The organism is Nocardia sp. CDC153 (assembly GCF_035818515.1).
Taxonomy (GTDB): Bacteria; Actinomycetota; Actinomycetes; order Mycobacteriales; family Mycobacteriaceae; genus Nocardia.
Genome location: NZ_JAYKYU010000004.1, coordinates 739,981 through 795,292, shown reverse-complemented (window position 1 = coordinate 795,292; position 55,312 = coordinate 739,981). Strand labels below are relative to the sequence as shown.

56 protein-coding genes (2 of these 56 running past the window's edge) are annotated in these 55,312 nt (G+C 67.0%); 30 read left to right on the top strand and 26 right to left on the bottom strand.

Annotation, left to right across the window (positions count from 1 at the left end; genetic code table 11):
* Nucleotides 1-123: the final stretch of a hypothetical protein gene (locus tag VMT65_RS26290; protein ID WP_326311066.1), read on the top strand. Its footprint begins 156 nt before the window's first position; only the last 123 of its 279 coding nucleotides appear in the window; its start codon lies off the left edge, out of view; it ends in the stop codon at nt 121-123.
* A 31-nt stretch (nt 124-154) separates the two neighbouring features.
* Here VMT65_RS26290 and VMT65_RS26285 read toward each other — a convergent pair whose 3' ends face one another.
* From VMT65_RS26285 to VMT65_RS26270, 4 genes are all read right to left on the bottom strand, one after another.
* Nucleotides 155-700: a GNAT family N-acetyltransferase gene (locus tag VMT65_RS26285; protein WP_326311065.1), complete on the bottom strand. Its 546-nt coding sequence runs from the start codon at nt 698-700 to the stop codon at nt 155-157.
* A 91-nt stretch (nt 701-791) separates the two neighbouring features.
* Nucleotides 792-1,187, bottom strand: a complete 396-nt coding sequence (locus tag VMT65_RS26280; protein ID WP_442790310.1) for a DUF6301 family protein — start codon at nt 1,185-1,187, stop codon at nt 792-794.
* A 24-nt stretch (nt 1,188-1,211) separates the two neighbouring features.
* Nucleotides 1,212-1,661 carry a DUF6630 family protein gene (locus tag VMT65_RS26275; protein WP_326311064.1) on the bottom strand — a complete coding sequence of 150 codons (450 nt, stop codon included), beginning with the start codon at nt 1,659-1,661 and terminating at the stop codon, nt 1,212-1,214.
* A 235-nt stretch (nt 1,662-1,896) separates the two neighbouring features.
* Entirely contained in the window at nt 1,897-3,927 is a 2,031-nt protein-coding gene (locus VMT65_RS26270; protein ID WP_442790301.1) for an ArnT family glycosyltransferase, read from the bottom strand.
* An 88-nt stretch (nt 3,928-4,015) separates the two neighbouring features.
* Between VMT65_RS26270 and VMT65_RS26265 the strand changes: the two genes are divergently transcribed.
* Complete coding sequence (locus VMT65_RS26265; RefSeq protein ID WP_326311063.1) at nt 4,016-5,236, top strand: serine hydrolase; 1,221 nt, start codon at nt 4,016-4,018, stop codon at nt 5,234-5,236.
* 7 nt (nt 5,237-5,243) lie between these two features.
* Here the strand turns inward: VMT65_RS26265 and VMT65_RS26260 are convergent, their stop codons facing one another.
* Nucleotides 5,244-6,284, bottom strand: coding sequence for an Lrp/AsnC family transcriptional regulator (locus tag VMT65_RS26260; RefSeq protein WP_326311062.1), 1,041 nt, complete (start codon nt 6,282-6,284; stop codon nt 5,244-5,246).
* A 95-nt stretch (nt 6,285-6,379) separates the two neighbouring features.
* On the opposite strand from VMT65_RS26260, the gene VMT65_RS26255 reads away from it, so the two are divergent.
* Nucleotides 6,380-7,576, top strand: a complete 1,197-nt coding sequence (locus VMT65_RS26255) for a M20 metallopeptidase family protein (protein WP_326311061.1) — start codon at nt 6,380-6,382, stop codon at nt 7,574-7,576.
* A gap of 8 nt (nt 7,577-7,584) precedes the next feature.
* Complete coding sequence (locus VMT65_RS26250; protein WP_326311060.1) at nt 7,585-8,880, top strand: MFS transporter; 1,296 nt, start codon at nt 7,585-7,587, stop codon at nt 8,878-8,880.
* Nucleotides 8,881-8,893: 13 nt separating this feature from the next.
* Here VMT65_RS26250 and VMT65_RS26245 read toward each other — a convergent pair whose 3' ends face one another.
* Complete coding sequence (locus VMT65_RS26245; RefSeq protein WP_326311059.1) at nt 8,894-10,303, bottom strand: hypothetical protein; 1,410 nt, start codon at nt 10,301-10,303, stop codon at nt 8,894-8,896.
* 82 nt (nt 10,304-10,385) lie between these two features.
* On the opposite strand from VMT65_RS26245, the gene VMT65_RS26240 reads away from it, so the two are divergent.
* The 3 genes from VMT65_RS26240 (at nt 10,386) to VMT65_RS26230 (ending at nt 13,348) form a co-directional block, all read left to right on the top strand.
* The gene (locus tag VMT65_RS26240) at nt 10,386-11,039 is read left to right on the top strand and encodes a TetR/AcrR family transcriptional regulator C-terminal domain-containing protein (protein WP_326311058.1); all 654 of its coding nucleotides are present in this window, start codon (nt 10,386-10,388) and stop codon (nt 11,037-11,039) included.
* 291 nt (nt 11,040-11,330) lie between these two features.
* A complete protein-coding gene (locus tag VMT65_RS26235; RefSeq protein WP_326311057.1) occupies nt 11,331-12,323 on the top strand; it encodes an NADPH:quinone oxidoreductase family protein in 993 nt (330 codons plus the stop codon).
* 35 nt (nt 12,324-12,358) lie between these two features.
* Nucleotides 12,359-13,348 carry a sigma-70 family RNA polymerase sigma factor gene (locus VMT65_RS26230; protein WP_326311056.1) on the top strand — a complete coding sequence of 330 codons (990 nt, stop codon included), beginning with the start codon at nt 12,359-12,361 and terminating at the stop codon, nt 13,346-13,348.
* 176 nt (nt 13,349-13,524) lie between these two features.
* Here VMT65_RS26230 and VMT65_RS26225 read toward each other — a convergent pair whose 3' ends face one another.
* Both VMT65_RS26225 and VMT65_RS26220 read right to left on the bottom strand, forming a co-directional pair.
* Complete coding sequence (locus VMT65_RS26225) at nt 13,525-13,872, bottom strand: hypothetical protein (protein WP_326311055.1); 348 nt, start codon at nt 13,870-13,872, stop codon at nt 13,525-13,527.
* A gap of 101 nt (nt 13,873-13,973) precedes the next feature.
* A complete protein-coding gene (locus tag VMT65_RS26220) occupies nt 13,974-14,597 on the bottom strand; it encodes a hypothetical protein (RefSeq protein ID WP_326311054.1) in 624 nt (207 codons plus the stop codon).
* Nucleotides 14,598-15,117: 520 nt separating this feature from the next.
* On the opposite strand from VMT65_RS26220, the gene VMT65_RS26215 reads away from it, so the two are divergent.
* From VMT65_RS26215 to VMT65_RS26205, 3 genes are all read left to right on the top strand, one after another.
* Nucleotides 15,118-16,032 carry a hypothetical protein gene (locus VMT65_RS26215; protein ID WP_326311053.1) on the top strand — a complete coding sequence of 305 codons (915 nt, stop codon included), beginning with the start codon at nt 15,118-15,120 and terminating at the stop codon, nt 16,030-16,032.
* Nucleotides 16,033-16,239: 207 nt separating this feature from the next.
* Nucleotides 16,240-16,869 carry a hypothetical protein gene (locus VMT65_RS26210; RefSeq protein WP_326311052.1) on the top strand — a complete coding sequence of 210 codons (630 nt, stop codon included), beginning with the start codon at nt 16,240-16,242 and terminating at the stop codon, nt 16,867-16,869.
* A 118-nt stretch (nt 16,870-16,987) separates the two neighbouring features.
* Entirely contained in the window at nt 16,988-17,779 is a 792-nt protein-coding gene (locus VMT65_RS26205; RefSeq protein ID WP_326311051.1) for an SAM-dependent methyltransferase, read from the top strand.
* 65 nt (nt 17,780-17,844) lie between these two features.
* Here VMT65_RS26205 and VMT65_RS26200 read toward each other — a convergent pair whose 3' ends face one another.
* Both VMT65_RS26200 and VMT65_RS26195 read right to left on the bottom strand, forming a co-directional pair.
* The gene (locus VMT65_RS26200) at nt 17,845-18,453 is read right to left on the bottom strand and encodes a GNAT family N-acetyltransferase (RefSeq protein ID WP_326311050.1); all 609 of its coding nucleotides are present in this window, start codon (nt 18,451-18,453) and stop codon (nt 17,845-17,847) included.
* 5 nt (nt 18,454-18,458) lie between these two features.
* The gene (locus VMT65_RS26195; protein ID WP_326311049.1) at nt 18,459-19,415 is read right to left on the bottom strand and encodes an MBL fold metallo-hydrolase; all 957 of its coding nucleotides are present in this window, start codon (nt 19,413-19,415) and stop codon (nt 18,459-18,461) included.
* Nucleotides 19,416-19,480: 65 nt separating this feature from the next.
* Here VMT65_RS26195 and VMT65_RS26190 point away from each other — a divergent pair, with 65 nt between their 5' ends.
* Nucleotides 19,481-19,885 (top strand): MerR family transcriptional regulator, encoded by a 405-nt coding sequence (locus VMT65_RS26190; protein ID WP_326311048.1) that lies wholly within the window; start codon nt 19,481-19,483, stop codon nt 19,883-19,885.
* A gap of 89 nt (nt 19,886-19,974) precedes the next feature.
* Entirely contained in the window at nt 19,975-20,607 is a 633-nt protein-coding gene (locus tag VMT65_RS26185) for a DUF4232 domain-containing protein (protein ID WP_326311047.1), read from the top strand.
* 13 nt (nt 20,608-20,620) lie between these two features.
* Here VMT65_RS26185 and VMT65_RS26180 read toward each other — a convergent pair whose 3' ends face one another.
* The 3 genes from VMT65_RS26180 to VMT65_RS26170 all read right to left on the bottom strand — a co-directional run bounded on the left by VMT65_RS26180 (nt 20,621) and on the right by VMT65_RS26170 (nt 23,360).
* Nucleotides 20,621-21,502, bottom strand: a complete 882-nt coding sequence (locus tag VMT65_RS26180) for a TIGR03619 family F420-dependent LLM class oxidoreductase (protein WP_326311046.1) — start codon at nt 21,500-21,502, stop codon at nt 20,621-20,623.
* Nucleotides 21,503-21,572: 70 nt separating this feature from the next.
* The gene (locus VMT65_RS26175; RefSeq protein WP_326311045.1) at nt 21,573-21,950 is read right to left on the bottom strand and encodes a MerR family transcriptional regulator; all 378 of its coding nucleotides are present in this window, start codon (nt 21,948-21,950) and stop codon (nt 21,573-21,575) included.
* An 84-nt stretch (nt 21,951-22,034) separates the two neighbouring features.
* A complete protein-coding gene (locus VMT65_RS26170; RefSeq protein WP_326311044.1) occupies nt 22,035-23,360 on the bottom strand; it encodes a cytochrome P450 in 1,326 nt (441 codons plus the stop codon).
* A gap of 132 nt (nt 23,361-23,492) precedes the next feature.
* On the opposite strand from VMT65_RS26170, the gene VMT65_RS26165 reads away from it, so the two are divergent.
* From VMT65_RS26165 to VMT65_RS26120, 10 genes are all read left to right on the top strand, one after another.
* Complete coding sequence (locus tag VMT65_RS26165) at nt 23,493-24,629, top strand: epoxide hydrolase family protein (RefSeq protein WP_326311043.1); 1,137 nt, start codon at nt 23,493-23,495, stop codon at nt 24,627-24,629.
* 67 nt (nt 24,630-24,696) lie between these two features.
* Nucleotides 24,697-25,362, top strand: a complete 666-nt coding sequence (locus VMT65_RS26160) for a maltokinase N-terminal cap-like domain-containing protein (RefSeq protein ID WP_326311042.1) — start codon at nt 24,697-24,699, stop codon at nt 25,360-25,362.
* Between the two features lie 98 nt (nt 25,363-25,460).
* Nucleotides 25,461-26,027 carry a DUF308 domain-containing protein gene (locus tag VMT65_RS26155; protein WP_326311041.1) on the top strand — a complete coding sequence of 189 codons (567 nt, stop codon included), beginning with the start codon at nt 25,461-25,463 and terminating at the stop codon, nt 26,025-26,027.
* 134 nt (nt 26,028-26,161) lie between these two features.
* Nucleotides 26,162-29,854, top strand: a complete 3,693-nt coding sequence (locus VMT65_RS26150; RefSeq protein ID WP_326311040.1) for a nitrate reductase subunit alpha — start codon at nt 26,162-26,164, stop codon at nt 29,852-29,854.
* On the top strand, nt 29,851-31,512 hold the full coding sequence (gene narH / locus VMT65_RS26145) for a nitrate reductase subunit beta (RefSeq protein WP_326311039.1): 1,662 nt from the start codon (nt 29,851-29,853) through the stop codon (nt 31,510-31,512). Before VMT65_RS26150 ends, narH begins: the two co-directional genes overlap by 4 nt.
* On the top strand, nt 31,509-32,168 hold the full coding sequence (gene narJ / locus VMT65_RS26140; RefSeq protein ID WP_326311038.1) for a nitrate reductase molybdenum cofactor assembly chaperone: 660 nt from the start codon (nt 31,509-31,511) through the stop codon (nt 32,166-32,168). Before narH ends, narJ begins: the two co-directional genes overlap by 4 nt.
* The gene (gene narI, locus VMT65_RS26135) at nt 32,165-32,905 is read left to right on the top strand and encodes a respiratory nitrate reductase subunit gamma (protein ID WP_326311037.1); all 741 of its coding nucleotides are present in this window, start codon (nt 32,165-32,167) and stop codon (nt 32,903-32,905) included. Before narJ ends, narI begins: the two co-directional genes overlap by 4 nt.
* 54 nt (nt 32,906-32,959) lie before the next feature.
* Nucleotides 32,960-33,832 (top strand): NAD(P)-dependent oxidoreductase, encoded by an 873-nt coding sequence (locus VMT65_RS26130; protein WP_326311036.1) that lies wholly within the window; start codon nt 32,960-32,962, stop codon nt 33,830-33,832.
* Nucleotides 33,833-33,878: 46 nt separating this feature from the next.
* Nucleotides 33,879-34,097, top strand: a complete 219-nt coding sequence (locus VMT65_RS26125; RefSeq protein ID WP_326311035.1) for a hypothetical protein — start codon at nt 33,879-33,881, stop codon at nt 34,095-34,097.
* 9 nt (nt 34,098-34,106) lie between these two features.
* Nucleotides 34,107-35,045, top strand: coding sequence for a hypothetical protein (locus VMT65_RS26120; protein WP_326311034.1), 939 nt, complete (start codon nt 34,107-34,109; stop codon nt 35,043-35,045).
* Here the strand turns inward: VMT65_RS26120 and VMT65_RS26115 are convergent.
* A complete protein-coding gene (locus VMT65_RS26115) occupies nt 35,017-35,727 on the bottom strand; it encodes a TetR/AcrR family transcriptional regulator C-terminal domain-containing protein (protein ID WP_326311033.1) in 711 nt (236 codons plus the stop codon). The genes VMT65_RS26120 and VMT65_RS26115 overlap by 29 nt on opposite strands.
* A 103-nt stretch (nt 35,728-35,830) precedes the next feature.
* Here VMT65_RS26115 and VMT65_RS26110 point away from each other — a divergent pair, with 103 nt between their 5' ends.
* Nucleotides 35,831-37,420 carry an FAD-dependent monooxygenase gene (locus VMT65_RS26110; RefSeq protein ID WP_326311032.1) on the top strand — a complete coding sequence of 530 codons (1,590 nt, stop codon included), beginning with the start codon at nt 35,831-35,833 and terminating at the stop codon, nt 37,418-37,420.
* 107 nt (nt 37,421-37,527) lie between these two features.
* Nucleotides 37,528-38,721 carry a DUF418 domain-containing protein gene (locus VMT65_RS26105; RefSeq protein WP_326311031.1) on the top strand — a complete coding sequence of 398 codons (1,194 nt, stop codon included), beginning with the start codon at nt 37,528-37,530 and terminating at the stop codon, nt 38,719-38,721.
* Here the strand turns inward: VMT65_RS26105 and VMT65_RS26100 are convergent.
* From VMT65_RS26100 to VMT65_RS26085, 4 genes are all read right to left on the bottom strand, one after another.
* Nucleotides 38,682-39,521, bottom strand: coding sequence for an NAD(P)H-binding protein (locus tag VMT65_RS26100; RefSeq protein ID WP_326311030.1), 840 nt, complete (start codon nt 39,519-39,521; stop codon nt 38,682-38,684). The genes VMT65_RS26105 and VMT65_RS26100 overlap by 40 nt on opposite strands.
* Before the next feature lie 88 nt (nt 39,522-39,609).
* On the bottom strand, nt 39,610-39,969 hold the full coding sequence (locus tag VMT65_RS26095; RefSeq protein WP_326311029.1) for a VOC family protein: 360 nt from the start codon (nt 39,967-39,969) through the stop codon (nt 39,610-39,612).
* Nucleotides 39,970-39,978: 9 nt separating this feature from the next.
* On the bottom strand, nt 39,979-40,830 hold the full coding sequence (locus VMT65_RS26090; protein WP_326311028.1) for an alpha/beta fold hydrolase: 852 nt from the start codon (nt 40,828-40,830) through the stop codon (nt 39,979-39,981).
* Between the two features lie 87 nt (nt 40,831-40,917).
* Nucleotides 40,918-41,319 (bottom strand): GlcG/HbpS family heme-binding protein, encoded by a 402-nt coding sequence (locus VMT65_RS26085; RefSeq protein WP_326311027.1) that lies wholly within the window; start codon nt 41,317-41,319, stop codon nt 40,918-40,920.
* A gap of 116 nt (nt 41,320-41,435) precedes the next feature.
* Between VMT65_RS26085 and VMT65_RS26080 the strand changes: the two genes are divergently transcribed.
* The 3 genes from VMT65_RS26080 to VMT65_RS26070 all read left to right on the top strand — a co-directional run bounded on the left by VMT65_RS26080 (nt 41,436) and on the right by VMT65_RS26070 (nt 43,839).
* Nucleotides 41,436-42,293, top strand: a complete 858-nt coding sequence (locus VMT65_RS26080; protein WP_326311026.1) for a helix-turn-helix domain-containing protein — start codon at nt 41,436-41,438, stop codon at nt 42,291-42,293.
* Between the two features lie 85 nt (nt 42,294-42,378).
* Nucleotides 42,379-42,927 carry a carboxymuconolactone decarboxylase family protein gene (locus VMT65_RS26075; protein WP_326311025.1) on the top strand — a complete coding sequence of 183 codons (549 nt, stop codon included), beginning with the start codon at nt 42,379-42,381 and terminating at the stop codon, nt 42,925-42,927.
* Between the two features lie 96 nt (nt 42,928-43,023).
* Nucleotides 43,024-43,839 carry an alpha/beta fold hydrolase gene (locus VMT65_RS26070; protein ID WP_326311024.1) on the top strand — a complete coding sequence of 272 codons (816 nt, stop codon included), beginning with the start codon at nt 43,024-43,026 and terminating at the stop codon, nt 43,837-43,839.
* Between the two features lie 8 nt (nt 43,840-43,847).
* On the opposite strand, the gene VMT65_RS26065 is transcribed toward VMT65_RS26070, so the two are convergent.
* Entirely contained in the window at nt 43,848-44,171 is a 324-nt protein-coding gene (locus tag VMT65_RS26065) for a hypothetical protein (protein WP_326311023.1), read from the bottom strand.
* A gap of 292 nt (nt 44,172-44,463) precedes the next feature.
* On the opposite strand from VMT65_RS26065, the gene VMT65_RS26060 reads away from it, so the two are divergent.
* On the top strand, nt 44,464-45,135 hold the full coding sequence (locus VMT65_RS26060; protein WP_326311200.1) for a VIT1/CCC1 transporter family protein: 672 nt from the start codon (nt 44,464-44,466) through the stop codon (nt 45,133-45,135).
* 27 nt (nt 45,136-45,162) lie between these two features.
* On the opposite strand, the gene VMT65_RS26055 is transcribed toward VMT65_RS26060, so the two are convergent.
* The gene (locus VMT65_RS26055) at nt 45,163-45,876 is read right to left on the bottom strand and encodes a hypothetical protein (RefSeq protein WP_326311022.1); all 714 of its coding nucleotides are present in this window, start codon (nt 45,874-45,876) and stop codon (nt 45,163-45,165) included.
* Nucleotides 45,877-46,020: 144 nt separating this feature from the next.
* Between VMT65_RS26055 and VMT65_RS26050 the strand changes: the two genes are divergently transcribed.
* Complete coding sequence (locus VMT65_RS26050) at nt 46,021-46,848, top strand: carboxymuconolactone decarboxylase family protein (RefSeq protein WP_326311021.1); 828 nt, start codon at nt 46,021-46,023, stop codon at nt 46,846-46,848.
* 88 nt (nt 46,849-46,936) lie between these two features.
* On the top strand, nt 46,937-48,484 hold the full coding sequence (locus VMT65_RS26045; protein WP_326311020.1) for an HNH endonuclease signature motif containing protein: 1,548 nt from the start codon (nt 46,937-46,939) through the stop codon (nt 48,482-48,484).
* 346 nt (nt 48,485-48,830) lie between these two features.
* On the opposite strand, the gene nuoN is transcribed toward VMT65_RS26045, so the two are convergent.
* The 6 genes in view from nuoN to nuoH are tightly spaced (at most 1 nt apart) and all read right to left on the bottom strand, a layout consistent with a single transcriptional unit that may run on beyond the window.
* Nucleotides 48,831-50,447, bottom strand: a complete 1,617-nt coding sequence (gene nuoN / locus VMT65_RS26040) for an NADH-quinone oxidoreductase subunit NuoN (RefSeq protein WP_326311019.1) — start codon at nt 50,445-50,447, stop codon at nt 48,831-48,833.
* The gene (locus VMT65_RS26035) at nt 50,444-52,060 is read right to left on the bottom strand and encodes an NADH-quinone oxidoreductase subunit M (protein WP_326311018.1); all 1,617 of its coding nucleotides are present in this window, start codon (nt 52,058-52,060) and stop codon (nt 50,444-50,446) included. Before VMT65_RS26035 ends, nuoN begins: the two co-directional genes overlap by 4 nt.
* Nucleotides 52,057-53,946, bottom strand: coding sequence for an NADH-quinone oxidoreductase subunit L (gene nuoL / locus VMT65_RS26030; protein ID WP_326311017.1), 1,890 nt, complete (start codon nt 53,944-53,946; stop codon nt 52,057-52,059). The genes VMT65_RS26035 and nuoL overlap by 4 nt, the downstream gene beginning before the upstream one ends.
* A gap of 1 nt (nt 53,947) precedes the next feature.
* Nucleotides 53,948-54,247, bottom strand: a complete 300-nt coding sequence (gene nuoK / locus VMT65_RS26025) for an NADH-quinone oxidoreductase subunit NuoK (protein WP_036549137.1) — start codon at nt 54,245-54,247, stop codon at nt 53,948-53,950.
* Nucleotides 54,244-55,113, bottom strand: a complete 870-nt coding sequence (locus VMT65_RS26020) for an NADH-quinone oxidoreductase subunit J (RefSeq protein ID WP_326311016.1) — start codon at nt 55,111-55,113, stop codon at nt 54,244-54,246. Before VMT65_RS26020 ends, nuoK begins: the two co-directional genes overlap by 4 nt.
* Nucleotides 55,110-55,312: the end of an NADH-quinone oxidoreductase subunit NuoH gene (gene nuoH / locus VMT65_RS26010; RefSeq protein WP_442790309.1), read on the bottom strand. Its footprint extends 1,558 nt past the window's final position; the window shows 203 of its 1,761 coding nt (coding positions 1,559-1,761); its start codon lies beyond the right edge, outside the window — the gene reads right to left on this strand; its stop codon occupies nt 55,110-55,112. The genes VMT65_RS26020 and nuoH overlap by 4 nt, the downstream gene beginning before the upstream one ends.

The window sequence follows — 55,312 nt, the reverse complement described above, 5'->3', positions numbered from 1 at the left end:
GCTCGGAATGAACACGGCCTGAGCTTCAACGCGGCTTGTGGCGATTCGCAGGCGGTACATCGGTCGGTCCGTGAAGAGGCCGAATACCAGCGCCTTACACAGATCATATCCGAATCGCGCTGAGAGACTGCGGAGTTGGATCTCGGTCTTGCCTCTATGTCAATGGTTGTTCGAGTTCGCGTGTCATCCAGATCGAGTCGCCACGGTCGGGGTCCGGGGTTACGCGGCCGCTGTTGTAGAAGCCGAGCTTTTCCAGCACCCGGAAAGAGGCGGTGTTCCACTCCCGCACCGTCGCCCACAACCGCTTTCGCCCCGTACATGCGGCGGCCTCGACGACCGCTCGGCCTGCCTCGGTGGCATACCCATTTCCATGGGTCCGCTGAGCGAGCTCGTACGCGATCTCCGGTTCGTCGTACGACCCTTGGCCGACGATCAGTCCGCAATAGCCGAGGAACTCGCCGGTGTCCCGCCGCTCAACAACAAGTAGTCCAAGCCCATGCTCGGCTCCGGGAGGGTTGGCCATCAGCAGATCGCGAATCTCCTCGACCGTCGGTCGCCCGGCCGCGTCGAAACTGCGGACGGACCGCACGTCCCGTTCTGTCCACAGTGCGTGGTAATCCTCCGCGTCCGAGGGAAGCCATTGCCGCAACCGGAGTCGCTCGGTCAGAAGACTTATCGGGAAATCCACGTAGCCTGCCATGATCCCAATCTAGTTGGCGCGGAACATAATCGGCCGCCCAATGCGTTCGGCACACCGCGACGATCTCGGTTGAAGCGGTCGGCTTCGTTGTTCACTCGATCTCGTAGTTCTCCAACCGTTTCGCTTCGGCTCGGAAGGCTCGATACCTCGGGTTGCACAGGAACAGCTGTATACAGCCGTAACTGATCTGAGCAGACAGGATCATCTTCGGTGAGCTCCACTCGATGGAAGCAAGCTCGCCGAAACTCTGCGATGACGGGGTTCCCAGTCGTTCGAGCAATGCGTCACGAACCAATGCGAAGGCTTCTGCCAAGCGCGCCTGTGTATCTGGAACTCGTTCGGGGTCAACGAAATCCGTTAGATTGACGTGTATTTCTTTGACTCTGCGATCCGCTGTATCGCCCCAGAACTCGACATCGCCGATGTAGGCACTTGCGATAGGGTCATCTACAGAAAGGTTGTGGTCAGCGTCGCGCCATGCTCGCAGACGAGATTGTCGCTTGGTCTGGCGTCAGCGGAACAGGGAGGCGTACCGGCGCAGGCCGAATCTGCGGGTGAAGGTTCCGCGCCGAACCACGGTGACCCATCGGCGCGCGTTCTTCAGTTGCCGGGAGTTCTTCGGCGCGAAGCCGATCGCGTAGCCGTCATCGCCGGTATCGACAGATACCGTCGCAGTTCCGACTTTGAGACTGTGTTTGCCGACCAGGCCGAGGAAGTGCTCGACGGCTTCGGCCACGTCGTAATCCTCTGTCCGGTCGAGGAAGTCGTCATACCAGTCCCACGGCATCGCCGCCGGGAACGACAACAGTGCTTCGAGCTGCTCACGGATCGTCTTCGGCTCGTCGTCCCATTCGAAGGCCGCAACGAGTTTGGCGTTCTCGAGCTGGGAGAGGAGACCATTCATCTCCGTTTCGCCGACCGCCTGCACTGTGGCGAGGACGTCGGAGTGATCGACGCCCAAGCATTCGGCTACAGCCGCCGATGCGCCAGCAGGGTTCCTCATCGCACCATCCCGATTGTTACGCACGTTCCGGATCGATCCGGAGCGCGAGCAGCCTACCGAGGAGACCAACCCGGATTTCGTGAGGGTCGTCGATGGCGGCCTAGCCAACGAAGGCTTCGCCGAGTGGTACATCCTGGAGGGGAATTCGGGCATATCGCCTCCAGGATGTGCCACTCGTTAATCGGCAGCAGTTTCAGTGTGGTTGGGCGGTTAGGTCGTAGACGGCCAGGTCGCCGAATTTTTGGGTGCGGTCGTAGTGGGAGGTGACCCAGTCGAGGATTTGTTTGTTTCCGGCGGGGTGCCAGATGCCTTGTTGGGGGTCGGGTTGGGTGGGGGTGGAGGGGTCGGCGGGTTTGTTGTCGACTCGCCAGGAGTCGGGGAGTTTCACCTCGGGGACGAGGTAGTAGGTGATCTCGTGGTTGCGGACCATGTCTTCGAATTGGGGGAGGGTTGGGACTGGGTCGGCTGAGGTGAAGCCGCCGATGGCGAGGACCGGGGTGCGGCTGGCCAATTCGAGGTTGGCGGCGGGGGAGGAGCGGTCGATGGCGGCCGACCAGCGGGTGTGGGTGGTCTGTAGGAGGGTGACCAGGTTCGGGTCGGTTTGGCCGCCGAACAGCATTTCCAGCTGTTTGCGGAATTGGTCGGACGGGCCGGCCTTCTTCGGGCGCGGTGGGCCGACCACGGGGCTGCCGCCGGTGTGCGACTGGGGCAGGGTGGCGGCGGCGTAGGCGGTCGAACCGGCCAGGCCCGCAATCACTCCGGCCACCAGCGCGACCGTCGTCACGCGGGTGCGCAGGCGATCCCAGCGCGCGGTCGGCGGCAAGGCCGATACCAGCAGGCCGACGGCCGCGAGCACCGTGATCGCCAGAATCGTCCAGCGCAGCCACGGCTGCCAGTCGGAATTGCGCTGCAGCAGAACGAATCCCCACACGCCCGCGGCCAGGATCAAGGCCGCGCCGCCGAGCCGGCCGAACGCCTCGGCCCGTCGCCGCCAGATCTCGGACACACCGAGCGCGAAGCACCCGGCAATGGCCGGAGCGATGGCGAGCGTGTAATACGCGTGCATGCCCGATTTCATCGCCGCGAACAACACCCCGTCGATGACCAGCCACAGCCCGAACACCAGTCCCGCACCGCGCATCAGATCGGTGCGCGGCCGACGTCCCCGCGACACCAGGACCAGCACGAACGCCAGCAGCGCCGCGGGCAGCAGCCACGAGATCTCGAACCCGATCTCACCGGTGAACAATCGATCGGGGCCATTGCCGAAGCCGCCGGGCCCGAAACCACCCTGGCGCATCGCCTCGGGAATCTGATAGCCCTCGGGCAGATCGAACGGGTTCTTCGCATTGCCGCCCATATGGTTCTTGCCCAGGTAGCGGGCGAAACCGTTGTAGCCCAGCACCAGATCCATGAACGTGTTGTCCTTGGATCCGGCCAGATACGGGCGCGAGTCGGCGGGCCACAGAATCGTCAGCACCACGAACCAGCCGGACGACACGATCAACGCCGCGAGCGCGGCCAGCGAATGCACCAACCGCTTCCGCAGCGTCGTCGGTGCCACGATCAGATAGGCCAACCCCAGCGCGGGCAGCACCATCAGACCCTCGAGCATCTTCGCCAGAAACGCGAATCCCAGTGCGACGCCGGCCAGCACGATCCAGCGCAGACTCGCGCGCGGCAAGGCCCGCACGGTGCAGTAGGCCGCCGCGGTCATGAGCAACACCATCACCGCGTCCGGATTGTTGAACCGGAACATCAACGCCACCACCGGCGTCACCGCGAGCACCAGACCCGCCAGCAGTCCCGCACCCCGACTGAGCGTCACCCGCGTGACCGCCCCGTACATGAGCGCGACCGCACCCACCGCCATGATTGCCTGCGGTGCAAGCATGCTCGCGCTGCTGAATCCGAAGATCTGACCCGACAACCCCATCACCCATTGCGACACGGGCGGTTTGTCGACGGTGATGAAGTTGCCCGGATCCAGCGACCCGAACAACAGCGCCTTCCAATCCTGCGCCCCCGACCAGGCGGCGGCCGCGTAGAAGCTGTTGCCCATCGCATTGACGGTGATGTTCCACAAATACGCGACGGCGGTGCCGATGAGCAGCAGTGCCAACGCGAGCCGCTCCCAGCGGCGGGCGGGAGGCGGCCCCTCGACGGTCTCGATCGGAGGGGCGGTGGGTTCGGACGGGGCCAACTCGGCAGTGGTCACGCTCACCGCGGGGAGTCTGTCCCACCAGACGGTGAGGACCCTGGCTCCTTCCTGGGAGCTTCCTGTGAACGCAGACCTCCCTATGCTGGTTCGAATGAGCCCAGCGCTGACCGCTCTCGTGCGGATCGACCCGGACCTCGACGCGGTGACCACCATCGGACCCGAATCCGATCCCGCCGCCGCTGGACTCGCCTCGCGCGATATCGAGGCGATCTGGCAGTCGGTGCAGGACTGGTATCGCATGGGCACCACACCCGCGATTCAGATCTGTCTGCGCCGTCAGGGCCATATCGTGCTGAACCGCGCCATCGGTCACGGCTGGGGCAACGCACCCAAGGATGCACCCGATGCCGACAAGCGGCTGGTCACCCCCGACTCACCGTTCTGCGGATTCTCCACGGCCAAGGGCGTTTCCGCCGCGCTGATGTTCATGCTCATCGAGCAGGGCGTGTTCGCGCTCACCGATCCGGTGTGCGCCTACATCCCCGAGTTCGCCAGCCACGGCAAGGCCCGCATCACCATCGGCGATGTCCTGTCCCATTCGGCCGGAGTCCCTTTCATCACGCCACCGCACCGCGGCACCGATCTCGTCCTTGACGAGCACTTGGCCGTCCAGGGTCTGGCCGACCTGGTCCCCAGTTGGCCACCCGGCCGTTTCCGCGTCTATCACGCCATGACCGGCGGCCTCATCCAACGCCTACTGGTCCAGCGCGCCACCGGCAAGTCGATGCGTGAGCACCTGCGCGAACAGGTCCTCGATCCACTCGGGTTCCGCTGGACCAACTTCGGTGTCCGACCCGAGGATGTCGACGCGGTCGTCCCCAGCGTCAAGGTCGGCCCCGGCCCCTCCAAGATCTGGCGGCACCTGGCGGGCCGGGCTCTCGGCGGCGGTCTGTCCGGCCCCACCGACGAATCCGCCGCCCGCGCCTTCCTCACCGCGGAACTCCCCTCCGGCAATCTGGTCACCACCGCCTTCGAGCTCTCCCGCTTCTACGAGATCCTCACCCGAGGCGGCGAACTCGACGGCGTCCGCATCATGCGCCCCGAAACCCTCGCCGCCGCAACCCAACCGGCCCCCTGGCTCCCCGGCATCGCGGGCCGCGTCTCGGTCGCGGGTTACGAACTCGGTGCACGGCGCTCGAAATTCGGCCGCCACACCGAATCCCACTTCGGCCGCAGCGGCCTGACCACCCAATACGGCTGGTCCGACCCCGCCCGCGCCCTCTCCGGCGCGATCCTCACCAACGGCAAGGCCCAGGCCGACCTCGCCCGCCCCACCCGCCTGGTCGCCCAAATCTCGGACATCATGCGCTGACGCCTGGTCACGGTGGCGGGTGACCCGGATCGGCCCAGATCTCCATCGGGATCGTCTCCACGCTGCGGCCCGACGAATCCAGTACCCGGCCCATGCGTTTGAGGAAGCGCAGCACCATCGACGTGCCCAGCACGGTGAGCCGCGGCGCCTGCGCGGACAGCCGCGATTCGACCACAGCCACCTCGTGCACCGACGGCAGTGAGAAGCCCACGGCGAGATTGGGTTCACCACCGGACACGCGCAGGCAGACCCGCGCGCCGGGCACCCGCAGCACCGCCTCGACCGTGGCCCGGTCGTTCGGATCGGCGCGACCCCACACCCACATGCCCACCGGCCAACTCGACAGCGACAGCGCCAAATCGCAGCGCAGCACCAGTCGGCCGCCCGCGATCATGCCGTCGAGGCGGCGCCGCACCGTGGTGAGGCTCAGTCCGGTTTCGCTCGCCAGATCCGACAGCGGGGTCCGCCCGTCCTCGCCCAACCGCAGGGCCAAAGAACGATCGACCGCGTCGAGCGGCCGTGGTTTCGGCGGGCGCGCGGGCCAGGGCCGCACGCTGTCGAGCAGCCGGGTGCGCTGCTCGGTGTCGAGCACCTGCAGCTGCCACTGGTCGCCCATGCGGTAGACGCGGGTCACCAGCATGGTGCTGGTCGCCGCGACCCCGGGCACCGCCGACAGGGATTCGAGCAGCAGCCGGGACAACTCGACCACACCGCCCACCGAAATCAGCAGGGACAGATCGTGTCTGCCGCTGATGTGCTCGACGCTGAGCACGTGCGGCCAGCGAGCCAGCTGCCGCGCGGTGTCGTTGACGGTCCCGTTGGCGCAGTCGACCAGAACGATGGCCAGACAGGACTCGGGCGCGCCGGTGGCACGGCCGCTGACCCAGGCCACTCCGGCCGCGTGCAGCCGCTGCCAACGCCGGGCCACCGTCACCGGATCGACCTCGAGGACCGCACCCAGCCGCTGCCAGGTGGCGCGCGGCGCGATCTCCAGGCAGTTGATGAGCGCCAGATCCAATTCGTCCAGTGTCGGGACAGAATCCTGCATATCGACCCCGGTTCGTCGAATTTCCTGCGAGTTCACGGACTTTTCCGTCGACGTCGACATCCTGTCACGATCACGCCCGACAGGAAGGGTCGAGAATGCCCACATTCCCGGAAACGCATGCGCTGCAACAGGATCTGGTGCGGCTGCGCCGAGAGATCCACGCGGACCCCGAGATCGGCCTGCGGCTGCCGCGCACCCGGCAGCGGGTGCTCGACGCGCTGGCGGGACTGCCACTCGAGATCACCGTAGGCCGCGACCTCGATTCGATCACCGCCGTCCTGCGCGGCGGACGGTCCGGCCGCGCCGTGCTGCTGCGCGGCGACATGGACGCGTTGCCGCTGACCGAACGCACCGGACTCGACTACGCCGCCCGCAACGGCGCCATGCACGCCTGCGGCCACGACCTGCACACCGCCATGCTCGTGGGCGCGGTGCGGGTGCTGTGCGCGCGGCGCGCGGAACTGACCGGGGACGTGATCTTCATGTTCCAGCCGGGAGAGGAGGGCGCGGACGGCGCGGCCAAGATGATCGACGCGGGCGTGCTGGACGCGGCCGGCTCGAAACCCGTGGCCGCCTATGCGATTCACGTCATGTCCGCGCGGTTTCCGCACGGGGTGTTCACCACCCGGCGCGGACCCCTGATGGCCGGAGCGGATCTGCTGACCGTGACCGTGGAGGGCACGGGCGGGCACGGCTCGGCCCCGCATCTCGCGCACGACCCCATTCCCGCGGCGGCCGCCATGGTCGGTGCGCTGCCCGGCATGGTGTCGCGCACCGCCGATCCCGCCGACATGGCGGTGCTGACCATCGGCGCGATCCACGCGGGCTCGGCGGGCAATATCCTCGCGGCGCGCGCCGAACTGCAGGGCACGCTGCGCTGGCACCATGCGCCAACCCGCGACGCCCTGCGGAAGGGATTCGAACGCGTCTGTCACTCGATCGCCGACGCGCACGGCGTGACCGCCGACCCGCAGGTGACCGAGTACCTCGACGTCACGGCCAACGATCCGGGTGAAGCCGATTTCGCGGCGGCGGTCATCGCCGAATTGCACGGGCCGCGACGATATCTCGACCTGGCCGGGCCGCTGTACACCGGCGAAGACTTCTGCCGGGTACTGGAGCGGGTGCCCGGGGCCATGGTCCTGCTCGGCGCCTGCCCGCCCGACGCCGATCCGGCGCACGCCTTCGACAACCACTCGCCCTATGCGGTGTTCGACGACGCGGTGCTCACCGACGGCGCACTGGTGTACGCCGAACTCGCCGCCCGCCGACTCGCCGACGACATCGTTTGAGGTAGCACATGTCCACCACCGCATCCACCGTAAACAGCGCCGCCGCAGTCTTTTCCGGTGCGCACCGCCCCTGGCGGACGTTGCTGTCCACCGGCACCGGCAATGCCCTGGAGTGGTACGACTGGGCCATCTTCGGCACCTTCTCGCCGTTCTTCGCGCACGCGTTCTTCCCCGGCAAGACCGGCATGCTCGCCCTGCTCTCGGCGTTGATCGTCTTCGCGATCGGATTCGTCGTGCGACCCATCGGGAGCCTGCTGTTCGGCTGGTATGCCGACCACCGCGGCCGCCGAGTCGCGCTCATCGCCTCCATCGCGTTGGCCGCGGGCGGCAGTCTGCTGATCGGCGTCGCGCCCACGCACGCGGCCATCGGACTTGGCGCACCGCTGCTGCTCGTGTGCGCCCGCCTCGCCCAGGGACTCGGCCACGGCGGCGAAATGCCCGCCGTACAAACCTATCTCGCCGAATCGGCGCCGCCCGGCCGCCGCGGCCGCTGGGCATCGTTCATCTATGTCTCGGGTACCAGCGGTATCGTCGCCGCCACCGTGCTGGGCGCGGTGCTGAGTGGCGCGTTGAACAAGGCGGAGATGAACTCCTGGGGCTGGCGAGTACCGTTCGTGCTCGGTGGTGTCGTCGGCCTCTACACGGTGGTCATGCGGATGCGCCTGCCGGAAACCACCGCCTTCGCTCCCGGCGCGCGCTCGCCTCTGTGGCGGGATCTGTGGGCCCACCGCGCCGCGTGCGCCCGCTCCTTCGGCCTCACCATCGGCGGCACCGTCGCGTTCTATCTCTGGGTGATCGGCACACCGGCGCATGTCGTTGCCGCCCACCGGATTCCGGCCTCGGAGGTGCTGTGGATCAGCGTGCTCACGTCCATCTTCATGATCGCCCTGCTGCCCGGGTACGGCATCCTCTCCGACCGCATCGGACGTCGCCCCGTCCTGCTGGTCTTCAGCCTCGGCACCGCTGTCGTGGTCTATCCCGCCACCGCTCTGCTCGACCGCGGCCCCTGGCAGTTGGCCGTCGCCCTGCTGCTCGCCATGGTCTTCCTCGCCGCCTTCGCGGCCGTCATTCCTGCGGTGTACGCGGAACTGTTCCCCGCCGGAATCCGCGCCACCGGAAGCGGTCTCGGTGCCGCCCTGGCCACCGCCCTCTTCGGCGGCACCGCCCCCTACCTGCAAACCTGGCTCGCCACCGGCGGCCACACCCATCTCTTCGCCGCCTACGTCCTGGTCCTGATGCTCCTCAGTGCCGCGGTCACCTGGTTCACCCCGGAAACCCGCGACAGCGTCGTCGCGGCGGCGTAGACGCCCGGCCGGTTCAGCGGGTGACGAGCACCGGGGTCATGGAGAGCCCGATGGTCAATCGGCCGTTGGCGACCCGTACGGGGACCGGGTCGCCGAACGCGTTGCGGGCTCGGGCGTCGGGGGCGGACCACGAGTGGTCGTAGTCGACCGGGGGCGCGGACTCGTCCGCGGTGCGTGACCACGCCACGATCAAAGGCCCACGGTCGCGGGCGATTTCGAAGACGTAGAGCTCGGGTCGGTCTGCGACCTCGTATCGCTTCACCTCGTGCGCGTCGTGTAGCGCCTCGGCGGTCAGCGCGAGGGCGTCGCCGGACGGGTAGCGGTGTGCGATACGGCCCTCGGCGTAGTCCATGAGTTTGAACTTGTCGAACAGCAGGTGCATGATCGCGTAGCGGTCGTCGGTGCCGGGTGCCTCCGGCGCGAGATTCCAGCACAGCGTGCGGCGGACTCCCGAGGCGAGGGCGAGGACATTGCGCATCACGATCTCTCGGGCGTTCTGCCGGTGGCGCAGCTGCTCGTATTCCGGCGGGCAGTCGGCCAGGAACATCTGCAGGTGCGGGGGAAGCTCCGGCATACGGTCGTAGAGCGCGACCATGGCGTCGTGTTCGGGGGTGGGCTTGTCGACGTTGTCGGTGGTCACCGTCCAGGAGTCGTCCGGCGCGCTGATGTATCCGCCGAATCCCTGCATGATGGGCCCGATTTTGGGGAAGAGCTCCGGATACTGCAGCACCAACGGGCCGTTGTATTCACCTGCGACAACCGGCTTCTCGTATCCGTGCGCGGCCATCAGCGCTCGCGCGGCGGCGATTCGATCCGGGATCGTGTACGGGTCGCCGTAGAGGTGGACGTCGAAGACATCGAAATCGTCGCGGGAATGCTCGGCGAGGTAGTGGAAGACCTCTCCCGGCGTGTCTTCGGGCGGTTGACCGCCGAGCACGACGAGCGCGGCGGGATCGGACTCGCGCACGGCGGCCGCGAAGACCTTCAGCTGAGCGGCGTATTCCTCTGTGGTCCCCGCCCACAGAATCGGGACCGAGGGCTCATTGTCGCACTGCCAGTAGGTGACTCGGCCCCGGCCGCGCGCCACCAACCCGCGCACGAACTCGCCGAAGACCTCGAGGTCGAGGGCCGGCGACGGCGGAAGAAAATCGGTGACCCGGCGCGTGCCCCAGCGTGACGCCGAGGACACGGTGATCCAAATCTCCTCGCCCCCATCGAATTCCGCGAGCAGCGTATCGAGCACATCCCACACGTAACGGCCGGGTTCGGGTTCGAGCTGCGACCAATACAGGTAGCACCGAATCACGCCCGCGCCGAGTGCGCGCACCGGCTCGGCGATCGGGTCGGGCGGGCCGAACAGCCCGTAGCTGATGCCGCGAACCACACCGAGTCGAATACCTGCGGGAATCTCTCTGTTACTCATAAACACCCCTCTACTAGACAGTGTTCAGTGAACACTGTCTAGTACGCTAGCTGAACACTGTCTAGTTGAAAAGGGGGTGCGGATGCCCGCCGCCGGACTCGACCGCGACGCCATCGCACGCGTCGCACTGGCACAGCTCGACGAGGTCGGGTTGGAGGCGTTGTCACTGCGCCGGGTCGCCAAGGACCTCGGCGTGCATCCCTCGGCGCTGTACTACCACTTCGCCAACAAGCAGGAACTGCTCGACGAGATGGCGCGCGTCATCGTCCTGGACACCATCGGCGATCGGCCCGGTCCGACCGGAATCCATTGGGACGATTGGTTGATCCACCTCGCGCGCACCCAACGCCACGCCGCCCGCACCCACCGCGACGGCGCGGTCCTCATGCTGCGGGCACGCCCGAACGCCGACTACCAGTTCGCCTACCTCGACACCTTGATCGCGCTGCTCGTCGCGGAAGGCTTCACCGCGGAGGGCGCGGGCCGCGCCTTCGCCGCCGTCACCAGCTACGCCATTGGGGTAGCGGCCGCCGAACAGCAGCGCGTCTACATAGCCCAGGACACGGCGACCCCGCCAGCGGCCGCCGACCACCCCGGATTCACCGCCATCGCCAACGCGAGCTCGGCCGAGGAAGCCTCCTTCGAGGCCGGATTGCGATGGCTGATCGACGGCCTACGCGCCGACCTCCACACCAACTCCCAGCAGCCTACGAACGCCACTCCGGTTGACCGATAACGAGATTCGGTCAGCCGGGCGGCGAGGGCAGACCGCCGAACGCGGCGATCAGCGTGAGCCCCCGGCCACGCTCAACCAACTGCGCCTAAAAGGCATCGCGGTCGGCGGCGGTGGACTGGCGCGATTTCAGGTGATCCCAGCTGACGGGTGTCGTATCGGACATGAGGATCGGTCACGCACAAGATCGCGGGCGATTCCTTTCCGCGGTGGCCGGGGTCTACATGGTGGAGACGCGGCTTGCGCGATAGGCCCGTCTCGATCATGTATGCCGAAACGAAAGGCCGATCGTCGATGAGCATCCCCGCGACCATGCGCGCGCTGCAGCAGACCTCCCTCAACGGACCACAGGACATGCGTCTGATCACCGAAGCGCCGGTGCCGAGCCTCGGACGGGGCGAGGTTCTGATTCGTGTCACCGCAGCGGGCGTCAATTTCCGTGACGTGATGCAGTCCTACGGCACGTCCCCGGATGGGCCGCAGCCGCCATATGTGGCAGGTTTCGAGGCGTCCGGCGAGGTTGTCGCTGTGGGGGAGGAGGTGACCAGCCCGCGGCCGGGGACTCGGGTCGTCGGCGTGGGAGCGGGCGCTTTCGCCGAGTATATGGTGCTGCCCGCAGCCGCGGCCGTACCGGTGTCGCCGGGCTGGACGGAGCAGCAGGCGTTGGGGCTGATGGTCAACTGGCCCACGGCAGTGGCCGCACTGAAGCCCTTGGGCGGCATCACCGCTGGGCAGACCGTGCTGATCCACGCCGCGGCGGGCGCGACCGGCCAGGCCGCGGTCGCCGTCGCCAAACACTATGGTGCGACAGTTATCGGTACCGCGTCGCCCGCCAAGCACGAGACAGTGCTGGCTCTGGGTGCCGACCACGTTCTGGACTCCCACCGCGGCGATCTCGCTACCGAGGTGTTGACGCTGACCGGCGGCGTCGGCGTCGATGTGGTGCTGGAATCGGCCGGCGGTGCGACTTTCGAGGCCAGTCTGGCCGCGACCAAGCGGGTCACCGGTCGGGTCGTCGTCTACGGCTTGGCGGGTGGTGAGGCCGCGATCACCAACTGGGACTTGGTGTACAAGCATCAAGTCCACCTCATCGGTCTCAACATCGGCGTGCTGATCCAGACCGCACCGCAGATCTTCGGCCAGGTCACGGGCGAGCTGTCCGCCCTGATGGCCGCCGGCGTGCTCACCCCGGTCCAGGCCACCGCCTACGACTTGGCCGAGGGCCCGAAAGCGTTGGCGGAACTGGAGACTCGGGCCACCGTCGGCAAGCTGGCCCTGCTGCCGTGAAAGCCCCCGTGATCTCTGCTCGCTACGCTGGCGGCGTGACATCGCATCCGGCACCGGATCGAGACCAGTTCACGGTCGAGACCGAACGGTTCCGCCGGGAGCTGTTGGCGCACTGCTACCGCATGGTCGGCTCGGCACACGACGCCGAGGACTTGGTACAGGAGACCTATCTGCGAGCGTGGCGGTCCTACTCCGGATTCGAGGGCCGGGCGTCGATTCGGTCCTGGCTCTACACGATAGCCACCAATGTCTGTCTGAAGGCGTTGCAACGGCGTCGAATTCGGGTGCTGCCGTCGGGTCTGGCCGGCCCCTACGACGGGCCCGATCGCGCGCCGAGTCCCGTTGCGGCGGGGGAAGTCTCGTGGTTGGAACCCCTTCCGGACACCTGGATCGCCCCACTCGATGGTGATCCGGCCGCGATAGTGGTCGAACGCGAGTCGCTGCGGCTTGCGCTCATCGCGAGCCTGCAGCACCTGCCCGCTCGCCAGCGAGCGATCCTCATCCTGCGCGAGGTGCTGGAATTTTCGGCGGCCGAGACCGCAGAGATCCTCGGCACCACCACCGCGGCGATCAAGAGCGGCCTGCAGCGGGCCCGCGCCCGACTCGACGAGTTGGAGCCCGAGCCGGAGAAACTGCTCGAGCCGACCGACCAGCGGGCACGGGCGCTGCTCGACGGCTATATCGCGGCGTTCGAGCGCTCCGACGCGAGCCTGCTCGAACAGGTGCTGCGCATCGACGCCACCCTCGAGGCCACGCCGTTCGGCGATTGGCAGTCGGGCAGGGCGATGTGCATCCACATACTCGACACATACGTGCTCGGCGCGCCCGGCGATTGGCGGATGATCGCCACCACCGCCAACGGACAGCCGGCGGCCATCGTGTACCACCGCGACACGGCCGACACGCTGCGCGCCGACGGAGTCGTCCTACTGGTGCCCACCCCCACCGGCATCTCCCGCATCACCAAATTCCACAATCCCGCACTGGTCGCAACATTCGGCTTCCCCGATGCGCTCGTGCGCTGACCCGCCCACATGATTCAGCTCTTTGTGGGGACGGTGTCAGTTCTCGGATGATCCGGCCGAGCGAGTGCAGACCTCAGCGCCCGGCTCGCGCCCGTCGCAGCGCACTCAACTCCTCGCCACGGCACACGCACGTGCCCAATCCGCCTACGAACGGCACTCCGATTGATCGGCAGAGGTCAGCGGCCTTTGAGTTGGGCACGGGCGGCGGCGAACCAGGCTTGGGTGTCGACCAGCCCGGAGGCGATTTCCTTGCGTGCGCCCTGGAATCCGTAGAGCTCTCCGGCGAAGCGGGTGAGGATCGACCCTTCGTGTTCCTCGAGTTCCTCGAGAACCGCGGTGTCCTCCAACAGGTATGCGACCGCCGCGCATTCGCCGGGCGTCCACGACTCCCGGTGGGCGTCCCAGCCATCCCGTGCGACCGCGCGTCCGCGCTCGACCAACTGCGCTTGGAGGGCATCGCGTTCGGTGGCGGTGGGTTGGCGCGATTTCAGGTGGTCCCAGCTGACGGGTGTCGTGTCGGACATGCGCATCAGTATCCGCCACGCAGAAAAGCGCGGTGGGTGCGGCTTCGAGGAGCCGCACCCACCGCGTCGGTCGAGATCCGCTAGCGCGGATCGGGTGTCGGTCAGGGCTTGGGTGCGCAGGCGGCGGGCTGGGCGAGGCCCTGGTTGGCGACATTGTCGCCGAGCAGGACGGTCTCGGTGGCCTGGACGGGCTGCTGGCCGGGGGCCGTGATCTTGATGGTGAAGGACTGGGTCTTCTCCTGGGCGGTCGCCGTGCACAGCGCCCTCCAGTCGATCTTCTGGCCGTTGTCGATGATCGAGGCCGAGACGTAGTTCTTCTTGGGCTCGGAGGTGGTGACCACCTCGATCTTGGGCGTGACACCGGCCGGGGCGTCGACCAGTTCGGAGATCGGGGTCTCGGCCAGGCCGAAGGTGTTCACCGAGGCGCGGTCGTCCTTGCCGACCAGCAGCGTGCCACCCGACTCGTAGACCGTGCTGGTCGGAATCGTCACTTCGGCAGTGATATTGGTGAACGAGTCGTTCCCGGTGGTGCTCACCGTGAGCGTGCACGCCACCTCATCGCCGGGGAACAGCTTCCCCGGCGTCTGCAAGTCGCGGCACTCGTACTTCACCGTCGGCCCCGCGACGGCGTACGCCGGAGCGGCGCCGATCTGCAGCGCACCCGCGGCGAGCGCGAACGCCGACCCGACCCATACGGCACGTTTCAGCGCGGGCTTGGCAATCATGGTCTTTCGTACCTTTCCTGGTGTGTTCGGTTGGTGTGCCAATGGTCGGGGGGATCGGCTCTGCATCCACCAACGAGGAACTAACGGACCGAAGTGGTACGGGCGTGCATGGGAGCACAGTTTTTGATCAGTTCCGTTGGCATTGCGTTGCGTTGGCTGCGACCAAACGGAAACGAAAAGTTCTCAACGTTTTCCAGGGGGAGCGGGGAGTCTGACCTCCGATAAGGTTCACTTATCGGAGGTCAGAGCGGGATCGGTTGAATTGCGGCCCTTTGGGTTTCGTTTCGTGTTGTTCCGTTGGATATGACGAAACCAACGCTACGATTCTGTGGTGTCGAGCATTTGTAACTACCCGGGCTGCACCAAATCGATTACTCGGGTCGGAGGGCCGGGGCGGCCGTCGGAATACTGTGATCATCCGGAGCACACGCGGTGGCGGGCGTGGAGAGAACGGCAGCGGCGGCAGCAGGCGGAGGGGGAGACCTCGGTCGCGAACGTCACTGTGACGCAACAGGGTCCGGTGACTGTCGCCCGTTTGCGGGCCGATGAACTGCTCGGACAGTTTCGGACGTTGGCCGATCAGTTGGGGAACACCCTGACCGCGGCCGTGGCGGAGTTGTCGACCTTGGCCGATCCGGCGGTGGCCGAGGCGCAGGTGCAGGCCGTGCAGGCGGATGCGGCTCGGCGGATCGCCGAGGCGGAGATGGCGACCGTCGGGGCCGAGCAGGCGCGGCGGGAAGCGGAAGAAGCACGCGAGGCGGCCGAGGCGGCCGCCGAGGACGCGGCGTTGGCGGCGGAGGAGGCCGAGGCGCGGATCGCCGAGGCACTCGCCGCGCGAGATGACGCGCTGAAAGAGGTTGAGCGGGTTACCAAGCAAGCCGCCGACGATGTGTTCGCCGCGCGCGCCGAGGCGGAAGCGGAGATCCGCACGATTCGCCGCGAAGCCGCCGAGGATATCGAGCGAGCCCGACAGCAGGCCAACGAGGACATCGAGTTGGCGCGATCCAAGGCGACCGCCGAGATCGAGCAGGTGCGCCGCGACTCCGCTCAGCGCATCACCGCCGCCGGTGCCGAGCGCGACCTCGCCGTCCAACGCGCCGCCGACGCCGAGCGCACCATCGAGCGCGCCGAAGCCGCGGTCGCGGAACGCAATCAGGTGGTCGCCGAGACCCGGGAAGAACTCAAGCAGGTACGCACCGATCTGGATCGCACGAGGGCCGAGCTCACCGAGGTTCGCCGCCAGGCCGCCGAGGACATCGCCGCCGTGCGCAAGGACGCGGCGGCCGCAGTCGAGAAGGCCCGCCTGGAGGCCGCCGAACGCCTTGCCGCGCTAGACGATGCGCGCACCCAAACCCTGGCCCGCGCCGAGCGCGCCGAACAACAGCTGGACGCGCTCCTCGCCCGAAGGATCGCGGCCGACAAGGAGAAGGGCTGACGATCGATAAGTCGTCGGCATCGATCGATAAGTGCCCCACAGAATTAGGGGCACCTGCCCGATGGCGTACCGGATGGTCGAGTCTCTAGGGTCGATCGAGGGCTTTCGACGCCCTCGATCGAGTCGACCGGTTCGCGGTGAATCGGTGAGAGATGTTGTGGTGCAGCGGATGAGTCGGGGCTGGGGCTGCCCATTCGGGAGGAAAGAATGTCCGCTCTGGCGGAACGGCGCGGTCGCTCGCGCCTGCAGGTGGCCACGCGCATCGCGATCCTGGCCATGACCCCGGTCATCGCACTGGTGGCCGGATGCTCCAGCGATTCGGGGAAGTCGACCGCGAGCCCCACGACGGTGAAACCGTCGGTCAGCGTGACGAGTACGGTGGCGGTCTCGACGAGTTCCGGTGCGCCCGTGGCAGTTCCGGGTGCGGGCCAACCGGGCGGGGGCGTCCCCGCGGCCGGGTCGCCCGGCGGCGGGGCACCGCAACAGCAGCCCCCGGGCGAGTCGCCCGACACCCCGCCTGTGTCCGATGCGACCCCCGGCGGAACCCCCGCGCCGGACGGCTACGTCAAATGCACCGACCAGATCAACTATGCCGGTGACCCGCGCAGCAACGCCGAAATCAACCGTCTCGGTGAGATTCTCGGCCACTGCCCTGATCCGGTCTCCGCGTCCATAATCCCGACGCCGACCACCACGGCCGCCCCGACCACCACCACGGCAGCGCCTCCGGCCACCACGACCCTCGCCCCGACCACCGTCGCCCCGACGACGACCGTCGCACCGACCACCACCGTCCAGGCGTCGGTGACACCGGCCGCCGCGCAAGCCACGAATTAGGCCCGATTCGTCACCCCCGGACACCTGGCGGCGATCCCGCCGATGCCGGAGGATTTCCTGGTGGATAGCGGTATCGTCGGTGGGGGAAAGAGGGGTGTGAAGGTTGAACATCAATGCCATGCGAGCGCGGCAATCTCGGCCGAGCGTGGCACGCGTATACAGCTACGTGCTCGGCGGGCGCGACAACTACGGTGTCGACAAGGATGTCGGTGACTACTTCATCGAAGATCTGCCCGGATCCGAGCTCCTGGCCATCACCAACCGGCAGGCCGTCCTGCGGGCCGCGAAGGTGATGGCGCAGGCGGGAATTCGCCAATTCATCGATATGGGCTGCGGGCTACCGGCCAGCGTCAATGTGCACGAGGTGGTGCGGGAGATCCAGCCCGACGCCCGCCTCGTCTATATCGACGACGATCCGTTCGTGGTCGCGCACGGCCGGGCGCTGCTGGCGGTGGATGAGGGAATCGCGGTGGTGGAGGCCGATATTCGCGATCCCGGCGGCATCGAGAAGCATGCCGACGTGCAACGGCTCATCACCTTCGACGAGCCGGTCGGGCTGCTGTTCGGCATCACCCTCAGCTTCGTCAATGACGAAGAGGATCCCACCGGGGTGGTCCAGTACTGGACCGACCGGGTGCCCACCGACAGCCAGGTCTTCGTGACGCACTTCCGGTCCGGCACCACCCGACAGGCCATCGCGACCGCGCACAAGATCCTGGAAGCCTTCGGCCGCGGCCGTTTCCGCACCGACGACGAGATCCGGGCCTGCTTCGGCACGCTGACCCTCGACGAGGACGGGCTGCGCCCCTGCGCCCAGTGGCGACCCGAGCCCACCGAGGCCGAAACCCACCAGCCCGAACTCACGGTCTGGGAGGAACTGGTCGTCGGCGGCCTCGCCCGCAAACCGTAGCACCCACGAGCAATGCGCTGGCGCGGACATTCGCCGAAAGGCCGTCCGCCCCAGCGCATTTCTCGTCAACGGGCTGCGCGCCACATCGGCCACAGCGGCGGCCCGCCATTGGTGGCGTCGAGGGTGCCGGTGACCTCGAAGCCGAAGCGCTGGTAGTAGGAGACATTGCTCGGCTTGCTGGACTCCAGGTATGCCGGAAGGCCCTCGGCGTCACAGCGATCCAGCCTCGACCGCAGCAGCGCCTGGCCGTAGCCGCGACCGCGCACACCGGGCAGTGTGCCGATGACGCCCAGATACCAGTGCGACTCTCGGGGATGGGCCAGCATCATGCGCTCGGCCATCCGGGCGGCGAGCGGCAGCCGCAGCCGAAAGGCCCGGGCCAGGCTCGGCAGCTGTCGCATCGACGCGGAATCGTCCACCTGCCAGTGCCCCGGCGGCGCCCACAGTGCCGCGCCGACTATCGAATCCGCGTCATTGCAGGCCACCTCGACGCCGCCGAGCGGGATGAAATGATGCCGAGCCTGCGCCGCGAACAGTATCGATGTGCGCCGGGCCCGCGTCGCGTCGTCGCGAATGAGCCACTCGATGAGCGGATCATCCGAGAACGCGATACCCAGCACCCGCGCCAACTCGGGAATATCGGACAGGTGCGCCCGGCGCACGGTGATCCCCATGCCGCTCACGGTAGCGGTTCGGCGGCCTCCGGATGGGGTGTCGACAGGTGCTGCGCCGCCTCGTGGTCATGGGTGGGGATAACTCGCAGCACCTTCTGGGCCAGGTGCAGTCGATGCAGGGTCTTGAAGGTCAGCTCGCGGTCCTCGTCGACGAAAACGCCTGGGAAGCTGGACTTCTGGCGGATCTTCTCCACCTGCAGCGCATGCCAGGCCGCATCGCCGGCCAGCAGGACCCAGCCGCGCTCGGTGTGGGCGAGCACGCCGACGCTGCCGGGGGTGTGCCCCGCGAGATCGACCAGGACGACGGTGCCGTCACCGAACAGATCATGGCTGCGGGTGAAGGTGAGCACCGGCGGGCCGTCGAGCTCGTATTCCACGACCGGGCGATCCACCAGCGCATCGCGCACCCCGCCGGCCGGGGCGACCGGACCGTCACCGATCCACCGCCGCTCGACACTGTGCAGATGGACCGGCAGCCCGGGCAGGTCCAGCAGCCCGCAGACATGATCCCAATGCGTATGCGTCGGCAATGCGAAATCGAGTGGGGGCAGCCCGGTCTGGGCACCGAGCGCGGTGATGGTCGCAATGGTGTCCGCTGGCGGACGCACGGCCCAGCGGAACGCCCCGGGCAGCTGCGCGATCGCGCGGTGCTCGGCGTCGACGCACACGCTCGGATCGACAATGAAGGTGGCGTCGGGATGCTGGATGACGAACGAGGTCAGCGAACTGCCGATGCGCGGCGGCGTGAACACCCCCTCCACGATGGCGGCCGTGGACACCGAACGCGGCACCTGCGCCAGCGCGGTCACGGTGACGGTGCGCGCGGGCGTCGGCAGCCCCGCGTCCGTGATGGACCGGAGAAACCGCTGGTCGACGGGCTTCGGCCGGACCATACCGCGCACGGAACCGACTGCGGCGGCACAGCATTGGATCAGACTCGGATTACGTACTGGATCGGACATGCTGGCACGCTAATACTTAAGGTCGACATGAAGTAAAGGGGTGAATCGTGGCCACCATCCAGGACATGAGAATCGGTGATGCCGCCGCCGCGCTCGGTGTGGAGACGCATGTGCTGCGGCATTGGGAGTCGGTCGGTCTGCTCGCGCCGCCGCGCAGCCCGTCGGGGCACCGCAGCTACAACGACCACATCCTCGACTACGCGCGGGTCATCCAGAAGCTGCAGCGAACCGGGCTGTCGCTGGACCAGATCCGGCAGCTGGGCCTCAGCGGCTGCGACGACCGCGTGGCCATGATCGCCGAGCGACGCGCCGAGATCCGCGATCGCATCGCCCTGCTCGAGGCCACCGACGCGTTCCTCGCGCATCTGACCGAATGCAGCCATCCGATCATCAGCGAATGCCCCGAGTGCACCGAGTTCGCCGCGCGGGGACTGCCGCGCCGAACCGCCGAGTTCGCCGAACGCCCGTAGGGGATCGGTCACATTTCCGCCGCTCACGGCGATATACCGGTGCGGGCGATGGGGGTCCGGTCGAGTTCCGAACCGGGAGGAGTTGGGAAATGCGTTTTCGCAGAGGAATATTCGTCGTCGGTGCGGCTGCCCTGACCGCTGCCGCTGCGGGCTGTTCGGGCACGAACACCGCGACCACCACCACGCCGCCCCCGGCGACCACAGCGCCGGTCGCGGGCCAATCCGCGCCGCCGACCAGCCCCACCGGTCAGTCTCCGATCACCGAGCCGACCTCTCAGAACCCGCCGACCACCGAACCCGGGCTTGCGGCCTGTGCCGCGGGCCAGGTCGATGTCACCGGGGAAGTGATGTCCCCGGCCACCGGCCACCGCGGCGTGAAACTCACCTTCTCCCTGGCCGCGGGCGCGTCCGCCTGCACCCTGTCCGGCTATCCGGGCGTGGATTCCGGTGCGGGTGGCGCGGTGATCCACGCCGATCGCACACCCCGCGGCTTCATGGGCGGACTCCCACAGGGCAGCGACACCCCGCCGGTGGTGGAACTCCGATCGGGCCACCCCGCGACCGCCGTCGTGGAGGGCGTGGCCTTCGACGCCGCCGGCAACGGCTGCCCGCTCTACACGAATCTCCTGGTGACACCGCCCAATTCGACCGACACCCGCACCGTCACAGTGACGATCGACACCTGCGCCCTGCACGTGCACCCGGTGACTGCCCAGTCCTGACCTACATGGGACTTCAGCCCGGGGTTACCGCGGTACCGGTGCGGGCGACGTCGAATCGTTCGGAGAATTCCGACATCTGGTCGTGCTGCTCGGCGGGGTCGGCACCGGCGAACCCGACCACGAGGCGGTTCACGCCGTGCTCGGCGAGATTCTCGACGTCTTCGACTGACATGGCGGCCGATCCCCAACGGGTGTACTCGATGTCGGCGGGATCGCGTCCCGCGTCGACGGCGGTCTTGCGGGCCAGTTCGATCTGGCGGTCACGTTCGTCTTCGGTGAGTCTGCCACCGGCGAAGAAGCCGTCCCCGCGTCGTCCGGTGCGCATTGCCGCCGCAGTGCTGGAGCCGCCGATATGGATTGGCAGCGTGGAAGTTTCGTGCGGTTTGGGATAGCTGCACAGCTCGTCGAAGTCGAAGAACTCGCCGTGGTAGGTGACGCCCTCCGGGCCGCCCGCCCACAGCAGGCGCATGACATCGATGGCCTCATCAGCTCGGCGACCCCGGCTGCGGAAATCCACTCCCAGCGCGTGGGCCTCCTTGGGCAATGCGCCGAGACCGACGGTGAGCAGCCGCATTCTGCCGCGGGACAGGACGTCGATGGTGGCCAATCGCTTGGCCAGGACCACGGGATGGCGATAGGGCAGTAGCAGCACACCGGTGCCGAGCAACAGCGTATGGGTCGACGCCGCGACGAAGCCCAGGCAATCCAGCGGATCCAGATACGGCAACGTCGGCGGCAGCGGGCCCGCGCCATAGTCTGCGCCGGGATAGAGCGCGATATGGTCCTGAACGTAGAGCGCTTCGAACCCCAGGCTCTCCGCGTGCTGCGCGAATGCTACGAGGCGATCGGGATCGGTGCCGTTGAACGCCGTGCCATAGCTGACCGCAAACCGCATGACATGGTCCTTCCAGGTATGAAGGGGGAGTAGGTCATCGCCGCAGGGGGCTCGACCGGGAACAGCAGTTCTAGAGGGAGAACTCGCATTTCGGGGGTGTCTCGGCCACGGCGCGGATGCGCGCGCTGAGCTGTTGCCGTGCGGTCGAGAGCTTGTCGATCGCTTCGTCGATCTCGGCGAGCTTGGCCCGCAAGGACTCCACCGATTCCGGGCATTCGTCGCCGGATTGGTGGCCGCTGCGCAGACAGGTGACGAACGGACGAGCATCGACCAGGTCGAAACCCAACTCCAGCAAGGCCCGAATCTTCCTGACGATTTCGAGCTCTTGTTCGTCGAAGACCCGGTAACCGTTGGCCGATCGCGCGGGCTGGACAAGTCCGTGTTGCTCGTAATAGCGAATTGTCCGCGTGCTCGTACCGGCGCGTTCGGCCAGCTCTCCGATACGCATGGGATCTCCTCTCGCGACTGCTGCCGCAACGCTAAACCTTGACGCCGGCGTCAAGGCAATGCCGCTGCTTTGGCTGTCCGAGCCCTAGTCGGCCGCGGCCGACGTCACGACCACGCGCGCGCCTCGCCGCGGGACATGGGTGATGTTTCGAATGCCGTCCGGTTCGGGGCCGGCACCGGGCGGCAGCGAAAGACGTTGGCGGGTAAGGATTTCCCGCAGCACCGCCGTGCCCTCCATGAGTGAGAAGCCCGCGCCGATGCAGCGGCGCACGCCGCCGCCGAACGGCAGCCAGGTATTGGCGGCGACCTCGCCGTCGAGGAAGCGTTCGGGGCGGAAGCTCAGCGCGTCGGGGAAGGCCTCGTCGCGGTGATGCGCGAGCAGGATCGAGGTCGAGACCACGGTGCCCTTCGGCAGGTCGATGCCGCCGATGGTGTAGTCGCGGGTCAACTTTCGTCCGGTCGCGGCGATCACGGTGTGCAACCGCATCGCCTCCTTGAGCACCGCCTCCAGATACTTCTCGTCCCCGTCGTGCGCGGCCCGCCGGGCCCGTTCTTGGATGTCGGGATGGGCGGCGAGTTCGTGGCAGGCCCACGACAGGGCCGAGGCGGTGGTCTCGTGCCCGGCCAGCAGCAGCGTCACCAACTGATCGCGCAACTCCGCGTCCGACAGCGGTGCGTCGGCGGGATTCTCACCGGACCCGACAGCCAGCAGTCGCGACAGCACGTCGGACCGTCCATCCAGATCCGGATGCGCGCGCCGCTCCACGATCTCGTTGTAGAGCAGTTCGTCGATGGCGTTCTGGTTGTCGTCGAACCGCTTCCACGGTCCGAATCGCCGCAGCCGCGGGTACTTCCAGCCGAAGAAGATGATCGGGTTGATGTTCACGATCCGCCGCAACCGCGGCGCGAGCTCCGCCCGCCGGTTTTCATCGGTCAGCCCGAACACCACCTGCATGATGACATCGAGTGTCAGATCGTTCATTCGATCCAGCGTGTGCACCGTCGACCCCGACGCCCAACGGTCCACATGCGTTTTCGCGATGGCGTCCACCAGCGTCCGATACCCGCGCAGCGACGATCCCACGAAGGCGGGCATGAGCAGCCGCCGTGCCCGCGCGTGCTCGTCCTCGTCGGTGAGCAGCAGCGAATGCTCGCCCATGATGTGAATCAGCAGCCGATTGCCCTCCCCGGCATGCAGATCCGCCGGATCGGCGGCGAAGATCGCCCGAATGTGCTCGGGCCGCGAGAACACCACCAGGTTCTCCGCGTACGGCGCGACCAGACGCAGGCTGAACACCTCGCCGTACCGTCGCGCGGATGCCCGCAACAGCACGCCGCGCCACTTGGCATACAGTGCCGACTGCACCGCTCGCGGCAGGGGTGGTCCGGGCGGATATGCGGTGGTCACCATGCTGTTCCCTTCACGCGGACCGCCTCGTCGCGGCTGAATCGCTTGTCCAACAGCGTAGGTCGCGCGGGGCGAGATCGGAACGGTCCGCGGTATAGGACGCGACCTGACCTACTTCGTTCCTACCGTGGAGACATGACCGCTTTCGAGCCCTTCCGCATCGATATCTCCGACGCCGACATCGAGGATCTGCGTACTCGACTGGCTCGCACCCGCTGGCCGTCCGACCTGCCCGAGGTGGGCTGGAGCTACGGCATCCCCACCGCGTACGTGCGCGAGGTGTGCGAGTACTGGGGGAGTGACTACGACTGGAAGACCCACGAGGCGCAGCTGAATCGCCATCCCCAGTTCGTCGCCGACATCGACGGGCAGCGCGTGCATTTCACTCATGTCCGATCCCCGGAGGCCGACGCGCTGCCGCTGGTGCTCATCCACGGCTGGCCTTTCGAGGACTTCACCGACCTGATCGGCCCGCTCACCGACCCCCGCGCCCACGGCGGAAACCCAGAAGACGCCTTCCACCTGGTGATCCCGACCCTGCCCGGCTTCGGCTTCTCCGGCCCGACCCGGCGCGCGGGCGACACCGCCACCGAACGCAGCGCCGCACTCATCGCGAAACTCATGGCGGAGTTGGGCTATGAGCGCTACGGCGCGCAGGGCGGCGATGCCGGATCGTTCATCGCGCCCGATCTCGGCCGCATCGACACCGAGCATGTGGTGGGCGTCCACGTCAACGACCCCATCACCATCCCGTCCTGGAACGACGACGGATCCGGTTACAGCGCCGCCGATCAGGAGAAGCTGGCCACGATGCGGGACTGGAGCAGCCGCGACACCTCCGGATACGCGGGCATGCACTCCACCCGCCCGCAGACCCTCGCCCCGGCCATGGCCGACTCCCCGGCCGCCTTGGCCGCGTGGGTGCTGGACGTGGTCAACACCTTCAAGGATCCGGCCAAGGCGACCCCCACCGACGCCATCGATCGCGACAAGCTGCTCACCAATCTCTCGGTGCTGTGGTTCACCGACACCGCGGGTTCCTCCATGCGCCTGTACAAGGAATCCCAGCAGTGGGGTACGGAACTTCCCAATTCGGGCGTGCCGACAGGTATCGCGGTCTTCCCGGGCAACAACACCATCCGCGGCATCGCCGAGAAGCAGAACACGGTGACGCATTGGTCGGAGTTCGACCGCGGTGGCCATTTCGCGCCCATGGAGGTCCCCGACCTGATGATCGGCGACGTGCGGGACTTCTTCCGAAAACTCCGCTGACACCACCAATCTCACACCGCCGCAGCGACTTCCGCCGCCATCCGCCGCGCTCTGGCAGGATGGCGGCATGGCCGAGATCCATGAGACGACCGTCGAGCCCGGAAAACTGGAACTGCTGACGCGCTGGCTACCGACCCGGCCCTGGTACGCCGGTGCCGGGTCGCCCGCGCTGATCAAGTCCGGCGGCTTCCGGCTCGACGACCCGGACGGTGAGGTCGGCATCGAACTCATGGTCGTCACCGACACCGAGCCCGGCGCGCCAACCGATGAGCCGGTCGTCTACCTCGTGCCCATGACCTATCGCGGCGCGCCGGTCGAGGGCCTCGACCACGCCCTCATCGGCACCGCCGAACACGGTGTCCTGGGCCCGCGCTGGTTCTACGACGCCGCCTACGACACCGTCTTCATCCAACAGGCCGCCCAGCTGCTGACCGGCAAGGCCACCGCCCAGGACCAGAACACCAGCGACACCCCCGACCTCACCGTCCACGTCGTCCCCGGCGATATCCTCACTCCCGCACCGGGATTCCGCCCCACCGTGATCGACACCGAGGCCCACACCGACATCGCCTTCGACTCCGATCGCTCCACCAACGCGGGCGCGGAACTGATCCGCCTGCACCGCCACCTGCGCATCGGCGCGGGCCTGGAACGCGACCGCAGCCACGTCGACGCCCCCTGGTCGGCCCCCGACGGCTCGCTCCGCCGCGCCGTCTTCCTCAGCGCGCCCTAGCAATCCTTCGACGACAGTGATCCCGCGGCGACGCGCCGAGCGGGGTTGGGCTGTGCAAACGTCCGATTAGCTGGGCATATCGGCCATATCATTACAGAGTGCCCGCGAATCGGATCGAAGGGCGAACCGACGTTTTCGCCGACTGGGCTTGGCAGTCGCTGGTGGTGACCGGCGGCTGTTCGGTGATTGTGGGTGTGGTCCTGGCGGTTTGGCCGGACAAATCGGTGACGGTGGCCGGAATCCTGTACGGGCTGGTGCTGCTGGCCTCGGCGGCGGTGCAGTTCATCGTCGCCTTCGGCGCTCACATCAGCACGCCGCTCAAATGGCTCGAGGGTGCGAGCGGGCTCATCGCGCTCGGACTGGCGGCCTGGTCGTTCAGCAGCGGCGAGTGGGTTGCGTTGCTGTCCTTGTGGATTGGCATGGGCTGGCTGGTGCGCGGCATCGCGCAGGCCATTGTCGGGGTGTGGTCGGAGCGGTTTCAGGGCGCGGGCCGACTCGAACTGGTCGGGTTGGCGACCATGGCCGCGGGCGCGGGCGTGGTGGTCGCGCCCTTCGATACGCTCGCCGCGCTGTCGGTCCTGGTGGGGTTGTTGACCGTCGCCCTGGGTGTCTCGGAGATCCTGCTGGGCGCGCGCGTCGAGCGCGGCGCCGTCGAAGCCGCGTGAATCACGCGCTCGAAAACCGGATTGCTCTCACATAACTAAGGGCCCCGAAATCTGCCGATTGCCCAAAATTTGCCGGTAGGTTCGGTGTGTTCGTGTGCTCGGCACTGGATCGCGCGACCGAGAGGCAGGGGTTGATGGGGCGAAACAATGGCGGCGGTGTGGTCGACGGGGAGTTGACCGAGGCGCTCATCCGTTCCCGGCGGTTCTTCACCCGCGCCGAGATGTCACCGGATCTGCGCAGTGAATACCTGCGCGGCGGACGACAGGCCGACGACTTCTATCGCGACCGCTGGTCCCACGACAAGGTGGTGCGCTCCACGCACGGCGTGAACTGCACCGGCTCGTGCTCGTGGAAGGTCTACGTCAAGGACGGCATCATCACCTGGGAGACCCAGGCCACCGACTACCCGAGCACCGGACCCGACCGCCCCGAGTACGAACCCCGCGGCTGCCCGCGCGGCGCGGCCTTCTCCTGGTACACCTATTCGCCCACCCGGGTGCGCTACCCGTACATCCGCGGCGTGCTGCTCGAGCTGTACAGAGAAGCCAAGGCGCGCACCGGGGATCCGGTGCTGGCGTGGGAATCGATCGTCACCGATCCGGAGAAGTCGCGCCGCTACAAGAGCGTGCGCGGACGCGGCGGGCTGGTGCGGGCGAGCTGGGACGAGGCGGTGGAACTCATCGCCGCGGCCCACGTCTACACCGTGAAGGCCTTCGGCCCCGACCGAATTGCCGGATTCTCCCCGATTCCGGCCATGTCCATGGCCTCCTTCGCCGCCGGATCGCGCTTCATGTCCCTGGTGGGCGGGGCAATGCTGTCGTTCTACGACTTCTACGCCGACCTGCCGGTCGCCTCACCGCAGGTCTTCGGCGACCAGACCGACGTGCCGGAGTCCGGAGACTGGTGGGACGCGGGCTATCTCATCATGTGGGGCTCCAATATCCCGGTCACCCGCACCCCCGACGCGCACTGGATGGCCGAGGCCCGCTACCGCGGTCAGAAGGTCGTCTCCATCGCCCCCGACTACGCCGACAATGTGAAGTTCGCCGACGAGTGGGTGTCCCCGCATCCGGGCACCGACGGCGCGCTGGGCATGGCCATGGGCCACGTCATCCTGCGCGAGTTCTTCGTCGACCGGCAGGTGCCCTACTTCCAGGACTACGTGCGCCGCTACACCGACCTGCCGTTCCTGGTGCGGCTGGAGAAGTCCGGTGCGGGCTACCGGCCCGGCAAGTTCCTGACCGCCGCCGATCTGCCCGAGTACTCGGGCGAGGCGAACGCCGCGTTCAAGACCGTCCTGCTGGATGAAAGCGGAAAACCGTTGGTGCCCAATGGTTCTCTGGGCTTCCGCTACGGCGAGGAGGGCGCGGGCAAGTGGAACCTGAACCTCGGTGACATCCGCCCGCTGCTGTCGGTGGACGGGCAGGGCGCGGTCGCGGTGACGCTGCCGCGCTTCGACACCACCGACGGCGCGCCCGGCGAGGTGCTGCGCGGCGTCCCGGCCCGCACCATCGGCGGGCACCTGGTCACCACCGTGTTCGATCTGATGCTGGCCCGCTACGGCGTGCACCGCCCGGGCCTGCCCGGTGAGTGGCCCGAGGGTTACGACGACGCCACCCAGCCCGGCACCCCGGCGTGGCAGGAGGCCATCACCGGAGTCCCCGCCGAGCAGGCCGCCCGCATCGCGCGCGAATTCGCCGCCAACGCGGAGGAATCGCGCGGCCGGTCCATGATCCTGCTGGGCGCGGGCACCAACCACTGGTTCCACTCCGACACCATCTACCGGACCTTCCTGGCGCTCACGACGCTGACTGGTTGCCAGGGCGTGAACGGCGGCGGCTGGGCGCATTACGTCGGCCAGGAGAAGCTGCGCCCGCAAACCGGATGGGCGCAGGTGGCCATGGCGCTGGACTGGACGCGCCCGCCGCGGCAGATGATCCAGACCGCCTACTGGTACCTGCACACCGACCAGTTCCGCTACGACCCGTTCAACGCCAACGACCTCACCACCACGCGGGGCACCGGGCACATCGCGGGCAAGACCACCGCGGATCTGCTCGCCCAGACCGCGCGCATGGGCTGGATGCCCTCGTTCCCGACCTTCGACCGCAATCCCCTCGACATCGTCGACGAGGCGGAGGCGGCGGGCATCCCGGTGACCGATCATGTTGTCTCGCAGTTGAAGTCGGGTGAGCTCGGCTTCGCCTGCGAGGATCCCGACGACCCGGCCAACTTTCCGCGCCTGCTCACCATCTGGCGCTCCAACCTGCTCGGCTCCTCGGCCAAGGGCAACGAGTACTTCCTCAAACACCTTCTCGGCGCGGACAATTCGCTGCGGGCCACCGAAGCGCCGCCGGACAATCGCCCCACCGACGTGAAATGGCACGAGCAAGCGCCGACCGGGAAGCTGGATCTGCTGCTGACCCTGGACTTCCGCATGACCAGCACCACCGTCTTCTCCGATGTGGTGCTGCCCGCGGCCACCTGGTACGAGAAGCACGACCTGTCCTCGACGGACATGCACCCCTACGTGCACTCGTTCAGTCCGGCCATCGCGCCGCCGTGGCAGACCCGCACCGACTGGGATGCCTTCATGACCATCGCCGCGGAGTTCAGCCGGCACGCGCGCACCCACCTCGGCGTGCGCAAGGATCTGGTCGCGACCCCGCTGCTGCACGACACCCCCGACCAGATGGCCAACCCGCACGGTGTGGTGCGGGACTGGAAAAAGGGTGAGTGCGAACCGATTCCGGGCGTCACCATGCCGCGCCTGACCGTGGTCGAACGCGACTACGGCGCGGTGTACGCGAAGATGCGGGCGCTGGGTCCGCTCCTGGAGAAGCTGGGCGCGACCACCAAGGGCATTACCTACAACGTCGAGCGCGAGGTCGAGTACCTGGCCCACATCAATGGCACCGTGCGCGGCGGCCCGGCCGACGGGCGGCCGTCGCTGGAACGCGATATCGACGCCTGCGAGGCGATTCTGGCCATGTCGGGAACCACCAACGGGCACTTGGCGACCCAGGGCTTCAAGACCCTGGAGAAACGCACCGGCACCCAGTTGGCCGATCTGGCCGCCGAACACGAGGGCAAGCAGATCACCTTCGCCGACACCCAGGTCGCGCCGGTGCCCGTGATCACCTCACCGGAATGGTCGGGTTCGGAGACCGGCGGCCGCCGCTACTCGCCGTTCACCGTCAATGTCGAGCGAAACAAGCCCTGGCACACCCTGACCGGACGCCAGCACTTCTTCATCGACCACGACTGGATCGAGGAGGTCGGCGAACAGCTGCCGGTCTACCGGCCGCCGTTGAACATGACCGCGCTGTTCTCCGAGCCGCCGCTGGGGGAGCAGGGCGAGGCCGGGCTCACGCTGCGGTATCTGACCCCGCACTCGAAGTGGTCCATCCACTCCGAATACCAGGACAACCTGTTCATGTTGAGCCTCTCCCGCGGCGGGCCCACCATCTGGATGTCGAACCTGGATGCCGCGAAACTCGGTATCCGCGATAACGATTGGATCGAGGCGGTCAACCGCAATGGCGTGGTCGCGGCCCGCGCCATCGTCTCGCACCGCATGCCCGAGGGCACCGTCTACATGAACCATGCCCAGGACCGCCTCATCGACGTCCCCCTCGCGGAGACCTCGGGCAAACGCGGCGGGATCCACAACTCCCTGACCCGCCTGCTCATCAAGCCGACCCACCTCATCGGCGGCTACGCCCAATTGTCGTTCGCCTTCAACTATCTCGGCCCCACCGGCAACCAGCGTGACGAGGTGACGGTCATCCGCCGCCGCACCGACCAGGAGGTTCGCTACCGATGAAACCCATGGCGCAGCTGGCGATGGTGATGAATCTCGACAAGTGCATCGGCTGTCATACCTGCTCGGTCACCTGCAAGCAGACCTGGACCAATCGGGCCGGGGTCGAGTACGTGTGGTTCAACAATGTGGAAACCCGTCCGGGACAAGGGTACCCGCGTACCTACGAGGATCAGGACCGGTGGCGGGGCGGGTGGAAGCTGGACCGTAAGGGGCGGCTGAAGCTGCGCGGCGGTGGACGCGCCCGCAAGCTGTTCACGATCTTCGACAATCCGATTCTTCCGGAGCTGAAGGACTACTACGAGCCCTGGACCTATGACTACGAGACGCTGACCACCGCGCCCGTGCAGCAGCACACGCCGGTGGCGCGGCCCAAGTCGCTGATCACCGGCAAGGACACCAAAATCACCTGGTCGGCCAACTGGGACGACAATCTCGGCGGCGCACCCGAACTCGCGACCGAGGACCCGATCGCACGCAAGCTCGGCGACAAGGTGAAGTTCGAATTCGAGCGCACCTTCATGTTCTATCTGCCGCGCATCTGCGAGCACTGCCTCAATCCGGCGTGCGCGGCCTCCTGCCCGTCGGGCGCGATCTACAAGCGCGCCGAGGACGGCATCGTGCTGGTGGATCAGGACCGCTGCCGCGGCTGGCGCATGTGCGTGTCGGGCTGCCCGTACAAGAAGGTGTTCTTCAATCACCGCACCGGCAAGGCCGAGAAATGCACGTTCTGTTTCCCGCGCATGGAGGTCGGGCTGCCGACGGTGTGCGCGGAGACCTGTGTCGGGCGGCTGCGCTACATCGGCGTCATGCTCTACGACGCGGACACCGTGTCGCAGGTCGCGGCCACGCCGGATGAGAAGGATCTGTATGCCGCGCAACGGGATGCGTTCCTCGACCCGTTCGATCCGGAGGTCATCGCGGCCTGCGAGCGAGCGGGCATCCCGCGCGACTGGGTGCAGGCGGCCCAGAACTCGCCGGTCTACGCGCTGATCCGCAAGTACAAGGTGGCGCTGCCGCTGCATCCGGAATACCGGACGGTGCCGATGGTCTGGTACATCCCGCCGCTGTCGCCGGTGGTCGACGCCCTGAAGGACACCGGCCACGACGCCGAGGACCACGGCAATCTCTTCGCCGCCATCGAGGCGCTGCGCATTCCGGTGGAGTATCTGGCCGAACTGTTCACCGCGGGCGACACCGAGGTCGTCAATGGCGTGCTGCGCAAACTGGCCGCCATGCGCAGCTACATGCGTGATGTGAACCTGGGCCGTGAGACCCGCCCGGAGATCGCCACCAAGGTCGGCATGACCGAGGCCGAGATCTACGACATGTACCGGCTGCTCGCGGTCGCCAAATACGCCGAGCGGTATGTGATTCCGGCCGCCCATGCCGAACAGGCGCACGGGCTGGAAGAGCTCGCCACCGAATGCAGCCTCGACTACGACGGCGGGCCCGGCATGAACGGCTGGGGTCCCTTCGGCGAGAGCTCCGGGCATCCGACGCCGGTTGCGGTGGAGAACTTCCGGATGCTGCAGGAGCGGCAGACCGCCGACGAGACCGTGTCGGTCGCGGGCGGCGGACGGGTCAACCTGCTCAACTGGGACGGTCGCGGCACACCCGACGGGCTCATGCCCAAAGAGTCCGGGAGGCATCGCAAATGAGGCGCAGGAGCGCGCGACTCGATCTCGGCGACGCCCAGCGGGCCACCGCCTGGCAGGTGCAGTCGCTGCTGCTGGGCTATCCGGATGAGACGCTGCTGGATTCACTGCCCATGCTGGCGCGCGCGGTCAACGCGCTGCCCGAGGCGGTCGGTGCACCATTGCAGTCGGTGCTGAATTATCTGGAGACCAGCCAACAGCTCACGGCGGCAACCGAATACGTCGACACCTTCGACCACCGCAAGCGGTTCAGCCCGTACCTGACCTGGTTCCTCTACGGCGACACCCGCAAACGCGGCATGGCGCTGCTGAAGATCAAACAGGTCTACCGCGCCGCCGGGCTGGTGCTCGGCGACGACGAGCTGTCCGACCATTTGGCGGTCGTGCTCGAATTCGCCTCCGCGCATCCCGAACCCGGGCAGCAGTTGCTGATCGAGCATCGCGCGGGCATCGAGGTCATGCGCATGGCGCTGCGGGAGGCGAACTCCCCGTGGACCGGTGTCCTGGACTCGGTCTCGGCCACCCTGCCCGCCCTCGGCGGCGACGAGCGCGCGGCCGTCGCGAAGCTCATCGCCGCCGGACCCCCGGGCGAGGAGGTCGGCCTCGAGCCCTTCGCCCCGCCCACCTATATGCCCGAATTCATCGGAGGTCGACGATGACCCTCACCGCCAAGGACTATCTGCTGTGGGTCGCCGTCCCGTATGCGGCGCTGGCGATTTGCATTGTCGGGCTGATCTGGCGGTATCGCTACGACAAGTTCGGGTGGACCACCCGCTCGTCGCAGATCTACGAGAACCGGCTGCTGCGACTGGGTTCGCCGCTGTTCCACTACGGCATCGTCTTCGTATTCCTGGGCCATGTGATCGGCCTGGTGATTCCGGAATCGTGGACCGAGGCCGTCGGCGTCAGCGAAAGCGTCTATCACGCGGCCTCGTTCAGCCTCGGCGCGGTCGCGGGCGTGGCGACGGTGCTCGGGCTGCTCATCCTGATCTACCGCCGTCGCACGGTCGGACCGGTCTTCTCGGCCACCACCCGCAACGACAAGATCATGTACGTGCTGTTGGGGCTGACCCTGGTACTGGGCCTGGGCGCGACCCTGTACGGCAACCTGACCGGCAACCCGCACAACTACCGCGAGGACATCTCGCCGTGGTTCCGGTCGATCTTCTACTTCCAGCCGAAGCCGGAACTGATGGTCGACGCGCCCGTGGGTTTCCAACTGCACGTCCTCTCCGCCTGCGCCCTGTTCGCGTTCTGGCCCTTCAGCCGCCTGGTCCACGTCTTCTCCGCGCCCGTCGGCTACCTGACCCGGCCGTACGTGGTCTACCGCAGCCGTGACACCAAGGTGCTCGGCGAGCACGCGCCCCGGCGCGGCTGGGAGCGCGTGGGGCAGTAGGCGACCTGAGTTTCGGTTCGCCGGGCCCGTCCCGGCTCGGTAGGGTGCTCGCACGTGGCGAGGATTGCGTTTTTGGGTTTGGGTCGGATGGGTGCGGGGATGGCGGCGCGTCTGGTGGCCGCCGGGCATCAGGTGACGGTCTACAACCGGTCGCCGGAGAAGGCCGCCGGATTGGTCGCGGCGGGAGCGACTCTCGCCGCCACACCGCGTGAGGCGGCGCAGGGGGCCGAGGCGATTTTCGCGATGGTCGCCGATGACGACGCCTCGCGCGCGGCGTGGCTGGGTGCCGACGGTGCGCTGGCGGGGGAGTACGCGCCGAACGCCTTCGCGGTCGAGTTCTCCACCTTGTCCCGCCCGTGGGTGCTGGAGTTGGCCAAGCACGCGGCCGCGCACGGCTTGCGCTATCTCGATTCGCCGGTAACTGGACTGCCCGATGCGGCGGCGGCCGGAGCGTTGGTGCTCTTCCTCGGCGGTGACAACGCCGATATCGACGCCGCCCGTCCGCTACTGGAGCCGTTGTGCACCAGCATCATTCGATTCGGCCAGGTCGGCGCGGGCACCAGCTACAAGCTCATCCAGAACCTGCTCGGCTCGATCCAGATCGCCGCGACCGCCGAAGCACTGCGCACCGCCGAACTCGCCGGGCTGGACTTGGCGACCGTCGCCGCCACGCTTTCCCAGGGTGGCGCGGCCAGCCCCACCGTCATTCGCATGTGCCGGGAGATGCTCGCGGGCAGCCACGATCGCGATATCGCCTTCACCGCCAACCTGCGCCTGAAGGACACCCGAATCGGTGTCGAACTCGCCGACGCTGTCGGCACTCCCGCGGCACTGGGCCACACCGCGCAGGACATCTTCGAGCGTCTGGTGGCCACGGGCCACGGCGAGCTCTCCGAAACAAAGGTCATCGATCTGCTGCGCGACTGAACGCGAATCATCGATGCGCCCAATCTAATTCGGATACGCTGACTTTGTGTCGGAAATAGAACGACTGGTCGATATCAGTCGCGTTCCGCGCGCGCATATCGAAGCGCTGGGGGAGCTCGACGAGGGGCAATACGCCGTATTACGCGCGGCATTCGAACGCGCGCGGGATCGGCGTGAGCGGGAACTGAACGCGGCCATCGACAACGGTCTCACCCTGGTGCCCGCCCTGTTGCGGCCGGTCGCCCGCCGCATGCTCTTTACCTGAGGTGAATTCATGTCCAGTCTGGCCGCCCGCGCCGAGGTGGTGAAGCTGGCTCGCGAATTGCAGGTCGCGCCCGAGGAGCTGGCGTCCCTGCTCGACAGTGATCCGGTCGCGGTCCGCCGCGTGCGCCGCGGTATCTACCGGGCCCTCGACGCGCCCTATCGGCCCATGTTCGACCGGCTGGCCCGGGTGAGCGGACTGCTGCCGAATGGCGTGGTCGTCGCCATCGCGACCCGGTTCTTCGGGCCGATGCTGTGCGGCATGGTGGCCAGTTCGCTCAGCCCGGACCGCGCCGTGGCATTGATCGGGCACGTGCCGGTGGAATTCCTCGCCGACGTCGCACCGTATGTCGATCCGGAGGCGGCCACGCCCATCGTGCAGCGGTTCGACACCGACGTGCTGGTCCCGGTGCTGCGGGAAATGCTGCGCCGCAAGGACTATGTGACCCTGGCACGCTTCCTGGTGGCGGCATCGGATGCGCAATTGCTCGCCGTGCTGCCCTATGTCGAATCGGGTGAGGACCTGCTCATGGTGGCGTTCAATGCCGAACTCGACCGGGTGGCCGACCGATTCGAACCGGTCATGGCCGAACTGCCCGAGCATCGCATTCGCGATGTCCTGCAGGTCGGCTACGAAAAGGACCTGTTCGCCGAGGCATTGACCTTCCTGGTGCTGCTCAGCGACAAGACCCTGGCACGGGTCGCCGACGTGGCGGCGGGCATGGACACCGAGGTGCTCGTCCACATGGTGAACTCCACCCATCGCGAGAACTCCTGGGCCGAACTGGTTCCCGTCGCCGGAGCCATGTCGCCGGAGAGCCTGGGACGGTTCCTGGAACTGGACGTGTGGAACGAGGACAACCTCGCCGCCATCGCGGCCGCCGCCGAACGCGACGGCCGCTTCGAGGAACTCCTCCAGCGGGTCACCGAGGCGAGCGAGCGACGCGACTGACACCCTCCAACACACACGCCAGCCCGAACTCGAAACTCTCCGCGGCGGTGGGGTCGTCGGCCTCGTGCAGCCGTCGCGACAGCGCCGGGTACGCGCCGGTGGCGAGGGCGGATCGCAGATACGGTCCGACACTGGCCCGCCACTGATCTTCGGTCAGCCCGGTGCGCCGCTGGAGCCGATACTCGGCGACCTCCCCGTTCACCGCCCCGGAGACATAGGACGACACGGTGTCCACGATGCGCGCGGCCAGGTTGATGTCGTCGGTGAGTTGCAGGGCAGCGGCCATGGCGGTGTCGAAGCGGCGCAACGCGTTCGGACCGAGGGCCGGACGGCCGGAGAGTTCGGCTCCCAGCCATTGATGCCGCAGCAGCGCCTCACGCTGCCGACGCGCGAGGGCGGCGAGATCGGCGCACCCGTCGCCGGTGAGGGGCGGCAGCTCGATATCGCCTTGGGCCGCATCGATCATCAGGTCGAGCAGCTCGTCACGATTGGCGACGTACCGGTACATCGACGCGGTGCCGGAGGACAGCTCACCGGCCACGCGGCGCATGGACACCGCCTCGAGTCCCTCGGCATCGGCGATCGCGAGCGCGGTCGCCACGATCCGATCGACGCTCGGGGCGCGGCGGGCCGGGTCGCGGCGCTCCTTGCTCCACACCACCGGCGTGGTGCCCTCGGTCATCGCCTCTCCTTCGATTGCGGGCCTCTCCTGCCATTGCGCTCACCATAGCACTGTGGTTACGGTGTAGCCGTAGTGGCTACGGTGTATCCATAAGGGGATTGTGATGACAGAAAACAAGATTCCGGTGCTGATCGCGGGTGGTGGTTCGGTCGGCCTGGCCACCGCCCTGTTCCTCGCGGGCAAGGGCGTGCCGACCCTGGTCGTCGATCGGCAGGACGGTCCGTCGCCGCATCCGCGCGCGACCGGTGTCGGGCGGCGGACCGTGGAGATATTTCGGGCGGAAGGACTGCAGGAGGCGGTCAACGCGGTGAGCGTGGACCTGGCCGGGATGCGGGCCAAGGTCGCGGCGACCACGCTGGTCGAGACGGATTTCACGAAGCTGACGACACCCGAGCCGGTTCGGGTTCCTTCCTCGATACAGGACGAGCCCGAGAGTCCCGGCATCCTGCGCGGTACCTGCCCGCAGAACTATCTCGACAGTGTGACGCTGCCCGCGGCGCTGGAACGCGGTGCGGTGGTGCGGTATTCGACCCGGCTGGAGTCGTTCACCCAGGACGAGTCCGGCGTGCGGGCGGTGCTCTCGGACGGTGACATCGTGCACGCGGACTACCTCATTGCCGCCGACGGTCTGCGCAGCGACGTCCGCGCGGCCCTCGGCATCGGCGTGACCGGACCGGGGCCGATCGGAAATACCAATATGAGCATGCTCTTTCGCGCCGACCTGACGCCGTATCTGCAAGGTCGGCGCTTCGTGAGCTGCAATATCGACAATCCCGCCGTGGGGGGCTTGCTCGTGACCATCGACGGGGCCAAGGAATGGATCCTGCACGTCAATGGCGAGGCCAGGGTCGACACCTTCACCGAGGCCCGCTGCCTCGAACTGATTCGCGCGGCCGTCGGCGACCCGGCCCTGGAGGCGGAGGTCGTGAGCGTGTTGCCCTGGCGGCCACAGGCTTTCGTGGCCGATCGATTCCGGGACGGGCGGGTGTTCCTGGTCGGCGATGCCGCGCACGCGGTCTCGCCGTTGGGCGCCTTCGGTCTGAATACCGGGATCGCCGACGGCCACAACCTGGCGTGGAAGATCGCTGCCGTCCATGAGGGCTGGGCGGGCCCGGACCTGTTGGACACCTACGACGCCGAACGCCGCGCGGTCGCGACCATGACGCTCGATCAGGCGGTGCGTCGGTGGCCCGATCCGCGCCTGCACTGGGAGAACACCCCGGAGATCGCTGCCGCGCGCCGGGCCGCGGGCGTGCTCAACGCACCGCTCGTGCATCTGGGCTACCGGTACGACTCCGCCGCCGTGGTCGATCCGCAACCGGAACTGCCCGATACCGAGGATGTTTCGCTCGTCCTGGACGGCACAGCGGGCTCGCGGCTGCCGCATCGATGGATGGACCATCACGGGCAGCGGATGTCGACACTGGATCTCGTGTCGGGCATGACGCTGTTGACCGCCGACGAGACCTGGGCGCGCACGGCGCACGAGGTGGGTGCGGCGCTCTCACTCGACCTGACGGTGCATCGCATTCCCGCGTCGGAGACCGAGTGGTTGCGCACCGTCGGCATCGATGCATCGGGTGTCGTTCTGGTGCGGCCCGATCAGTTCATCGCCTGGCGAACGACCGGTGTGCCCGCCGATCCCGAGACGGTGCTCACCGATGTCATCGAGCGAATTCTCGCGCGTCGCTAATCCGGCCAGGGGATGACTGTGGACGGTTGTCAATACCGCTGAAGTCGCACGGGAATCAGGGTCCGCGATGGATGTGGCGTCGACCTGCTCGGACATAGCGTGAGGGCATGTCCGAGCAGGTCGAAACGCAGGTAACCGGTGTGGTCGACGGGCAGCGGATCGGCGTGGTCGACAGCCTGCGCGGTTTCGCGCTTTTCGGCATCCTCATCACCAATACCGTGGTGGCGACCATGCTCTGGTCTTCGTCCAGCGTGAATGGCAAGTTGCAGCCGATGTTCGACGGCACGGCGGATCGATTCGTCTACGGCCTGATCGACGGCCTGTTTCTGGGAAAGTTCTATCTCCTCTTCGCGTTCCTGTTCGGCTATTCGTTCACCTTGCAGATCGCCGCCGCGCAGCGCGCGGGAGCCGCGCCGGTGCCACGACTCCTGCGCCGCTGCCTGGTGCTGTTCCTGATCGGGCTGGCGCACGTGCTGCTGCTGTGGATCGGCGACATCCTCACGCTGTATGCCGGGCTGTGCCTGATCCTGGTGCTGCTGCGCGGAATTCGCCCGAAGACCGCGGTCATCACCGGCCTGGTGCTCTATAGCGCGTTTTCCTCGCTCGCCTTCGTGCCCGGCAATGGCGGAATCTCCGGTCTGGGCGACCTTTTCGATTTGCAGCGCATGCATGATGGCTTCACCGGCAATTTCGGCGACGCTTTCGCCGCGCAACTCACCTTCGGCCCGCAGTTCATGCTGTTCACCTGGTTCGGGCAAGGCATTCCGGCGCTGGGCATGTTCTTGATCGGTCTGGCGGCGGGCAAGCGGCGAATCTTCGAGGATCCCGACTGGATCAGCCGCTGGCTCCCGCGCGCCTTGGCGGTGGGTTTCGGTGTGGGACTGCCGGTTTCCGCCGTCACGGTGACACTGTCGACCCTGAATGCGACGCCGTCGTTCTGGTTCGGCGTGCAAGAACTCGCCAACCCGTTCCTGACCGTCGGCTATGCGGCGGGAATTGTCTGGCTGACCCGCTACCGCTGGGCGGGCCCGGTCGCGTGGCTCGCACCCGCCGGGCGCATGGCGGCGACGAACTATATCGGCCAGTCGGTGGTCATGATGCTTCTCTACACCGGGTACGGCCTGGCTCTGGCGGATCGGGTGCATCCGGTGGTCGTGGTTGTCCTGGCCCTCGCCACATACGCCGCACAACTGCGAGTGAGCGCCTGGTGGCTGCGGACGCATCCATACGGTCCCGTCGAATGGCTGCTGCGCGCGGCGACCTACCTGTCGGTTCCATCCTGGCGGAAGGCGTCGGCGTGAATCTCGGCCCACTGCCGGAAGGTTCGCGGGGCGCGGCCGGTGATCTGCTCCACCGTCGGCCGGACAATCGATTCGTCGATGACACCGTCGACATAGAACTCGAAGAAGGCGTCGACGTATTCGACGGGGGTGGTCCGCAGCATGTCCGCGCGGGCCTCCTCGTCGCTGAGTCCGATGCAGGTCAGCTCGCGGCCCAGCACCTCGCCGAGGGTCGCGATCTGGTCGGCGGGCAGTAGGGATTCCGGTCCGGTGGGCCAGAGGATTTCACCGCGCAGCAGGGGATCGGCGAAGGCCTGCGCGGCCACGGCCGCCAGATCGAAGGCATCGAGGACCGCTGTTCGGACCGTCGGGAACGGCACGCGCACTTCGTCTCCGGCTCGCAGCTGCGGTAGCCAGCGCAGGGCGTTGGAGGCGAAGGCGCAGGGCCGCAGGATGGTCCAGGCCGCGCTGTAATCGGTGACCTCTTGTTCGGAGGCCATCATGTAGCGGGTGACGGCATTGCGGGCGTTGCGGGTCGCGGCCGAGACGCCCGAGAGTTGCACTATGTGCTCGACACCCGCCTTGGCCGCGGCCTGCGCGACGCCGGGATAGCCGGGCAGCAGGAAGACCGCCCGCACCCCCTCGAGGGCCGGTGCCAAGGATTCCGGCGCGGTCAGATCGCCGGACCGCGCCTCGACCCCGGCGGGCAGCGTCACCTTGGCCGGGTCGCGCACCAGCGCCCGCACCGGTTCGGTGCCGCTCGCCAGCGCCCACACGAGTTCGGCGCCGACATTGCCGGACGCGCCCGTCACCAGAATCATGTGAGCCCTCTCCCTACCGCCCCGCATTTCGGGGCCTCGCTCCAGGCTGTCACGAAACGACCACGGCCGGAACGAGTTCGGCCTCAGGTCACGGGAGATCGTAGGCCGTGGCATGCCGGGGCTGATACAGGCCGATCTCCCCGGCCCCGGGCACCCGCAGCCGGGTGAGCAGACCCCAACCCACATTCATCGCCTCGGTGGTGAATTCGACGCCCTTCGAGCGCAATTCGTCCATGGTCGCGGCGAGGTCGTCACACATGAGATAGAGCTCGGCCCGGCCGGTGTCCATGGGCTCGGCGGGGTGGACGGCGAGTTCGGCGGGCGGGGACTTGAAGATCAGCCACCCGTCATTCGCGTCGACGTGGGCCAGGCCGAGGACGTCGCGGAAGAAGGCCCGCGCGGCCTCGGCGTCTTCGGCGTAGAGGATGGTGTGCGCGCCAGTGATCATGGACCGACGCTAACAGGGCTCGCCTTCTCGAACCCGCAGGTGAGCGGTGAAGATATCGGCCAATTGCCGGGCGATCTCCGGCGCTTCGGTGCGCATGCCATTGTGTGCGCCCGGGAATTCGGTGACCTCGAGGCCGAGCCGCCGCGCGATTTCGACGGCCGGTCGGGACGGCAGGAGGCCGCGGGTCTCGCGACCGACCGCCAGGACCAGCTTGTCTGCGACCGCACTCAAGGCCGCGAAATCCGGTATATGCGAGGTGAATTCGCGGAATTCGTACTTCATCATGAGCGGTCCGTTTTTCATCAGCCGCGCCCACATATCGGCGGTCCGCTCCGGCAAGTCGTCGACGGCGGGCGCGGGCTTCATGGCATTGCCGATCGCGGCCAGGAATCGTGCGTTGGCCGCCGCCAATCCCTCGGTGCGCAGCAGGGTGTCGACCTCGTCGACCATGGCGAGCTGCTCGTCGGCATCGGGCAGGACCGCGAACAAGGGCGGCTCGTGCACCACGAGCCGGGACACCCGCTCGGGGTGTCGGACCAGTAGATCGAGTCCGACAATGCCGCCCGAACTGCCGCCGACGACGAAGGCCGGTTCCTCGCCGAGGTGGCAGAGCAGGCGATAGACATCGTCGCTCTGCACCTCGACCCGCTGCGTCACCTGCGGTCCGTCGAGCACGCTGCGCGAATAGCCGCGCGGGTCCAGGCACGCGACTGTGAATCGGTCCTCGAGCAACTCGGCGATGGGGTCGACGGTTCCCGCGTCGCCTCCGCCGCCGGGGATGAACAACACGAGCGGCCCGTCCCCGCGGACCTCGTAGTAGAGGGTCGCGCCGGGGACGCGCAGCGTGTGGGACCTGATCATGACGTTCCTTCCTATCGCTGTTAGGTAGTTGCCTAATCTACATAGGAATAGACGGATCGCCAATCCGATATCGAGGTCGCGAAGCGGTCAGAGCGCGGCGAGACAGGCCTCGGCGACCCGAACGTCCTGGTCGGCAATGCCGCCGGAGACGCCGACGGCACCGATGACGCGGCCTTCGGCGTCGGTGATGGGCAGACCACCGCCGAAGGAGATGAGGCCGCCATTGCTCCACTCGATCCCGTAGATCGGCCCGTCCGGGCGCGAGAGTTCGCCGAGGGTGGCGGTGGGCATGCGAAACAGCACGGAGGTCTTGGCCTTCTTCTGCGCCAGGTCGATGCAACCCAGCAGCGCGTCGTCCTTGCGACTGAGGTGCAGCAGGTGGCCCGCGGCATCGACGATGGCGATGATCATGGAGACGTTCATGCCGTCGGCGGCCTTGTGTCCGGCGTCGGCGAGGCGGGCTGCGGTATCCATCGAAAGCGTTGTCATGCCAATCAGATTCGCGGGAACCGGCGGGACCAACCAGGAGGCGTTGTACCGGGGGATGCCGTTCCTGGGGATGACACCACCAGGAACCGGTCAGTCGGGAATGCGAAACTGTGTGCGTGAGCGAGCTCGGCGAATTCCTGAAGGCCAAGCGGGCGGCCGTGTCTCCGGAGGAGGTCGGACTGCCCGCGGTGGGGAATCCCCGCCGGGTGCCCGGTCTGCGGCGGGAAGAGGTCGCCATGCTGGCCGCGGTGAGCGTGGATCACTACACGCGGCTCGAACAGGGTCGGGTGTCGGCGGCCTCGGAGAACCTGCTGGCCGGGATCGCGCGGGCCTTGCGGCTCACCCAGGAGGAGCACGAGTATCTGCGGATGCTCGTACAGGTGCGGCCGCGTTCGGGACGGTCCGAGGAGCCGGAAGTCGGTGCGCCGGTGCGAGATCTGCTGGCGGCGATGACGGCCCCGGCCCTGGTGCTCGGCCCGCGCACCGACATCCTGGCCTGGAATGCCGGGGCGGCGGCGCTGTTCTTCGACTTCGCCGAGGTTCCGGTGGCCCAGCGCGCGTTGGTGCGCATGGTCTTCCTCGAGCCTCGCATCCGCGGGCTCTTCGTGCACTGGGAGCAGGTCGCCGCCGAGGCCGTCGACCGGCTGCGCATGGCCGCCGCCCGCACGCCCGGGGATCCGCGGCTGGCGCAGCTGGTGGGGGAGTTGTCGGTGCACGACAAGGATTTTCGGCGCTGGTGGGCCGGGCACGGCGTCCGAACGCTCGCCGGTGGTCGCAAGCGGTTGCGGCATCGGGTGGTCGGTGAGCTGGAACTGGATTGGCAAGTGCTGCAGGTGCTCACGGCCAAGGATCAGACGCTCGTCACCTACACCGCGCCGGCGGGATCGCTCAGCCACGAGGCGCTGCGCATCCTGTGTTCGTGGCAGGCCGATGCTCCGGTGCGCCGCCCGGGCGCGATCGACCTGGACCGCTGATCCGAAATTCCTACTACGCCCCGTCGTTTTCGCCCTAGGATGAAGCCATTGGGAAGCATCCGCGAACGCGAAGGGGACACAGCGCATGCGAGCCATTACCCGAATCTGGCACTACCTCGAGGCATTCGGCCGCGCCCGGCAGAATCGGACCGATCTGGTCGGCTGGCTCATCCGCCGCCCGTTCCTGCTGTTGAGCACCGGCTTCTATGAAACCGCCCTGCTGTTGTCGAATCGGCTGGATCCGCATCTGAAGGAATTGGCCGAACTCAAGGCCGCCGCCCTGGTCAATTGCCAGTTCTGCCTCGACATCGGCTCGACCCTCGCGCACTACGGCGGAATCACCGAGGCGCAGGTCACCGAGCTGCCGAAGTACAAGGAGAGCGACGCGTACAACGACCTCGAGAAATTGGTCATCGCCTATGCGGAAGCCATAACCGTCACCCCGGCCGCGCTCGATCTCGAGGACATTCGCACCGAATTGCTGACGCATTTGAGCAAGGGACAGCTGGCCGAACTCGCCGCGGCCGTGGCCTGGGAGAACCAGCGCGCGCGGGTGAACCAGGCGCTCGGCGTGCGACCGACCGGCATGGCCGAGGGCATGGCCTGCGCGCTGCCGGAACCGCGTCGAGACTGAGGGTTTCCGCCGCGTATTTCCGTTCTGGCAGCGGTGAATTGGGTGTGGTCGTACCGTCTGAATTGGTGTCCGCGTCGTTCAACGCTGGGAGCAACCATGACCTCGACCGCACCCGTCTCCGGAACCGTCGCGGTGCCGGACGGCGCCATCTATTACGAAATCCGTGGCAGCGGCCCACTTCTCTCGCTCGTCGGATCCCCGATGGACTCGGGCCCGTTCGCACCCGTGGCCGAGCTGCTGGCCGCGGATCACACCGTTCTGGGCAGCGACCCGCGCGGCCACGGCCGCAGCGTCACCCCACCGGACAAGGATTCGACACCCGAACTGCGCGCCGACGATCTGGCCCGCGTCATCGAACACGTCGGCAAGGGCCCGGCCATCGTGCTCGGTTCCAGCGGCGGTGCGATCACCGGTTTGGCCCTGGCCATCGCCCGCCCGGACCTGGTGTCCACCCTCATCGCCCACGAGCCGCCGCTGGCCGAGCTACTCGACAATCGCGACGAGATCCGCGCGGAGACCGATGACATCATCGCGACCTACGACACCGGCGACGTCCTCGGCGCGGTCCGCAAATTCTTCACCATGACCGGCCTGTCCATGCCGGAAGAGGTCTTACAGCAGATGTTCGCCGGTGAACGGGCCCCGAGTTCCATCGCCTCGGACGACTATTTCTACCGCCACGAACTCCGCCCCACCTCGGGCTGGCGGCCTTCACTCGACGCCCTGCGCGCCACCCCCACGAAAATCATCGTCGGCCTGGGCGACGAATCCACCAACCAGTTCTGCGACCACACCTCCCGGGCCCTGTGCCGCGAACTCTCCCTCGAACCGACCATGTTCCCTGGTGGTCACGGCGGCTTCATGGAACAGCCCGACGCCTTCGCCAAGCGAGTTCGAGAGGTTCTCGAATAGCGATTCGCCTACTTGTCCGGTGGAATCACCCAGCGGGCGTAGGTGTTTTCGGGGCTGACGGTGATGATGTCGGCCACTTGGACTATGTCGTCGGGGATATGGCCACCGAAATGGGCGAGGCTCGGGATGATGACCGCGTCTGCCTCGAGGCGGGAGAGGGCGGTGCGGACGCGGGTGTAGGGGCGATCGGTTTCGGGTCCGAAGACCAATGTCTTGCAGAGGTCATAGCCGAGTCGGCGAGCCAGATGTTGGATCTGGGCCTCGTCCCATTGCTGTTGCGCCCCCGACACGTCATGCCGGAGGTATCCGATCGCTGCCGGTTGTGGCCGCATCACGCCGCTCTCTTGACTGATCCGATTCGCGCCGATGTCAACGCTACGGCTAACCGGCCGCGTCCATGGGCCGATCCGCCGAGAAACTCCCTGTCGCAAACGCGTCGCGATCATCGTGGCCCGGCTCACTCGGTCGCGATCGGGCCCGAAACGCATTGGTATGCAATGCATTACCTAATTTCGGTGAGCCTTTCTTTGCTGGCGGGAAATCTTCTGAAGCATTACCGTTCCCCTGGTGAGGGACGATTTCGAAGGCTCGGTCGCGGTCGCGCATCAGGCCGAACCGCATGTGATGGGATTGGCGACGCGGTTGAACTGGCTGCGCGCGGGCGTCTTGGGCGCCAATGACGGAATCGTCTCGGTGGCAGGCATTGTCGTGGGTGTGGCGGCGGCCACCAGCAATAGCACGGCGATCCTCACCGCGGGCGTGGCCGGGCTCGCCGCGGGCGCGGTGTCGATGGCATTGGGCGAATATGTGTCGGTGAGTACGCAGCGCGACAGCGAGCGCGCGCTGTTGGAGACCGAACGCCGGGAACTGGCCGAACAGCCGGAGGCCGAATTGGCCGAACTGGCCGCCATTTACCGCGCGAAGGGCCTATCGGCGGCCACCGCGCAGACCGTCGCGGAGGAACTCACCGCCCGCGACGCCTTCCTCGCCCACGCCGAGGCCGAATTGGGCATCGATCCGGAGGAGCTCACCAACCCGGTGCACGCCGCGTTCTCCTCGGCGCTGTCGTTCACCTTGGGCGCGCTGCTGCCCTTGCTGGCGATCCTGACGCCGCACGCGATCCGCGTGCCGCTGACCATGATCGCGGTGCTCGCGGCGCTGGCATTGACCGGAGCGGTGGGTGCGCATCTGGGCCAGGCCCCGGTGGCACGCGCCACCGTGCGGGTGCTGGCGGGTGGTGCGCTGGCGATGATCACGACGTACGCGATCGGCCATCTCGTCGGCGTCGCACTCTGATCGGGAACCGCTGCGGCCGAGTGGATTTCACGCGATGGGCGTCGGGGAGTCACCGGCGATGAGCATTTGCGGCACTTGGGTGAAGGTCCAGCCGGTGCCGTTGCGGGTCAGGACGTAAACGATGTCGAAGCGGTCGTCGGGCCATGATTTGGGCGGTGCGGGAGCAATACCGCTGAACTGGGCGAGGATCGCCCCGATGTTCTCGTGCTGCCAGCTGATCAGGACCGGTCCGGCGATGCCCGACAACGCACCGACCAGCTGAGCCTCCTGGCCCTTCGGAAACCGCGCGTCGACTTTCACGTTCATCGCGGCCGCGAGCGGCGTCACCGTCTGCTCGGGCCGCTTGCTTCCGTGGCCGCCCGGGTCCGAGGCGAAAATCGAGGTGGGGCGGAGCAATCCGGGCCGCAGCGCGGCGGGTGAGCCGTCGGAGTTTCGGGGATCGAACAACTCGACCAGTGCACCCGCCCGTGTCCACCCGCGCACGGTCAGTGACTCTTCGTCCTGCTCACCGTCCGCGGTGATGCCGTACGGCTTCCCCGATCCGGTCGGCTTCTCCGCGTGGCGGATGATCATGATGGTGTCGGGAAGTGTGCCCGTCGCGGGTGGCGGACTCGCCACGGGGGTCGACGTAGCGGGTTTGTCATGCTTCTTCTTGCCACCACCGCACGCTGTCAGCACGGTCCCCAGCACCGCCGCCGAACCCAGCCCCAACAGTGACCGACGCCCTAGTTGCCCATCCATAGCTCCTGAACATACCTATCCCGGAATCAGAGGTGGGTTTGCTGGACCCCCTGTTTCGCCGACCTCGGCAGCACAGGCACTGGCACATGTGCGATCCGTCGACAACGCTGGCTTTCGATCCCGAGCGAGAAAAGAGATGCCGATATGAATGATGCTTCGTCCGTATCCGACAGCCGCTACGACCGTGGGTTCGCGGTATTGCGGACCGTTGGCGGCGATGCGGCCGATGCGGTCATCGCGCGCATCGCCGAGACGGCACCGGACCTCGCCCGACTGACGGTGGAATTCGGCTACGGCGACATCTACAGCCGCCCGGGCCTGAGCCTGCGGCAACGGCAGCTGATCAATGTCGCCGCGCTGTCGGCCATGGGAACGGCGGCCCCGCAACTCCGCTTCCACATCGACGGCGCGTTGAATGTGGGCGTCACTCCGGCGGAAGTCGTGGAAACCATCATCCACATCAGCGTCTACGCCGGAATCCCGGCCTCCCTCAACGGACTTGCCGTAGCCAAGGCCGCCTTCGCCGACCGCCCGGATCTGGCGAGCCCGATCGTCCTTGCCCCGAACCCCGGCGAAGAAACCGCGAAGGAACGATACGAACGCGGCCTGGAGGCCCTCAACCGCATCGACGGCGAAGCCGGACACCAGGTGATCGCGGCCCTCGCCGACATCGCACCCGACATGGCTCGCTACGTCATCGAATTCGCCTTCGCCGACGTCTACTCCCGCCCGGGCCTCGACCTCGCCACCCGCGAGCTCGCGACAATCGCGGCCTGCACCGCCCTGGGCACGGCCGCACCGCAGCTCCGGGTTCATATTCACGGGCTGCTGAATGTCGGTGGAACTCGGGAGGAAGTCATCGAGGCGATAACCCAGATGGCTGGGTATGCCGGGTTTCCGGCGGCATTGAATGGAATTGCTGCTGCTCGGGAGGTATTCGAAATTCGAGATGCCGAAGAAGCGAAGAATTAGAAGGGCGACCGCCTGGTATTACCGAAAAGGCTTATATCACAACGGAATTCGCCTTCTATTATGATCAATTCGGCGGTAGAATTGAGGTATGAATTCGAAGGGGGAAACACTCGAAAGCACCGGCATCAGCGCCCTGATGACCGCGATCACCAACGTCGCCGATACCGTCCTGCACGGCAAACTCAAGGCTCGGACCGATATCGATGCCGTGGAATTCATGCGCGATCTGGAAACCTGCAAGCGCCAACTGGCCGCCCTGGATTCGGCTCTGGTGATCGAGATCGCGGAGCGGGACCTGCCGCGCAAGGCGGGGGTGAAGGATGTGGTGCCGTTCCTGCGTCAAACCCTGGGCCTGTCGCGGTATGACGCGGCGATGCGGGTGAAGATCGCCGCAGCGTGTGGGGAATTCCTCGGTGCCGACGGCACGCCGCGCCCGGTCACCTTGGCCGCGACCGCGAACGCGTTTGAAGCGGGCGTGATTTCGCGTGATCATGTGCGCGGCATCGTGGACATCATGACGCATCTGCCCGCCGAGGTGCCCGCGCCCGCGCGGGTCGAGACCGAGGCGCTGCTGGTCGAGCACTGCGTGACCGGGCACCCCGATGACCTGCCGAAGATCGGTCGCGAGATCCTGGCGCGTTTGGATCCGGAGGGCACGGTGATTTCCGATGCCGATCGTCGTCGCCGTCGTGGGATCACGATCAGCCGTCCCGGTGTGGATGGGATGTCGAAGATCGAAGGCTGGCTCACTCCCGAACTGCGCGCCCTGCTGGACGCGATCTTCGCCAAGCTGGCGCGGCCCGGTATGTGCAACCTCGACGATGCGGATGCCGAGATCCTCGCCGCCACTGCGCAAGTCGAGTCGAAGGTGCTGGAAGCGGCCGCGCGCCGCGATCGCCGCGACGCTGGCCAGCGCACCCACGACGCGTTGTTCGCGCTCGTGAGCGCGTTGCAGCCGGTCACCGACACCACCGCTGGTATCGATGCCGCTGGCGCTGCGGGCGCTGGTGTCTTCGCTGCTGCCGGTGCCGCTGCGGCCAAGGCCGGTAAGCCGGTGAAGCTGGGCAAGCACCGTGGCCTGCCCGTCGAAGTTGTCGTCACCATGAGCCTGGCCGACCTCGAAAAGGGCGCGGGCGTAGCCACCACCGCCTCCGGCGGACACCTCTCCATCAACGAAGCCCTCAAGCTGGCCAAGAACTCTCGCCCGGTGCTCGCGATCCTCGACAAGGACGAGATCCCGCTCTACCTCGCCCACGGCGAACGCCTCGCCACCTCGGGTCAACGCCTGGCGTTGATCGCCCGCGATCGCGGCTGCACCCACCCGGGCTGCGACGTACCCGCCTCGATGTGCGCCGCGCATCACGTGATCGATTGGGCCAAGGGCGGACCCACCGACCTCAACAACCTCGCCCTGGTCTGCGACCACCACCACGCCATGGTCAACGACAGCGAACACGGCTGGAAGACAGTGATGTTGGGCAAAGACTCGGCCCAGCCGGGCCGGGTGGGGTGGATTGCTCCGGCGGCGTTGGACCCCTCCCACACCCCGCACGTCAACGACAAACACCACGTCGGGGAGCGGGTCGCCACGGCAGTCGATTCCAGTTGCCGGAAGTGGGGTTCACGGGCAGCGTGAAACCCGAGCTGCTCGTGCCCCGCTGGCGTACGCAAAACAACGGGAAGCGTGGTCACCTCGCCTGCCCTACCGGACTTGGGCTGACGCCGAGGTGGGAGCCGCCACCTCACCTCCCAGCCCACGGACTGCACGCATCACCTTCTCGAGACAACCCCAGAAACACAGACCCGAACCGTTCGACAGCCCCACGGCTTTCAGGTTCTTTGACAATTCCACAGAGACGATGAACGGCCGAGCGGTGAGGGGGCTGGTAGGTGAGGGGGCCTCGCAAGCTCGGCCACCCTCTCTCCCTCCTCCTGGCGTCTTTTATCTTTTCTCTCTTTTTTCTTTTGTTTCTTTCCGCTTTTCAGCGCGTGAAAGTGGACGCGTTCTTCGCCAGATCGAGAAGCGGCTGCGGGAAGATGCCCAGTACCAATGTCGCTGCGGCAGTGAGCGCGATGATCGTGCTGGTCATGGTCGGGTAGACGACCGTAGGCGCGGTTGCCGGAGCGTCGGTGAAGAACATCAGGACGATTACCCGAATGTAGAAGAACGCGGCGATCGCACTGGAGATGACACCGACGATCACGAGCACCGATGCTTCTCCACCCGTTGCCGCGGCGAAAACACCGAACTTGGCGATGAATCCACTGGTGAGCGGGATACCGGCGAAGGACAGCAGGAACAGCGAGAAGATCGTGGCGAGCCAGGGGGAGCGGCGGCCCATTCCGGCCCAGGCGGGCAGATCGGTTGCCTCGTTTCCGTTTTGGTCCCGAACCAGGCTGACCACGGCGAATGCGCCAATGGTGCCGAGGCCGTATACGGCGAGGTAGAACAGGATCGACGAGACGCCTGCGGTGTTCGCCGCGACCAACGCGGTGAGAATGAATCCAGCGTGTGCGACAGACGAATACGCGAGCATTCGCTTCATGTCGGTCTGAGTCACGGCCAGGATCGCACCCACGACCATTGTCGCGATCGCAACGGCCGCGAGCACCGGACGCCAGTCGTTACGCAACCCGGGCACCGCGACATACAGCACGCGCAGCATTGCACCGACTGCCGCAATCTTGGTGGCAGCAGCCATGAAAGCGGTAATAGCGGTCGGCGCGCCCTGGTACACGTCGGGAATCCAGGACTGGAACGGCACCGCGCCAATCTTGAACAGCAGCCCGACCGCCAGCATCGCCACTCCGAGAATGGCCAGTGTGTGCGAGTTTCCGGCGTCCCGAGTCACCGCTTCGGCAATGCCTTCCAACCGAACGGTCCCGGCGTACCCGTACAGCAATGCCATCCCGTAGAGGAAGAAGGCCGACGAGAAAGCGCCCAGCAGGAAGTACTTCAACGCCGCTTCCTGCGAGAGCAGCCGACGTCGCCGCGCCAACCCGCACAGCAGATACAACGGCAGCGAAAGCACTTCCAGCGCCACGAACATGGTCAACAGATCGTTCGAGGCCGGGAACAGCATGAGACCGGCGATCGCGATCAATGTGAGCGGGAAGACCTCGGTGGTGGCGACTCCCGCTTTCGTCGCCGCGATCTCATCCGAACTCCCTGGCGTCGAGGCGGCCTGCGGGGTGAAGGCGTCCACCCCGCCGCGAGACGCGGTGAGACTCCAGGTTCCGGGCCCTTCCCGCTTCACCGGCATCCGGTCGGCCCGCCGCTCGGCGATGAACAGCAACCCGAGGATCCCGACCACGAGGATGGTCCCCTGCAGGAACAGCGAAACCCCGTCGATGGCAACCGCACCCACGACCGCGGTCTCCCGCACATCCCGCAATCCGATCACCGCGCCCAGCGCTACGGCCAGTCCGCCGAGCCCGAGCACCAAATGCGTCAGATACCGAGAACGCCTGGGCGCGAACGCCTCCACGAGCACCCCGGCCACCGCGACCCCGAACACGATGAGCATCGGCGACAACGCCCGATACTCGATGCTCGGTGCCGGGACCGTCGCGGCCGCGAGCAACAGACCTCCACTCATTTGTGGGCACCTCCGGTGTTCGTCTGGGCGGCTTCCGGCTGCACCGCGGGCGCCGGATTGTGCTGGCCAATGGTCGTGAGAGTCTTGGCGACGGCCGGATCGATCCGATCCAACGCCGGTTTCGGGTACGCGCCGAGGAACAGCAGGGCCACCAGCAGCGGGACCACGACGACCATTTCGCGGGGGAGCAGGTCGTAGAGGCGCTCATTGCCCTGCTTGACCGGCCCGGTCATCATCCGCTGGTACATCCACAGCACATACAGCGCGGCGAGCACCAGTGCAGTGGATGCGAAGATCGCCGCCACCGGGTACCGCGTGAATGTGCCGATCAGCACCAGGAATTCACTGATGAACGGTGCCAGCCCCGGCAGCGACAGGGTCGCCAGGCCGGAAATCAGGAAGGTGCCCGCCAGGATCGGCGCGACCTTCTGCACGCCACCGAATTCGGCGATGAGTCGAGATCCGCGCCGCGACACCAGGAATCCGGCAATGAGGAACAGCGCCGCGGTCGAGATGCCGTGGTTGACCATGTACAGCGTCGCCCCGGTTCCGCCCTGGGTGGTGAGTGCGAAAATGCCGAGGATGATGAATCCGAAGTGCGAGATCGACGTGTAGGCGATCAACCGCATGACATCGGTCTGCCCGATGGCCAGCAGCGCCCCGTAGATGATCCCGATGACCGCGAGCACGCTGATCAACGGCGCGTAAGTCGAGGTGGCGTGCGGGAACAGCAGCAGGCAGTACCGCAGCATGCCGAAGGTCCCGACCTTGTCGACCACCGCCATCATGAGCACCGCGCTCGCCGGCGTGGCCGACACCGCGGCGTCCGGCAGCCAGGTGTGCAGCGGCCACAGCGGAGCCTTGACCGCGAACGCGAACATGAATCCGAGGAACAGCGCGTTCAATACCCCCGGCGTCGCGCCCAGATGCCCGGAGTTGGCGGCCTCCATGACGGTCCGGAAGTCGAAGGTCCCGCTGCCATTGCTGCCCAGCTTGTCCCGCGCGGTGATGACGTACAGCCCGATCACCGCCGCCAGCATGATGAGTCCGCCGAACAGGTTGTACAGCAGGAACTTCACCGCCGCCCGCGACCGCTGCTGCCGCACCGCGATATCCCCGGTCCGCGGCCCGAAACCGCCGATGAGGAAGTACATCGGGATGAGCATGACCTCGAAGAACACGTAGAACAGCAGAATGTCCAACGCGGTGAACGAGATCAACACCATCGATTCCACGACCAGCGTGAGCGCCACATAGTAGTGCGCGACCCGCGGCCCGGACCCGACCTCCCGCTCGTCCTGCCACCCGGCGATCAGCAGCAGCGGCACCAGCCCGGCGGTCAGCAGGATCAACACCAGCGCGATGCCGTCCATCCCGAGCGTGTAGCCCGCCCCGAAAGCCGGGATCCACTCGTGCTTCTCGACGAACTGGTACTGCTCGCCACCGGTCTTGAACTGTGTCGCCAGCCAGATTCCGATTCCCAGCGTGCCGACCGACACCAGCAGCGCGAAACTCCGCACCCCGGTACGCCAGCTCGCCGGAAAGAACAGCGCGAGAGCCGCACCCGCCAAGGGAACCGCCCACAGCGTGGTGAGCCAAGGAAATTCGCTCAAAGCAACCTCACCGCCAGCAGGGCGGCGACCACCAGGGCCGCGCCGGTGAACATGGACAGGGCGTAGGAGCGGACGAATCCGGTTTGCACGCGCCGGATCCGCGCGGACAGGCCGCCGATCACCGCGGCCGTCGTATTGACCAGCCCGTCGATGCCGCGGTTGTCGACGAACACCAGCGACCGGGTCAGGTGCTGGCCGGGACGCATGAACGCGGCCTCGTTGGCGACATCGCCGTAGAGATCGAGCCGCGCGGCCTCCACGAGCGGTGTTGCGGCCGGGGCGGTTTCGGGGATCGGGTTGCCCGCGTACTGGTCGTAGGCGACCCAGATGCCCGCCGCCACCACCGCGAGGGCGAAGAAGGTGATCGCCCAGGCCGGGATGAACGGTTCGCCGTGGTGCACGCCGACGACCGGGGCCAGCCAGTTGGTCAGCGACGAGCCGTAGGCGAAGAGCATGCCCGAGAACACCGACCCGAACGCCAGCAGGATCATCGGCCCGGTCATGGAGGCGGGTGCCTCGTGCGGATGCGTGCCTTCCTTCCACCGGCGTTCGCCGAAGAAGGTGAAGATCATGACGCGAGTCATGTAGAAGGCCGTGATGCCCGCACCGCACAGCGCCGCGATGCCGGTGACGATGCCGCCGAACCCGCCGTGTGTGAACGCCGCCTCGATGATCCGGTCCTTGGACCAGAATCCGGCGAATGGCGGAACACCCAGGATCGCAAGGTATCCGAGCCCGAAGGTGACGTAGGTGACTGGCAGCAGCTTGCGCAGTCCACCGTAGTGCCGCATGTCGACCTCGTCGTCCATGGCGTGCATGATCGAGCCCGCGCCGAGGAACAGTCCGGCCTTGAAGAAGCCGTGTGTCAGCAGGTGCATGATGGCGGCCGCGTAGCCGACCGGCCCGAGTCCCGCCGCCAGGATCATGTACCCGATCTGGCTCATGGTGGACGCCGCAAGCGCCTTCTTGATGTCGTCCTTGGCGCAGCCGATGATCGCACCGAACAGCAATGTCACCGCACCGACTGCCATTACGGCAGCCTGTGCACCGGGCGCCAGATCGAAGATCGGGTTGGAGCGCGCGATCAGGTAGACACCGGCGGTGACCATGGTGGCCGCGTGGATGAGCGCCGACACCGGGGTCGGGCCCTCCATCGCGTCCCCGAGCCAGGACTGCAGCGGCACCTGCGCGGACTTACCGCAGGCACCCAACAGCAGCAGCAGCCCGATGGCCGTGAGGGTTCCGGTGCTCGCCTTTCCGGCCGCCCCGAACACGGTCCCGAAGTCGATGCTGCCGAAGGTCGCGAACATGATCATCAAAGCGATGGCCAGCCCCATGTCGCCGACCCGGTTGACGATGAACGCCTTCTTGGCCGCCGTCGCCGCCGAGGGCTTGTGGTACCAGAACCCGATGAGCAGGTAGGACGCCAGGCCGACGCCTTCCCAGCCCAGGTACAGCACCAGGTAGTTGCCCGCCAGCACCAGCGTCAGCATGGCCGCCAGGAACAGGTTGAGGTAGGCGAAGAAGCGCCGCCGTCCCGGATCGTGGGCCATGTAGCCGATCGAGTAGATGTGGATCAGCGAGCCGACCCCGGTGATCAGCAGCGCGAAGCACATCGACAGCTGATCCAGTTGCAGCGCGAAGTCCACCTTCAACCCGGCGACCGGCACCCACTCGAACAGGCTGTAGTGCACGGCCCGTTGCGCATTGGACCGATCCAGCATGTCGTTGAACGCCCACGCCGCCACCCCGAAGGAGGCCAGCGCCATCAGCGTCCCGACCAGGTGTCCGAACTTGTCGCTGACCTTGCCCATCAGCAACAGGGACACGGCTCCGGCCAGCGGCAGCGCCGGGAGCAGCCACAGCATCATCTGTGCGGTATCCATGTCAGTACCGCAGCAGGTTGGCGTCGTCGACCGAGGTCGAGCGGCGGGCGCGGAAGATGCTCATGATGATGGCCAGGCCCACAACGACTTCGGCGGCCGCCACGACCATGGTGAAGAACGCGAACACCTGCCCGTCGAGGTTGCCGTGCTCGCGCGCGAAGGTGACGAAGGCCAGGTTCACCGCGTTGAGCATGAGCTCGATGCACATGAACACCACGATGGCGTTGCGCCGCACCAAGACCCCGGCCGCGCCGATGGTGAAGAGCAGGGCCGAGAGATACAGATAGTTGTCCGGGTTCACCGCAAGCCTTCCTCGGGGGAGTCGTTGCCGTTCTTGCCGTTCGCGCCATTCCCGTTGTCGCCGTTGCCGTTTCCGACGGTGAGGACCACGGCCTCGGTGTGGGCGCGGTTGCGGCGGTGCCGCAGAATGGTGCTGACCGACAGCTCCTCGAAGGAGCCGTCCGGCAGCCGGGCCGGTGCGTCGACGGCATTGTGGCGGGCATACACGCCGGGTGTCGGCAGCGGCGTGACCCGGCTGCCGTCTCGGAAGCGTTCCTTCGACAGCGTCCGCTGATCGGTTCGGGGACCGAACTTCTCGCGGTGCGCGAGCACCATCGCGCCGATGGTGGCGGTGATGAGCAGCGCACCGGTCAGCTCGAAGGCCCACACGTAGCGGATGAAGATGAGTTCGCCCAGCGCCCCGATGGTGTCGTTGCCGCCCAGCCCGGGCCCGGTCTCGGCGACGCTCTTGTTGCCGGTGACCCCGTGCGCGATGCCGCCGATGAGCAGCATGCCGAAGCCGATGCCCACCACGATGACCGCCAGCCGCTGCCCGCGCAGCGTCTCCCGCAGCGACTCCGCGGAATCCACGCCGACGAGCATGATGACGAACAGGAACAGCATCATGACCGCGCCGGTGTACACCACGATCTGCACGATGCCCAGAAACAGCGCGCTCTCGGCGATGTAGAACGCCGACAACGTAATCATGGTGGCGGCCAGGCACAGTGCCGAGTGCACGGCCTTGCGCGCGCAGACCATGCCGAGCGCGCCGAGCACCGCGACCACCGCCAGGATCCAGAACTGCACCGCTTCGCCCGCGGAGGTGTGGGTGACGATCTGCTGGGCCGGTTGGGCCACATTGTTGATCGTCGCTGTGTCGATCATTGCTTCGTCCCTTCGGCTCCGGCGAGTTCGCTTGGCGCACCGGGGACTTCACCGCGGTAGTAGGAGCCCTCGTCCGCGCCCGGGTACATGGCATGCGGCGGGGCGACCATGCCCGGCTGCAGCGGCGCGAGCAGGTCCTGCTTCTCGTAGATGAGATCGGCCCGGTTGTCGTCGGCGAGCTCGTACTCGTTGGTCATGG

Bases quoted from the DNA above. Each gene is read 5' to 3' on its own strand.
- VMT65_RS26170 (WP_326311044.1), bottom strand. From the start codon at position 23,360: ATGGTGACCACCGCATATCCGCCCGGACCACCCCTGCCGCGAGCGGTG.
- narH (WP_326311039.1), top strand. From the start codon at position 29,851: ATGAAACCCATGGCGCAGCTGGCGATGGTGATGAATCTCGACAAGTGC.
- VMT65_RS26045 (WP_326311020.1), top strand. From the start codon at position 46,937: ATGAATTCGAAGGGGGAAACACTCGAAAGCACCGGCATCAGCGCCCTG.
- VMT65_RS26105 (WP_326311031.1), top strand. From the start codon at position 37,528: ATGTCCGAGCAGGTCGAAACGCAGGTAACCGGTGTGGTCGACGGGCAG.
- nuoN (WP_326311019.1), bottom strand. From the start codon at position 50,447: ATGAGTGGAGGTCTGTTGCTCGCGGCCGCGACGGTCCCGGCACCGAGC.
- VMT65_RS26020 (WP_326311016.1), bottom strand. From the start codon at position 55,113: ATGATCGACACAGCGACGATCAACAATGTGGCCCAACCGGCCCAGCAG.
- VMT65_RS26055 (WP_326311022.1), bottom strand. From the start codon at position 45,876: ATGGATGGGCAACTAGGGCGTCGGTCACTGTTGGGGCTGGGTTCGGCG.
- VMT65_RS26220 (WP_326311054.1), bottom strand. From the start codon at position 14,597: ATGATTGCCAAGCCCGCGCTGAAACGTGCCGTATGGGTCGGGTCGGCG.
- VMT65_RS26205 (WP_326311051.1), top strand. From the start codon at position 16,988: ATGCGAGCGCGGCAATCTCGGCCGAGCGTGGCACGCGTATACAGCTAC.
- VMT65_RS26095 (WP_326311029.1), bottom strand. From the start codon at position 39,969: ATGATCACTGGCGCGCACACCATCCTCTACGCCGAAGACGCCGAGGCC.
- VMT65_RS26160 (WP_326311042.1), top strand. From the start codon at position 24,697: ATGGCCGAGATCCATGAGACGACCGTCGAGCCCGGAAAACTGGAACTG.
- VMT65_RS26185 (WP_326311047.1), top strand. From the start codon at position 19,975: ATGCGTTTTCGCAGAGGAATATTCGTCGTCGGTGCGGCTGCCCTGACC.
- VMT65_RS26260 (WP_326311062.1), bottom strand. From the start codon at position 6,284: ATGCAGGATTCTGTCCCGACACTGGACGAATTGGATCTGGCGCTCATC.
- VMT65_RS26110 (WP_326311032.1), top strand. From the start codon at position 35,831: ATGACAGAAAACAAGATTCCGGTGCTGATCGCGGGTGGTGGTTCGGTC.
- narI (WP_326311037.1), top strand. From the start codon at position 32,165: ATGACCCTCACCGCCAAGGACTATCTGCTGTGGGTCGCCGTCCCGTAT.
- VMT65_RS26075 (WP_326311025.1), top strand. From the start codon at position 42,379: ATGCGAGCCATTACCCGAATCTGGCACTACCTCGAGGCATTCGGCCGC.
- VMT65_RS26085 (WP_326311027.1), bottom strand. From the start codon at position 41,319: ATGACAACGCTTTCGATGGATACCGCAGCCCGCCTCGCCGACGCCGGA.
- VMT65_RS26195 (WP_326311049.1), bottom strand. From the start codon at position 19,415: ATGTCCGATCCAGTACGTAATCCGAGTCTGATCCAATGCTGTGCCGCC.
- VMT65_RS26225 (WP_326311055.1), bottom strand. From the start codon at position 13,872: ATGTCCGACACGACACCCGTCAGCTGGGACCACCTGAAATCGCGCCAA.
- VMT65_RS26050 (WP_326311021.1), top strand. From the start codon at position 46,021: ATGAATGATGCTTCGTCCGTATCCGACAGCCGCTACGACCGTGGGTTC.
- VMT65_RS26200 (WP_326311050.1), bottom strand. From the start codon at position 18,453: ATGGGGATCACCGTGCGCCGGGCGCACCTGTCCGATATTCCCGAGTTG.
- VMT65_RS26265 (WP_326311063.1), top strand. From the start codon at position 4,016: ATGAGCCCAGCGCTGACCGCTCTCGTGCGGATCGACCCGGACCTCGAC.
- narJ (WP_326311038.1), top strand. From the start codon at position 31,509: ATGAGGCGCAGGAGCGCGCGACTCGATCTCGGCGACGCCCAGCGGGCC.
- VMT65_RS26235 (WP_326311057.1), top strand. From the start codon at position 11,331: ATGAGCATCCCCGCGACCATGCGCGCGCTGCAGCAGACCTCCCTCAAC.
- VMT65_RS26245 (WP_326311059.1), bottom strand. From the start codon at position 10,303: ATGAGTAACAGAGAGATTCCCGCAGGTATTCGACTCGGTGTGGTTCGC.
- nuoL (WP_326311017.1), bottom strand. From the start codon at position 53,946: ATGGATACCGCACAGATGATGCTGTGGCTGCTCCCGGCGCTGCCGCTG.
- VMT65_RS26150 (WP_326311040.1), top strand. From the start codon at position 26,162: ATGGGGCGAAACAATGGCGGCGGTGTGGTCGACGGGGAGTTGACCGAG.
- VMT65_RS26065 (WP_326311023.1), bottom strand. From the start codon at position 44,171: ATGCGGCCACAACCGGCAGCGATCGGATACCTCCGGCATGACGTGTCG.
- VMT65_RS26165 (WP_326311043.1), top strand. From the start codon at position 23,493: ATGACCGCTTTCGAGCCCTTCCGCATCGATATCTCCGACGCCGACATC.
- VMT65_RS26240 (WP_326311058.1), top strand. From the start codon at position 10,386: ATGCCCGCCGCCGGACTCGACCGCGACGCCATCGCACGCGTCGCACTG.
- VMT65_RS26175 (WP_326311045.1), bottom strand. From the start codon at position 21,950: ATGCGTATCGGAGAGCTGGCCGAACGCGCCGGTACGAGCACGCGGACA.
- VMT65_RS26210 (WP_326311052.1), top strand. From the start codon at position 16,240: ATGTCCGCTCTGGCGGAACGGCGCGGTCGCTCGCGCCTGCAGGTGGCC.
- VMT65_RS26255 (WP_326311061.1), top strand. From the start codon at position 6,380: ATGCCCACATTCCCGGAAACGCATGCGCTGCAACAGGATCTGGTGCGG.
- VMT65_RS26100 (WP_326311030.1), bottom strand. From the start codon at position 39,521: ATGATTCTGGTGACGGGCGCGTCCGGCAATGTCGGCGCCGAACTCGTG.
- VMT65_RS26285 (WP_326311065.1), bottom strand. From the start codon at position 700: ATGGCAGGCTACGTGGATTTCCCGATAAGTCTTCTGACCGAGCGACTC.
- VMT65_RS26090 (WP_326311028.1), bottom strand. From the start codon at position 40,830: ATGATCAGGTCCCACACGCTGCGCGTCCCCGGCGCGACCCTCTACTAC.
- VMT65_RS26070 (WP_326311024.1), top strand. From the start codon at position 43,024: ATGACCTCGACCGCACCCGTCTCCGGAACCGTCGCGGTGCCGGACGGC.
- VMT65_RS26115 (WP_326311033.1), bottom strand. From the start codon at position 35,727: ATGACCGAGGGCACCACGCCGGTGGTGTGGAGCAAGGAGCGCCGCGAC.
- VMT65_RS26120 (WP_326311034.1), top strand. From the start codon at position 34,107: ATGTCCAGTCTGGCCGCCCGCGCCGAGGTGGTGAAGCTGGCTCGCGAA.
- VMT65_RS26250 (WP_326311060.1), top strand. From the start codon at position 7,585: ATGTCCACCACCGCATCCACCGTAAACAGCGCCGCCGCAGTCTTTTCC.
- VMT65_RS26060 (WP_326311200.1), top strand. From the start codon at position 44,464: ATGGGATTGGCGACGCGGTTGAACTGGCTGCGCGCGGGCGTCTTGGGC.
- VMT65_RS26180 (WP_326311046.1), bottom strand. From the start codon at position 21,502: ATGCGGTTTGCGGTCAGCTATGGCACGGCGTTCAACGGCACCGATCCC.
- VMT65_RS26190 (WP_326311048.1), top strand. From the start codon at position 19,481: ATGAGAATCGGTGATGCCGCCGCCGCGCTCGGTGTGGAGACGCATGTG.